The 57,671-nt window shown below is 63.1% G+C and carries 36 protein-coding genes (1 of these 36 cut by a window edge); 21 read left to right on the top strand and 15 right to left on the bottom strand.

All coding sequences use genetic code 11. The annotated features are described in order from the left end of the window. The 5 genes in view from AR540_RS08375 to AR540_RS08355 are tightly spaced (at most 60 nt apart) and all read left to right on the top strand, a layout consistent with a single transcriptional unit that may run on beyond the window. On the top strand, nucleotides 1-439 hold the 3' portion of the coding sequence (locus tag AR540_RS08375; protein WP_082706952.1) for a transporter substrate-binding domain-containing protein. The gene continues 401 nt to the left of window position 1, outside the view; the window shows 439 of its 840 coding nt (coding positions 402-840); the start codon falls outside the window, past its left edge; it ends in the stop codon at nucleotides 437-439. 60 nt (nucleotides 440-499) lie between these two features. Further along, nucleotides 500-1,222 carry an ABC transporter permease gene (locus tag AR540_RS08370; protein ID WP_059227781.1) on the top strand — a complete coding sequence of 241 codons (723 nt, stop codon included), beginning with the start codon at nucleotides 500-502 and terminating at the stop codon, nucleotides 1,220-1,222. Between the two features lie 3 nt (nucleotides 1,223-1,225). Then, entirely contained in the window at nucleotides 1,226-1,960 is a 735-nt protein-coding gene (locus tag AR540_RS08365; protein WP_059227779.1) for an ABC transporter permease, read from the top strand. A 19-nt stretch (nucleotides 1,961-1,979) separates the two neighbouring features. Then, nucleotides 1,980-2,771: an ABC transporter ATP-binding protein gene (locus AR540_RS08360; RefSeq protein WP_059227777.1), complete on the top strand. Its 792-nt coding sequence runs from the start codon at nucleotides 1,980-1,982 to the stop codon at nucleotides 2,769-2,771. Between the two features lie 5 nt (nucleotides 2,772-2,776). After that, nucleotides 2,777-4,291: an HAL/PAL/TAL family ammonia-lyase gene (locus AR540_RS08355; RefSeq protein WP_236712018.1), complete on the top strand. Its 1,515-nt coding sequence runs from the start codon at nucleotides 2,777-2,779 to the stop codon at nucleotides 4,289-4,291. 300 nt (nucleotides 4,292-4,591) lie between these two features. Here the strand turns inward: AR540_RS08355 and AR540_RS08350 are convergent, their stop codons facing one another. From AR540_RS08350 to AR540_RS08335, 4 genes are read right to left on the bottom strand one after another with little or no spacing between them, the layout of a single operon-like run. Next, the gene (locus AR540_RS08350) at nucleotides 4,592-5,338 is read right to left on the bottom strand and encodes a gamma-glutamyl-gamma-aminobutyrate hydrolase family protein (protein WP_059227773.1); all 747 of its coding nucleotides are present in this window, start codon (nucleotides 5,336-5,338) and stop codon (nucleotides 4,592-4,594) included. Between the two features lie 47 nt (nucleotides 5,339-5,385). Further along, nucleotides 5,386-6,663, bottom strand: a complete 1,278-nt coding sequence (locus AR540_RS08345; protein WP_059227772.1) for an NAD(P)/FAD-dependent oxidoreductase — start codon at nucleotides 6,661-6,663, stop codon at nucleotides 5,386-5,388. A gap of 55 nt (nucleotides 6,664-6,718) precedes the next feature. Beyond that, entirely contained in the window at nucleotides 6,719-8,212 is a 1,494-nt protein-coding gene (locus AR540_RS08340; RefSeq protein WP_059227770.1) for an aldehyde dehydrogenase, read from the bottom strand. Between the two features lie 11 nt (nucleotides 8,213-8,223). Then, the gene (locus AR540_RS08335; protein WP_059227768.1) at nucleotides 8,224-9,606 is read right to left on the bottom strand and encodes a glutamine synthetase family protein; all 1,383 of its coding nucleotides are present in this window, start codon (nucleotides 9,604-9,606) and stop codon (nucleotides 8,224-8,226) included. A gap of 203 nt (nucleotides 9,607-9,809) precedes the next feature. Between AR540_RS08335 and AR540_RS08330 the strand changes: the two genes are divergently transcribed. The 4 genes from AR540_RS08330 to AR540_RS08315 all read left to right on the top strand — a co-directional run bounded on the left by AR540_RS08330 (nucleotide 9,810) and on the right by AR540_RS08315 (nucleotide 15,678). Further along, nucleotides 9,810-10,697, top strand: coding sequence for a LysR family transcriptional regulator (locus AR540_RS08330; RefSeq protein ID WP_059227766.1), 888 nt, complete (start codon nucleotides 9,810-9,812; stop codon nucleotides 10,695-10,697). A gap of 140 nt (nucleotides 10,698-10,837) precedes the next feature. Then, on the top strand, nucleotides 10,838-12,100 hold the full coding sequence (locus AR540_RS08325) for a serine hydrolase domain-containing protein (protein ID WP_059227764.1): 1,263 nt from the start codon (nucleotides 10,838-10,840) through the stop codon (nucleotides 12,098-12,100). A gap of 563 nt (nucleotides 12,101-12,663) precedes the next feature. Beyond that, on the top strand, nucleotides 12,664-13,836 hold the full coding sequence (locus AR540_RS08320) for an MFS transporter (RefSeq protein ID WP_059227762.1): 1,173 nt from the start codon (nucleotides 12,664-12,666) through the stop codon (nucleotides 13,834-13,836). A 573-nt stretch (nucleotides 13,837-14,409) separates the two neighbouring features. Then, nucleotides 14,410-15,678 carry an efflux transporter outer membrane subunit gene (locus tag AR540_RS08315; RefSeq protein WP_236712017.1) on the top strand — a complete coding sequence of 423 codons (1,269 nt, stop codon included), beginning with the start codon at nucleotides 14,410-14,412 and terminating at the stop codon, nucleotides 15,676-15,678. 989 nt (nucleotides 15,679-16,667) lie between these two features. Here the strand turns inward: AR540_RS08315 and AR540_RS08300 are convergent. Both AR540_RS08300 and AR540_RS08295 read right to left on the bottom strand, forming a co-directional pair. Next, on the bottom strand, nucleotides 16,668-19,115 hold the full coding sequence (locus AR540_RS08300; RefSeq protein WP_059227758.1) for a YbcC family protein: 2,448 nt from the start codon (nucleotides 19,113-19,115) through the stop codon (nucleotides 16,668-16,670). Nucleotides 19,116-19,162: 47 nt separating this feature from the next. Continuing rightward, nucleotides 19,163-20,638 carry an NADH-quinone oxidoreductase subunit L gene (locus AR540_RS08295; RefSeq protein ID WP_059227756.1) on the bottom strand — a complete coding sequence of 492 codons (1,476 nt, stop codon included), beginning with the start codon at nucleotides 20,636-20,638 and terminating at the stop codon, nucleotides 19,163-19,165. Nucleotides 20,639-20,741: 103 nt separating this feature from the next. Here AR540_RS08295 and AR540_RS08290 point away from each other — a divergent pair, with 103 nt between their 5' ends. Beyond that, entirely contained in the window at nucleotides 20,742-21,674 is a 933-nt protein-coding gene (locus AR540_RS08290) for a LysR family transcriptional regulator (RefSeq protein ID WP_059227753.1), read from the top strand. Here the strand turns inward: AR540_RS08290 and AR540_RS08285 are convergent. Beyond that, entirely contained in the window at nucleotides 21,671-24,715 is a 3,045-nt protein-coding gene (locus tag AR540_RS08285; RefSeq protein ID WP_059228009.1) for an autotransporter domain-containing protein, read from the bottom strand. The genes AR540_RS08290 and AR540_RS08285 overlap by 4 nt on opposite strands. Nucleotides 24,716-25,040: 325 nt before the next feature. On the opposite strand from AR540_RS08285, the gene AR540_RS08280 reads away from it, so the two are divergent. The 4 genes from AR540_RS08280 (at nucleotide 25,041) to AR540_RS08275 (ending at nucleotide 31,426) form a co-directional block, all read left to right on the top strand. After that, entirely contained in the window at nucleotides 25,041-25,454 is a 414-nt protein-coding gene (locus tag AR540_RS08280; RefSeq protein ID WP_059227751.1) for an NUDIX hydrolase, read from the top strand. Nucleotides 25,455-25,564: 110 nt separating this feature from the next. Then, the gene (locus AR540_RS24690) at nucleotides 25,565-26,896 is read left to right on the top strand and encodes a DNA methyltransferase (RefSeq protein WP_160328333.1); all 1,332 of its coding nucleotides are present in this window, start codon (nucleotides 25,565-25,567) and stop codon (nucleotides 26,894-26,896) included. Nucleotides 26,897-26,948: 52 nt separating this feature from the next. After that, nucleotides 26,949-29,033: an ATP-binding protein gene (locus AR540_RS24685; protein ID WP_082706937.1), complete on the top strand. Its 2,085-nt coding sequence runs from the start codon at nucleotides 26,949-26,951 to the stop codon at nucleotides 29,031-29,033. A gap of 377 nt (nucleotides 29,034-29,410) precedes the next feature. After that, on the top strand, nucleotides 29,411-31,426 hold the full coding sequence (locus AR540_RS08275) for a peptidase U32 family protein (RefSeq protein ID WP_059227748.1): 2,016 nt from the start codon (nucleotides 29,411-29,413) through the stop codon (nucleotides 31,424-31,426). A gap of 9 nt (nucleotides 31,427-31,435) precedes the next feature. Here AR540_RS08275 and AR540_RS08270 read toward each other — a convergent pair whose 3' ends face one another. The 3 genes from AR540_RS08270 to AR540_RS08260 form a co-directional block, all read right to left on the bottom strand. Further along, nucleotides 31,436-32,233, bottom strand: a complete 798-nt coding sequence (locus AR540_RS08270) for a helix-turn-helix transcriptional regulator (protein WP_059227746.1) — start codon at nucleotides 32,231-32,233, stop codon at nucleotides 31,436-31,438. Nucleotides 32,234-32,616: 383 nt separating this feature from the next. Further along, a complete protein-coding gene (locus tag AR540_RS08265) occupies nucleotides 32,617-34,023 on the bottom strand; it encodes a purine-cytosine permease family protein (protein ID WP_059227744.1) in 1,407 nt (468 codons plus the stop codon). Nucleotides 34,024-34,145: 122 nt separating this feature from the next. Continuing rightward, a complete protein-coding gene (locus AR540_RS08260; protein ID WP_059227743.1) occupies nucleotides 34,146-34,910 on the bottom strand; it encodes an SDR family NAD(P)-dependent oxidoreductase in 765 nt (254 codons plus the stop codon). A gap of 1,265 nt (nucleotides 34,911-36,175) precedes the next feature. Here AR540_RS08260 and AR540_RS08250 point away from each other — a divergent pair. From AR540_RS08250 to AR540_RS08230, 5 genes are all read left to right on the top strand, one after another. Beyond that, the gene (locus AR540_RS08250; protein ID WP_059227739.1) at nucleotides 36,176-37,834 is read left to right on the top strand and encodes a methyl-accepting chemotaxis protein; all 1,659 of its coding nucleotides are present in this window, start codon (nucleotides 36,176-36,178) and stop codon (nucleotides 37,832-37,834) included. Then, complete coding sequence (locus AR540_RS24680) at nucleotides 37,831-38,121, top strand: chemotaxis protein CheW (RefSeq protein ID WP_330219586.1); 291 nt, start codon at nucleotides 37,831-37,833, stop codon at nucleotides 38,119-38,121. The genes AR540_RS08250 and AR540_RS24680 overlap by 4 nt, the downstream gene beginning before the upstream one ends. Nucleotides 38,122-38,493: 372 nt before the next feature. After that, entirely contained in the window at nucleotides 38,494-47,052 is an 8,559-nt protein-coding gene (locus AR540_RS08240) for a GH36-type glycosyl hydrolase domain-containing protein (RefSeq protein ID WP_059227737.1), read from the top strand. 244 nt (nucleotides 47,053-47,296) lie between these two features. Beyond that, a complete protein-coding gene (locus tag AR540_RS08235; RefSeq protein ID WP_059227734.1) occupies nucleotides 47,297-47,497 on the top strand; it encodes a hypothetical protein in 201 nt (66 codons plus the stop codon). 75 nt (nucleotides 47,498-47,572) lie between these two features. Beyond that, entirely contained in the window at nucleotides 47,573-48,295 is a 723-nt protein-coding gene (locus AR540_RS08230; protein ID WP_059227732.1) for a Crp/Fnr family transcriptional regulator, read from the top strand. 133 nt (nucleotides 48,296-48,428) lie between these two features. Here the strand turns inward: AR540_RS08230 and AR540_RS08225 are convergent, their stop codons facing one another. The 4 genes from AR540_RS08225 to rlmE all read right to left on the bottom strand — a co-directional run bounded on the left by AR540_RS08225 (nucleotide 48,429) and on the right by rlmE (nucleotide 54,252). Further along, nucleotides 48,429-50,525 (bottom strand): putative bifunctional diguanylate cyclase/phosphodiesterase, encoded by a 2,097-nt coding sequence (locus tag AR540_RS08225; protein ID WP_160328332.1) that lies wholly within the window; start codon nucleotides 50,523-50,525, stop codon nucleotides 48,429-48,431. A 1,452-nt stretch (nucleotides 50,526-51,977) separates the two neighbouring features. Then, a complete protein-coding gene (locus AR540_RS25270) occupies nucleotides 51,978-52,160 on the bottom strand; it encodes a hypothetical protein (RefSeq protein WP_153014185.1) in 183 nt (60 codons plus the stop codon). Between the two features lie 712 nt (nucleotides 52,161-52,872). Then, nucleotides 52,873-53,331 carry a hypothetical protein gene (locus AR540_RS08220; protein WP_059227728.1) on the bottom strand — a complete coding sequence of 153 codons (459 nt, stop codon included), beginning with the start codon at nucleotides 53,329-53,331 and terminating at the stop codon, nucleotides 52,873-52,875. Nucleotides 53,332-53,631: 300 nt separating this feature from the next. Continuing rightward, a complete protein-coding gene (gene rlmE, locus AR540_RS08215) occupies nucleotides 53,632-54,252 on the bottom strand; it encodes a 23S rRNA (uridine(2552)-2'-O)-methyltransferase RlmE (protein WP_059227726.1) in 621 nt (206 codons plus the stop codon). Nucleotides 54,253-54,497: 245 nt separating this feature from the next. Here rlmE and AR540_RS08210 point away from each other — a divergent pair, with 245 nt between their 5' ends. Together AR540_RS08210 and AR540_RS08205 are read left to right on the top strand one after the other, a co-directional pair. Beyond that, on the top strand, nucleotides 54,498-56,147 hold the full coding sequence (locus AR540_RS08210) for an NAD(P)/FAD-dependent oxidoreductase (protein ID WP_059227724.1): 1,650 nt from the start codon (nucleotides 54,498-54,500) through the stop codon (nucleotides 56,145-56,147). Then, nucleotides 56,147-56,878 (top strand): TrmH family RNA methyltransferase, encoded by a 732-nt coding sequence (locus tag AR540_RS08205; RefSeq protein WP_059227722.1) that lies wholly within the window; start codon nucleotides 56,147-56,149, stop codon nucleotides 56,876-56,878. Before AR540_RS08210 ends, AR540_RS08205 begins: the two co-directional genes overlap by 1 nt. 339 nt (nucleotides 56,879-57,217) lie before the next feature. On the opposite strand, the gene AR540_RS08200 is transcribed toward AR540_RS08205, so the two are convergent. Continuing rightward, the coding region (locus AR540_RS08200) for a LysR substrate-binding domain-containing protein (RefSeq protein ID WP_236712014.1) at nucleotides 57,218-57,671 on the bottom strand (454 nt) is incomplete at its 5' end.

Raw genomic sequence — 57,671 nt, 5'->3', positions numbered from 1 at the left:
GACCCTGAGCACCGCGCCGGCAGACATCGCGGCCGGGGTCGCCGACCTGCAGAAGGCCCTGGCCGGCAAGACCATCGGCATCGCCTCGGGCACCGTCTACACCGATTTCATCGACACCTATTTCGGCAAGATCGCCACGATCCGCGAATACACCACCTCCGCAGACGCGATACTGGACTTGACGGCCGGACGCATCGATGCGGTTTTCGATGACGTGACCTTCCTCAATTCCATCATGGCGCAGCCGGGCAACCAGCAGGTGGTGTTCACCGGGCCTGAGCTGGCCGGCCCCATCTGGGGCGAGGGTGAGGCCCTGGCGTTCCGTCACGGCGATCCCGAGCTCAAGGCCAAATTCGACGCCGCGCTCAAGGCGGCGATCGCCGATGGCACCGTCAAGCAGCTCAGCGAGAAATGGTTCAAGGTCGACCTGACGCCTTGATTTCGAGGCGAGGCGGCCCGTGCCGCCTCGCCATCCGTCACGTCACTGCAGGATTCCCGGATGAATGTCCTAGTACTTCTAGGGTTCGGTGAGCGGGGCTGGGGCGCCTCCCTGCTCGCAGCCATGGGCACCACGCTGCTGGTCACCCTCACTGCCTTGTTGATCGGCGCCCTGTTCGGGGCGCTGGTCGCCAGCGCCAAACTCTCCCGGCATCGCTCATTGCGGCTGCTGGGCGAGGCCTATTCGCTGCTGTTCCGGGGCGTACCCGAGCTGTTGATCATCTACCTGTTCTTCTTCGGCGGCGCGACCCTGGTGACCGCCATTGGCTACTGGTTCGGTGGCGAGGGCTATATAGACCTGCCGCCCTTCTGGGTCGGCGCCCTCACCGTGGGCCTGATCTCCGGCTCCTACCAGGCCGAGGTCTATCGTGGCGCCTACCTGGCCATCGCGCCCGGTGAGATCGAGGCGGGGCAGGCGATCGGCATGTCGCGATCGCTGCTGCTACGCCGCATCGTCATTCCCCTGGTGTGGCGCTTCGCCCTGCCCGGACTGGGCAACGTCTGGCAGATGAGCCTCAAGGATTCCGCCCTGGTGTCGGTCATCGGGCTGGTAGAGCTGATGCGTGCCAGCCAGGTAGCCGCTGGCTCGACCCGCCAGTACTTCACCTTCTACATCATTGCCGGGATCGGCTACCTCCTGCTGACCGGCCTGTCGAGCCGCCTGTTTCATATCGCCGAAGCCCGGGTACGTCGTACCCAGCGCCCCCTGCATAGCGGAGCCTAGCGCATGCCTGATTTCGCCTTTCTCGCCTATGTCATGGGCCGACTGCTGACCGCGCTGCCCACCACCCTGGCGCTGTTCAGCCTCTCGCTCATCTGCGGCGTCATCCTGGCGGTGTTGGTCGTGGCGCTCAGGGTCAATCGCCGCCCCTGGGTGAGCCTGCCCGCGCGCGCCTACATAGCGCTGTTCCGGGGCACGCCGCTCCTGGTGCAGATGTTCCTCATCTACTACGGCCTGGGCCAACTGAGCGTGATCCGGGACAGTTTCGCCTGGCCGCTGCTGCGCTCCCCCTTCGGCTGCGCGGTGCTGTCGCTGGCGCTGTGCACCGCGGCCTACACCGCCGAGATCATCCGTGGCGGCCTGCTGGCGGTCCCGCGCGGCCAGATCGAAGCCGCAATGGCGGTGGGCATGACCCGCTGGCAGGTGCTGCGCACGGTCATAGCGCCCATCACCCTGCGCCAGGCACTGCCCGCCTACTCCACCGAAGCCATCCTGCTGGTCAAGTCCACGGCGCTGGCCAGCCTGGTGACGGTCTGGGACGTGACCGGCGTGGCCCAGCAGATCATCCAGCGGACCTATCGCACCATGGAAGTCTTCGTTTGCGCCGCGGCCATCTACCTCGTGCTCAACTTCCTGCTGGTACGCATCCTGGCCTGGCTGGAGCGATTGCTGACGCCGCCCCGCCGGGCACCGTCCGCCCAGGCCGCCACCCCCCTTGCCCAACCTTCCGCCGACCTATGATTCGCCCCTGGAGCCCGCTATGAGTCAACAAGCCGCGGCGACGCTCGTCGTCCAAGACATCCGCAAGGCCTTCGGCAGTCTGGAGGTACTCAAGGGCATCTCGCTGGAGGCGCACCCGGGTGACGTGATCTCCATCCTGGGTGCCAGTGGATCGGGCAAGAGTACCTTCCTGCGCTGCATCAACCTGCTGGAAACGCCGGACCAGGGCAGCATCAGCCTGGAAGGCCAGACCATCGCCCTGCAGCGCGGCCGCGACGGCACGCTCAAGGCGACCAACCAGCGCCAGGTCGAGTGGTTGCGTACCCGTCTGGGCATGGTGTTCCAGAGCTTCAACCTTTGGTCGCACCGCAGCGTGCTGCAAAACGTCATGGAAGGGCCGCTGCGGGTGCTCAAGCGCTCGCCAGCCGAATGCCGCGAGCAGGCCGAACGCCTCTTGCAGCGCGTCGGCCTCTACGAACGCAAGGACTACTACCCGGCCCATCTCTCCGGCGGTCAGCAACAGCGGGTCGCCATCGCCCGGGCCCTGGCCATGGAGCCCGGCGCGCTGCTGTTCGACGAGCCGACGTCGGCGCTGGACCCGGAGCTGGTGGGCGAAGTGCTCAAGGTAATGCGTTCGCTCGCCGACGAGGGCATGACGATGCTGGTGGTCACCCACGAGATGGGCTTTGCCCGCCACGTATCCAATCGGGTGGTGTTCATGCACCAGGGGCAGATCGATGCCCAGGGCACCCCGGAAGAGCTGTTCGAGCATTTGCCGAGCGAACGTTTCCGGCAGTTCGTGTCCAGCCATCAACTGCGGAGCGGTGAGTGATGCCCATGACCCAAGCCTCACCCCCCACCCTGGCGGCCGCTACCGTCATTCGCGGCAGCACCTCGCTGAGCTGGCAGGAAATCGTCGCGGTGGCGCGGGATGGCGCCCTGCTGGAGTTGACCGCAGACACCTGGCATCGCATCGATGAAGCGCGCGCTATCGTCCTGGGGATCGTGGCCCGAGGCGAACGCGCCTATGGCATCAGCACCGGCCTCGGCGCCCTGTGCAATGTGTTGCTCGAAGGACCGCAACTGGCCGAGTTGTCCCGCAATACGCTGCTCAGCCACGCCTGCGGGATCGGCGAGCCGCTCAGCGACGAGCAGACCCGCGCCATCATCTGCGTGGCCATCAACAACTACGCCCATGGCTATTCGGGCATCAGCCGCGAGGTCGTCGAGGCTCTCCTGGCGCTGCTCAACCTAGGTATCACGCCCCTGGTCCCTCGCGATGGTTCGGTGGGCTATCTCACGCATATGGCCCATGTGGGCGTGGCCTTGCTGGGTTACGGCGAAGTCCGCTGGGGCGGACGCATCCTCAGCGCCAGCGACGCCCTGCAGACGGCCCAGCTGCCGCCGCTGGCGCTGGGCGCCAAGGATGGCCTGAGCCTGGTCAATGGCACCCCCTGCATGACCGGCCTGAGCTGCCTGGCGTTGGCCGACGCCCACAACCTGGTGGAATGGGCCGACTGCATCGCGGCCATGAGCTTCGAGGCCCTCGGCGGCCAACTCGATGCCTTCGACGAACAGGTACTGGCGCTCAAACCTCATCCGGGCATGCAGCAGGTCGGTGCCAACCTGCGCGCCCAGCTGGCGAACAGCGAGGTGCTGGCCAGCTTCCAAGGCGTGCGCACCCAGGATGCCTTGAGTATCCGCTCGATTCCCCAGGTGCATGGTGCCTGTCGCGATCAACTCCGGCATGTCGCGCAGCAGATCGATCTCGAATTGGCCGGTGCCACCGACAATCCGCTGGTGCTGGGCACGCCGGAGGACTACCGGGTGGTCTCCCAGGCCAATCCGCATGGCGAGTCCGTGGCCATGGCGGCCGACCTGCTGGCCATCGCCCTGGTCGAGCTGGGCGGTATCGCCGAACGGCGCCTCGATCGCCTGGTCAACCCCTTGGTGAGCGGTCTGCCGCCGTTCCTGGTCGCTCATCCCGGGGTCAATTCGGGGATGATGATCGCCCAGTACGTGGCAGCCTCCCACGCCGGGGAAAATCGCCAGTTGGCGCAGCCCGCCGTCGTGGACAACTTCGTCACCTCGGCGCTACAGGAAGACCACCTGAGCATGGGCACTGGCGCCGCGCTCAAACTTCTACGGGTGATCGAGAACAGCACGCGCATCCTGGCCATCGAGTATCTGCTGGCCGCGCAAGCATTCGAATTTCTCAAGGCACGGCGCTTCGGAGAAGGCACCGCGGTCACCTGGCAGCGGCTACGCGCCGTGGTACCGCCCTACGAACAGGATCGTTGGTTGGCTCCCGATATCGCCAAGGCGGTCGAGATCCTGCGTGGAGGAGCCTGATCGCAGCGATCAAGCCGCCTTCCCCGGTCAGCACCCGCCCGGTCACGCGTCAGAGCCCTGCTGCTGGCGTGCAGCTACGCCCTTGAGCGTAAGCCGCCTGGGCGCCACGCCAGCCGGGGCTGCGCTCGCGGCGTAACGGACCTAGGCTCTGTACGAAAAATGCCTGCGCTCGGTGATGCTTCGTTGAAAAAGGCTTCGGAATGATCATTTACCACTCGTAAACCCGAGCGCGGGTCCGATCCGCTTCCTCAGCCTTTTTCGCCTCGCCTAACCTTCGCTCGGCGACTTTTCGTACAAAACCTAACGCGACGCGGCGTAACGCTGGCAGGCATCCCGGAACGCGTTCAACAGCGTCAGGGATTCGGGCGTGTCGCGGAAATTCCATTCGGGATGCCACTGCACGCCGACGACGAAACCGGGCGCGTCGGCCAGCGAGACGCCCTCCACTAGGCCATCCGGCGCCACGGCCTCGATGCGCAACCCGCTGGCCAGGCGATCGATGCCCTGGCTGTGCAGGGAATTCACCTGGAAGCTCGCCGGCAAGCCGAGGCGCTCGAATACCCCGCCCGGAGGCACCGCGACCGGATGCCTGGGCGCGTACTGCTCGGCCAGCACTTCGCTCTGGGGCTCGCGATGATCGTCATGACCGGGCAGCTCCTGCACGCGCTGGTGCAGGCTGCCGCCCAGGGCCACGTTGAGTTCCTGGAAGCCACGGCAGATGCAGAACAGTGGGATGCCGCGGTCGATGGCCAGGCGCAGCAGCGGCAGGGTGTTGGCGTCGCGCTGGGCATCGTGATGGGTGCCGGCGAGACTTTCCGGCCCCTGGTAGCGCCAGGGCTCGATGTTGGACGGCGAGCCGGTGAACAACAGCCCATCCAGGTGCTCCAGCAGCGCCAGCGGATCGCTCGGCACGCTGCGCGCCGGCAACACCACCGGCAAGCCGGCATGGGCGGCGGCCTCGACGTACTTGTCACCGACGGTATGGGAATCGTATTTGCCGAGCGTCTGCCGGCAAGCGGTCACGCCGATCAGGGGCATGCGAGACATGGTCTTCCTCCAGAGGGTCCGCCCGCGCGCTGCGCGAGCGGACACGGTCAAATACCCAGGCGATCGCGCAACTGGTAGTAGGTCGCGCCGAGGGCGGTGAGAGGGACGCGCAGCAGCCGCCCGCCCGGGAAGGGATAGTGCGGCAGGCTGGCGAAGGCATCGAAGCGCTCGGCCTGGCCACGCAGGGCCTCGGCCAGCACCTTGCCCGCCAGGTGGGTGTAGGTGATGCCATGGCCGCTGCAGCCCTGGGAGTAGTAGATGTTGTCCCCCAGGCGGCCGACCTGCGGCAGGCGCGACAGGGTCAGCAGGAAGTTGCCGGTCCAGGAGAAGTCGATCTTCACGTCCCGGAGCTGCGGGAAGGTCTGCAGCATCTTCGGCCGGATGATGGCCTCGATATCCGCCGGGTCCCGCGCCCCGTAGACCACGCCACCGCCGTAGATCAGCCGGCGATCGGCGCTGAGGCGGAAGTAGTCGAGCAGGTAGTTGCAGTCCTCCACGCAGTAGTCCTGGGGCAACAGGCTGCGCGCCAGCTCTTCCGACAGTGGCTCGGTGGTGAGCACCTGGCTGCCGCAGGGCATGGACTTGGCCGCCAGTTCCGGCACCAGGCCTCCCAGATAGGCATTGCCGGCGACCACGACGAAGCGCGCCTTCACCTGGCCATTGGCCGTGTGCACCACGGGATGCGCCCCGCGCTCGATGCGGATCGCCGCACTCTGCTCGTGGATCTTGCCGCCAAGGGCGGCGACCGCCGCCGCTTCGCCCAGGGCCAGGTTGAGGGAATGGAAGTGACCACCGCTCAGGTCCAGCAGGCCGCCGACGTAACGCTCGGTGCCCACCACACCACGGATGCCATGCTCGTCGAGCAATTGCAGCTGGGTGTGGCCGTAGCGCTCCCAGAGCCGCTGCTGGGCTTCCAGATGGCCCATCTGCTTGCTGGTGAGGGCCGCGAAGACGCCGCCATCCTTGAGGTCGCACTGGATGTTGTAGCGGGCGATGCGGTCACGGATGATGCGGCCGCCCTCGAAGGCCATCTGGCCCAGCAGCTGCGCCTGCCTGGCCGGCACTTGCCGCTCGATGACGTCGATGTCGCGACTATAGCTGTTGACGATCTGGCCACCGTTGCGCCCCGAGGCGCCGAAGCCGACCCGCGCCGCTTCCAGCACCGTCACGCTGAAGCCGTGCTCCAGCAGGAACAGCGCGGTGGAAAGGCCGGTGTAGCCGGCACCGATGACGCAGACGTCGCTCTCGACGCCGCCTTGCAGCGCCGGGTATTCAACGTGGAGATTGCGTGAGGCCGCGTAATAGCTGCCGACATGTTGCTGCATGGTGTGATTCCTCTACCTGCGAACCCCGCGCGGGCGCCGGATCCGCCGTGGTGGCTCAGAGCTTGATCCAGGTCGCCTTGAGTTCGGTGTATTTGTCGAAGGCATGGAGCGACTTGTCGCGCCCATTGCCGGACTGCTTGAAGCCGCCGAAGGGCGCCGTCATGTCGCCGCCGTCGTACTGGTTGACCCAGACGCTGCCGGCGCGCAAGGCCCGGGCCACGCGGTGGACACGGGACAGATCGCGGGTCCAGACCGCCGCCGCCAGGCCATAGGGGGTATCGTTGGCGATACGTACGGCCTCCTCCTCGCTGTCGAATTCGATCACCGCGAGCACCGGCCCGAAGATCTCCTCCCGGGCGATGCGCATGGCGTTGTCCACGCCGGCGAAGATCGTCGGGGTGACGTAGCTGCCACCGGTCTCGGCCAGGGCCCGCTCGCCGCCGCTCACCAGGCGCGCCCCTTCGGCACGGCCGGCCTCGATATAGCCGAGCACGGTACGCAGATGGCCGTCGTCCACCAGGGCGCCGACCCGGGTGGCGGGGTCCAGCGCATGGCCGGGCGTCCAGCCGCGCAGGGCCTCTACCACCAGTTCGAGGAAGCGCTCCTTGATCGAGCGCTCGACCAGCAGCCGCGAGCCGGCGACGCAGACTTCGCCCTGGTTGAAGGCGATGGCCGCCGCGGCCGCTTCGGCAGCGGCAGTGAGATCCGGGGCATCGGCGAAGACGATGTTGGGGCTCTTGCCGCCCGCCTCCAGCCAGACCCGCTTCATGTTGGACTCGCCGGCATGGATCAGCAACTGCTTGGCGATGCGGGTGGAGCCGGTGAACACCAGGGTATCGACGTCCGGGTGCAGCGCCAGCGCCTGGCCGACGGTATGGCCGTAACCAGGCAGCACGTTGAACACCCCGGCGGGAATGCCGGCCTGCAGTGCCAGGCCGGCGATGCGGATGGCGGTCAGCGGCGACTTCTCGGAGGGCTTGAGGATCACCGAGTTACCGGTGGCCAGGGCCGGGCCGAGCTTCCAGCAGGCCATCATCAAGGGGAAATTCCAGGGCACGATGGCCGCGACCACGCCGACGGGTTCGCGCGTCACCAGGCCGAGCTGATCGCGCGGCGTGGGGGCCACCTCGTCGTAGACCTTGTCGATGGCCTCGGCGCTCCAGCGGATGGCATTGGCCGCCCCGGGGACATCGATGCTCAGCGAGTCGCTGATCGGCTTGCCCATGTCCAGGGTTTCCAGCAGGGCCAGTTCTTCGGCATTGGCCAACAGCAAGTCGGCGAAGGCGATGAGCCCCCGCTTGCGCTGCGCCGGCGCCAACTGCGCCCAGTCACCCCGCGCGAAGCTGGCACGCGCGGCGCGCACGGCAGCATCGGCATCCGCGGCCATGCAGCTGGCGACCTTGGCGAGATGCCGGCCATCCACCGGGCTCAGGTCGTCGAAGGTCTCGCCGCACAGGGCGTCACGGTAGCTGCCGTCGATGAAGGCGCGGGCCTCCAGGGTCAAGCTCTGGTAGCGCTGCTCCCACTCCTGTTGCGTCAACTTCTTCATGAACAGACTCCTTAGACGGTATGCAGGTACCAGTTGTATTCGAGATCGGAGATGGTGGTTTCGAATTCCTCCAGCTCGGCTTCCTTGCAGGCGACGAAGATGTCGATGTATTCCGGGCTGATGTACTGGTTCATCACCGGGCTATCGTCCAGCTCGCGCAGGGCATCGCGCAGGTTGTTCGGCAGGCTCTGTTCGAGTTGTTCGTAGGAGTTGCCGCTGACCGGCGCACCGGGGTCCAGTTGCTGGGTCAGGCCGTGGTGGATGCCCGCCAGGATCGAGGCCAGCATCAGATAGGGATTGGCGTCGGCGCCGGCCACCCGGTGCTCGATGCGAATGGCCTCGCTATTGCCGGTCGGCACGCGCACCGCCACCGTGCGGTTGTCCAGGCCCCAGCTCGGCGCGTTCGGCACATAGAACTGGGCACCGAAGCGCCGGTAGGAGTTCACGTTCGGGCAGAGGAAGGCCATCGACGCCGGCAGGGTGTCGAGGATGCCGGCGATGGCATGTCGCAGCGGCCCGTGGTGCTCAGGATCGTCGCTGGCGAAGATGTTCTGCCCGGTCGCCTTGTCCAGCAGCGAGATGTGCACGTGCAGGCCATTGCCGGCCTGACCGGGATAGGGCTTGGCCATGAAGGTGGAGTCCATCTCATGGTCGTAGGCGATGTTCTTGATCAGCCGCTTGAGCAGCACCGCATGGTCGCAGGCCTTGATGGCGTCCTCGACGTGGTGCAGGTTGACCTCGAACTGCGCCGGTGCGGACTCCTTGACGATGGCGTCGGCCGGCAGGCCCTGCTCCTTGGCGGCTTCGAGCATGTCCTGCAGGCAGTCCACGTATTCGTCGAGGTCGTCGATCAGATAGACCTGGGTGGACACCGGCCGCTTGCCGGAGATCGGCGAACGCGGCGGCTGCGGACGGCCATTCACGTTCTCCTGGTCGATCAGATAGAACTCCAGCTCGAAGGCGGCGCAGAGGGTCAGGCCCAGGTCGTCGAATTTCTGCACCACCCGGCGCAGTACCTCGCGCGGATCGGCGAAGAACGGCGAGCCATCCAGCTCGTGCATGGTCATCAGCAGCTGCGCGGTCGGGCGCTTCTGCCAGGGCTCGGGGCTCAGGGTACCGGGAATGGGAAAGCAGGTGCGGTCGGCGTCGCCGATGTGCAGCCCCAGTCCGGTGCTTTCCACCGTGGAGCCGTTGATATCCAGGGCGAACAGCGAGGCCGGCAGGTTGATACCGCGCTCATAGACCTTGGACAGGCTGGCCCGCTCGACGCGCTTGCCCCGCACCACGCCATTCATGTCGGTGATCAACAGATCGACGTACTGGATCTCGGGGTGCTCCTTGAGAAAGCTGTTGGCTTCGGTGAGCTGAACGACGCGGGGAGATAGCGAATTCATGGAGAGGCATCCTTGACGCTGCTCCGCTGGATCGGCGGGGCCGGGGCGGGTCGGCAGCGTTGCTGTGAGTGGTGGTTCCTGTGGGCGCCGACCTCGCCTGGCGAAGCCCGCCCTTCCACCTGATTGCCCTGGATAGGCAGGCCCAGTATAAGTTGGCGCGAGCGCAACCAATATCGGCAATATGGCAAAGGAAGAATGCACGAATGCAATATCAGATCAGCCACGCCGACCTCAAGCTGGTCCTGGCCCTGGTTCGGGGCAGGACGCTGGCCAGGGCCGCCGAGCAGTTGCAGGTAGACGTTTCCACCGTCTTTCGCGCCATTCGCAAGCTCGAAGCCAGCCTGCAGCTCGCCCTTTTCGACAAGAATCGCCGCGGCTACACCCCGACCCAGAGCGCCAAGGCCCTGGCCGAACAGGCCGAGCGCGCAGAACAGGCGCTGGAGGCGGCTCGGATCGCGCTCATCCAGGGCGAGAACGTCATCAGCGGTACCGTCCGCCTGACCTGTACCGATGCGGTGCTGCGCAGCCTGCTGCTGCCCGGTCTCGCCGAACTCATGTCGCGTTATCCCGCGGTGGCCCTGGAAGTCGCCACCTCCAACACCTTCGCCAGCCTGAGCCGACGGGATGCGGACATCGCCATACGGCTGTCGAACTCTCCGCCCGAGCATCTGGTCGGCCGCCGGCTCGGCCGCAGTGCCTATTTCGTCTGCGGCCAGGAGCGCTATCGCCCTGGCTATGCGCAAGCGCCCACCGAGCTACCCTGGATCGCCCCCGATGACTCCCTGGCGGATCACGTCTCCGTCACCTGGCTCAGGCAGGCCTACCCCAGTCTCACCCCACGCTACCGCTGCAGCAGCATGTCCGCGGTGGGCGGACTGGTAGGCGCCGGTCTCGGCGTGGCGGCCCTGCCCGACTTCATGATCAGCAGCCTGGAGGGCGTCGAGCGCCTGAGCGCGGCCCTGGATGGTTGCGAAACCGACATCTGGCTGCTGACCCGCCCGGACAATCTGTCGCTGCGCTCCGTGCAGATCCTCTTCGAGCAGTTGGCGGACCTGCTCAGGGCGCGCATAGCCACTGCCTGCCAGGCTTGAGCCATCCGTCCCGGGTCGTTGGACAAGCACCGTACTGGCGGCTGGACTTTCCATCGGAAAATATTTTATTGACTAAAATATTTTACAGAGCTAATCATTTTATAGCTGTTCGATGCAGGTCCATTTTCAGGAAAAGTCAGATGACCCAGATCCTCGACCGCTCCCTGGTTTCCCAAATCCTGGAAGTCAGCGAGATGTACGACCAACAAGAACGGGAGCCCTCGCTGATGCAGGGTTTCCCTGCAGAGCCGGAACGGCGCGTGACCTGGGCCAACTGGATGTCGCCGCCCTTCAACCGCTGGGGCTTCCGCAATCTGGCGCGCCTGCGCCCCACCATCGAGGTCGCCGCCGGGTCGCGTACCGGCGCGGTGCTGGAACAGGCGCCGCTAGCCTTGGAAGAACTGAGGTTCGAGAGCACCTGTGGCCGTACCGTCAGCACCCTTGACCACCTGCGAGCCAGCAAGACCGACGGCTTCCTGGTGTTGCACAGGGGGCGCGTGGTGTACGAGCGCTACTTCAACGGCCAGGCCGCCGGTGACCGCCACATCATGTTCTCGGTCACCAAGTCCTTGATCGGAGTACTGGGCGAGCAGCTGGTCCAGCAGGGCATGCTCGATCCCCAGGCGCCGACGCGGCACTACGTGCCGGAACTGGCCGGCAGCGCCTTTGGCGACGCCACCGTGCGCCAGCTCTTCGACATGGCGGTCGGCGTGCACTACAGCGAGGTCTACGACGACCCCACCTCGGAAAGCTCCCAGTACGGCTATGCCTGCGGCTTCAAGCCGGCACCGCCCGACTACGCGCGCTATGAATCGCTGTACCAGTACCTGCCGTCGCTGCGCAAACGCTGCGAGCACGGCGGCCTCTTTCACTACGTGACGGCTACCACCGAGGTACTGGCCTGGGTGATGGAACGCGCCAGCGGCGTAGCCTGCGCCGAGCAGTTACAGGCGGTGTGGCAGCAACTGGGCTGCGAACGCGATGGCTACTTCCTGGCCGATCCCTGGGGCCGCAGTGTCGCCGGAGCCGGCTTCAGCGCCACGCTGCGCGACCTGGGCCGCTTCGGCCTGATGCTGGCCCACGGCGGTCAGGTCGAGGGTCGCCAGGTCATCGATCGGGCAGCGATCGAGGCCATCGCGGCCGGCGCGGACCCGGCCCTCTACGCTGCCTGCAAGGACTTCTCCGAGTGGACGCCGGGCGCCTCCTACCGCAGCCAGTGGTACGTCTTCAACGATCACAGCCCGGCCATCATGGCCAGTGGCATTCATGGCCAGTACCTGTTCGTCGACGCCAAGGCCGACGTGGTGATCGTCAAGCAGTCCTCGCTGCCCGCTGCGGTCACCGCGCTGGACGCCGACACCGTGCGGCTGTTGCGGGCCATCACCGCCCATCTGCACGACTGATCCGATAACGACAAGATCCGAGAGCACCGCTGCGCCGGTGCTCCTGCCGGCGAAGGAAGGCTGACAAAACCTAGCGCGCGCCCGCCTGGCGGACGTGCAGCAGGCTCGTTAGTCGCTCCAGCCAGGTATTCGGTAGGCACCTTGGCCACCGCTCACTGCCCTGTAACAAAAAGATCAAACACAGGAGCTGCATATGCACATGTCCACGCGCGTTCTCGACGCGCTGCCCGCACCCGGGTGCCCGCTGACGGACCATCGGTTCGAACACGCCCATCTCGCGGGTACGCCTTCCGGCGCCACGCGCCACATCGCGAGCGACGGCATCCGACTTCGCCAGCAGGCACTGCCTCCCCCGCCCGGATTCCGCCTCCAATCCTCACACCGCCCGACTACCGCTCCGCTCGCCAGCGGTCCATCGCGGGACCATCGCGCGAGCGGCTGACCCATGCCGTCGACCAGGCCATCCCTCCTGGCCAGACATTCGCTTGATGGGCAGCCCCTGCCCTAGTCCTGAACTTCACTGAAGCGGTAGGCCCCCGTGGCCGAGCCGGCGGGTAACGACTATGAACATCGCCAATCAAAATCTGGTACGGGCCGCGTGCATCCTCATCGCTGCGGCCTCGATCCTCGTCATCGGCGTGCAACCGATCTTCATCGGACTGCTAACCGATCGCCTGGGCCTGACCCTGGCCCAGCAAAGCTGGGCCATGTCCGCCGAAATGTGCGGCTCCATCATCGGCACCCTGTTGTACCTACCGATGATCCGCTATCTCGGTCCACGCGCCATTACCCTGAGCAGCGCCCTGTTGCTGCTAGTCGCCAATGCCGCGACCGCCAGCGTCACCCAGCTCGACCCGTTGCTGGTGCTGCGCGGCCTCTCGGGCCTCAGCTCGGGCATCCTGTATTCCTACGCCGTCTATTGGCTGGGCAGCATGAGCGGGCAGGATCGCTCCTTCGGCATCCTGTTGCTCGTGCAGAATGCGCTGTTCTCCAGTAACGCGGTGATTCTGCCGATGATGGCCGAGTGGCAGGGCTTCTCAGGGGCGATCTACTACCTGACGGCCTGGTTCGTGCTGGTTTGCTGCCTGTGCTTCTGCCTGCCGGCCAAGCACCGCGAGGAACGCCAGCCCCTCACCAACGAGCCGTGGCTGTCCGGGCTCTCGCTGGTCGGCGTCGGCTCGCTGCTCGGCATGCTGTTCATGCAACTGTCGATCTATTCGCTGTGGGGCTTCGTCGAAGGCATCGGCAGCGACGCGGGCGTGACGCCGGTGAACATCGGCTGGGCGATCAGCATCGGCCTGCTCGGCGGTCTGCCCGGTGCCGCCCTGCCCAGCGTGGCGGGTCGCCATCTGGGCCGCGTGCCGATGATCCTCACCGGTTCGCTGGCGGTGCTCGGGGCCATCTATATGCTGGCTATGCGCATCCACTCGGCCGCGGACCTGATGATCGCGGTATTCCTGATGAATTTCGGTTGGAACCTGGCCCTGTCCTACTACATGTCCTCGGTGGTGGCGAACGACCCAAGCGGCCGCTTGACCAAGCTGGTCGGCGTGGTGCAGGTCGCCTCAGCGGCCGCCGCCCCGACCTTGCTGAGCCTGCTCATCCAAGGCAACGACCGCCACAGCCTCTTCGTCCTGTCCTCGGGCGCCATCCTGCTGGGCTGCGGACTGGTGCTGAGCATGCTGGCCTGCGAGCGGCGTAAGGTGCATGGCAAGCCGTTGGACTATACGGTCTGAGAACGTAGGTCGCGCCTGGGCGTCCGTGCGCCAGGACGGCATACCGGCCGTGTTGCCTCGGCAGGTCCTGGTCGGTGCGCTGCCCGGCCGCGCGGCCAGTGGGCGTCGCGCCGGAACGAGCAGCGGCGATGGCGAGTCCAGTGTTTTCCATGGCCGCAGAAGGGTTTCGCGCTGGCTCGCTCGCCAACGAAGCATGGGGCACAACGGCGCGTCCGCCTCGGGGCCGGGCGCCTTAACAGTCTTTCACAAGAGACCTACAGTCCTTTACAGGCGGGAGCGCGCAGGGCGTCTACCATGGCGTTCTCCAGGAGGACAGCCGATGCATCGCTCGCCACCCGCCCCCTACCGCCCCTCGGGAAAACGCCCGGCCGCCCTCCTCGCGGCCGCAGCCACCAGACCCGTTCCGCGCGCATCCACACCGCTCGCCACACAGCGATTCGTCATGGTCGCGGGCACCCTCTTGGTTATCGGCAGCCTGCTCGCAGGCTGCTCCCTGGCCCCGCAACATCAACGCCCCTCCGCCCCCGTGCCGGAGCGCTACCCCGTCGTCAGCAGCTCCTGGAATGCCAGGCGTTGTTCGCCGACCCCCGCCTGCGCGCTCTGGTAGATCAGGCCCTGGGCGGCAACCGCGACCTGCGGCTGGCGGCCCTGGACATCCAGCAAGCGCGGACGCGCTATCGCATCAGCCGCGCTGATCTCGGCGTCGAGTTGAACGCCACGGCCAGCCGCACCCGCGAGCGAAGCCAGGCTGGCGCCGGCGCCTCGCCAGCCGGCGAGGCGCCGGCCGACGTGCGGATCACCGACCGCTACAGCGTCGGGCTCGGTACCAGCGCCTATGAGCTGGATCTGTTCGGCCGCCTGCGTGACCTTCGGCATGCCGCCCTCGACGACTATCTGGCACAACGGGAGACCCGCCTCGGCGTGGAACTGTCGCTGATAGCGGAAGTAGCCACCGCCTACCTGAATCAGCTCGCGCTGGACGAACGCCTGGCCTTGAGCCGCAGCGTCCTGGCGAGTCGCCAGCGGGCGCTCGCTCTCATCGCCCAACGACGGGAGGCCGGGGTGAGTTCTGCGCTGGATCTGGCCCAGGCCCACACCAGCGTGGAAATCGCCGCCGCCGACGTGGCCATCCTCGAACGGACCCGTGCCCAGGCGGATAACGGCCTACGCTTGCTGCTCGGTGGCGATCCGGCAAGGGAATTACCGCCACCCCTACCCCTCGCCCGCCAGGGTCTCGACCACGCGCTACCCGCGGGTCTGCCAGCCGAGTTGGTGGCTCGACGGCCCGACATTCGCGCCGCTGAATATCGCCTGCGCGCTGCCAACGCCAACATAGGGGCCGCGCGCGCCGCCTTCTTTCCGCGCATCACCCTGACCGCCACTGCCGGTTACGTCAGTTCCGACCTGACCGGCCTGTTCGAGGCAGGCAATCGGTCCTGGAGTTTCGTGCCTCAGTTGCAGGTGCCCCTCTTCGACGGCGGGCGCACCCGCGCCAACCTGGAGCTGGCGGAGGTACGCCGGGACCAGGACGTCGTGCGCTATGAAAGGAGCATCCAGCTCGCCTTCCGCGAGGTGGCCGATCAGCTGGTAGCCGAGGGCCCCCTGACTCGACAGCTCGCCGCCCAACAGCGTCTGCATGACGCCACCGCCCGCAGCCTGGAACTGGCGACGGATCTCTACGTGCGGGGGCTGGACAACTACCTGACGGTACTAGACAGCCAGCGCAGCCTCCATGCGGCGGACAACGCTCTGATCGAAACCCGTCTGCAGCTGATGATCTCCCGCGTGGAGCTGTTCCGCGCACTCGGCGGCGAGTGGCGACCGAGCGACGCGCGGACATGAAGGGAGCAACGCAGACCCTCGTGCAGAGGAAGGCGCCGCAGCGCACTCAGCTCGAGCCGAGCGCGGCCTGCCTCCCAAAGACCAGTGTCTCTGCTTCGACAAGGCGCTACCAACCTTCAAGGAGTTCGATATGGGCGACCTGACGGCTCGATATTATAAAACCAATACCATTGCCGCCCCGCATTGCTCGCGCCTGGGAAGTTCGTCGTGAAACACGCCATAAAGCACCTAGGCTTGGCGGCCATGGCAATGGGCCTGGCAGCCATATTCATCGGCTGGCTTATAGACCCCTCCCTCTCTCTCGGGAATGGAGTCAGACTAATTCTACTCAAGCATGACTTGCTGCAAACCGACTTCTTTCTTTGGGGCGCGATATTGTTCGCTGCCGGATTCAATGGCTATTCGCTCCACACCGATCCTTGATATGGATTTCAACCCCGTTGAAATTGGCTACCCCGCTAACTACCCCATGCGCCTGTTCGGCGCGTCCTGGTGTTGATCCTGACGTCCTCGTCGCCCCTGATAGCCCTGACCGACGTCGACGAGCCCGATGTAATCCGCATTGTCGTCTATCGCGGACCTGCCGCCTGCGATGGCTGCGCCGAAACGGTGAAAGACGCGACAGAGCGCCTCGGCAGGCATTAACACGTCGACCTCCTGGGCCCCAACGAATCGCTCGATGTCTCCACCCCGACGTTGGCGCGCTACTCCGCCCAGGTCCGACCCGGCGGCGGCCAATACCTCGGCCCTTGTAAGGGGGCCTGTCTCGCGGGATGTCGACAGCATCGGCCTGATCGATACCGCGCTGGATTCGAAGCGGGCGCATCCTGGCTCCAGGAGCAGGACATCCCGCCACAGCTGCGCCCCCGAGGCGATCCTTTCCGGGTCCTGTTCGACGTTCTGGACTCCTGAGCGTTCTGCAGCGCCCTTCGGGGCCGGAGCGGCGAAGGCCACCTGAAGAAATCAGGCGGACGCTCCCACCGTGGGCCTCAGCCCTGGGGCAAGGGCTGCCACCCGGCGCCGGTGCGGCATTCGAGACGCGCCGGCTTCCCATCCAGGCGCAGCAGTTGCAGCCAGCCGTTGCGCACCAGGTCGCGCACCACGGCGTGGTTCGCCAGCACCTGGTCGATCATGGCCCGCGGCGCCTCGATCACCACGTGCAGGCGCAGCGGGCGATGCAGCCACCGCTCGCCGTCGTGCACCGACTGGCGCGCCAGGCCGATGCGCAGGTCGCCACCGTTGCCCTCGAACACCCCGATATGGCCGCCCACCACGTTGTGCAGCAGTTTGTTGCCGCTGCCGAAGCGCAGGTTGTCGGTGGTCGAGGTGAAGTACTGCAGGTTGATCCAGTGCGCCACCACCATGGGGGCGGTCATGATGGCTTCCAGGACCTGGCCGTCCTCGTCCTGCGGCCAGTCGTAGTCGTGCAGGAAGGCGCGGCCCTGCAGGTCCACCCCGCGAGTGCGGGCACGAGGCGCGGCGATGAAGGCGGCATTGCCGGCCAGGCCCCACTCCGGCCGGGTCTGCGCCCAGTCGCGGGCACGCCGCCGCAGCCGACCGAGCAGTCTGGCCGGCTGCTCCTGGAGCGGCGCCAGGCCCAGCTTCGCGGCGCGCTCGCGGCGCACCGCGGCGCCGGCGCTGTCCAGCGCTGCGCGCAGGCGTTGCCAGATCGGCTGGAGCGTGGCGGGGAGCGCCTCATGATCGAAGACCTGCACCTCGTCGGTGGTGGTGTTGTGCAGCCCGGCGAGGACCTGGCAGTGCGGCGGCAGTTCGAGGCCGCGCGCGCGCAGGCCGGTGCGGACCTCGGCGTCATTGAGCAGGCCGGCCAGCAGCCGCGCATTGATCTCGCCACTCTGGCCGCAGCAGGCACCGCAGTCGAGCCCCGCCGCCTGCGGGTTGTTGGCGCTCTGGCTGCCATGGCCGAGTAGCACCAGCAGCGCCGGCACCGGCCCGCCGAGCCCCATGGCCTTGAGGATGCGCGCGGCCAGGTCGATCTTGCGTTCCAGCGCCATGGCCGGCAGCCGCGGGTGCAGTCGTTGCCATTCGTTGCGGCGCCAGGCGCTCTGGTCTGGCAGGCCCACGCCGCCGCTCAGCCCGTAGGTACGCCCCAGCAGCGCCCCGGCGTAGCCCAGACCGATACTCTCGACCAGGGTGAAGGTCGAGGCCGGCAGCCGCTCGAACAGGCGCCACCGGCCCTGACGCGCGAGGCGCTGCTGGCGCCGCTCGGCCAATTGCCGATCCTGATCGGCATCGCCACAGCTCTCGCTGACCTGCAATTGCGGCGCCAGCAGGCCGGGCAACTGCGGGCGCGTGGCGTTCGTACCCAGCGGGGTGTAGGCGATGGGCAGGCCGAAGAAGCCGGCGAAACCTCCGGTTTCCAGCTCGGGACAGGCCAGCTCCAGGGTGCGTCGCAGCGGTTCGGAGCGCACGTCGATGCAGAAGAACAGCTTGGCCAGCGGCGCCGCGGGCAAGGCGGCGGGGGTGCTCTGGCACAGGCTCCCTTGCAACTGCTCCTGCCAGGCCAGTTCCTCGGCACGCTGCCACAGCTGCAGCGCTTGCCAGCTGGCTGACGGGGGTTGCCGCCGCCGCGCCTGCCAGGCCGTACGCCAGCATTGCCAGCGGCTGTCGGCATCGCGCCGGCGATCGTCCACCAACCATTCCCAGGCCGCGCGTATGGCCAGCAGCTCCAGCAGCGTCTGGTCGTCCTCGCCCTGCAACCTGGCCTGCCAGCGCCGGTAGGCGCACCAGGACGCCCAGCCCAGGTTGCGCAGCAGCAGGCAGTCGAACCAGGGCGCCCAGTCCGCTTCCGGCAGGCCGAGATGCCGCACCGCGGCTTCCAGGGCCGCCTCGGGTTCCAGGGGCAGCGCGGCGATCCGCTGGTGCAGGTCGCGGCAGGCACTGAGGACGCTAATCCCCCGGTCCGCCAGCAGGCTCTCACGCCAGGCCCGGTACAGCCCGACGCTAGCGTCCGGCCGCCAGTCCGCCTGTTCGCGATCGAACCAGGCGGCGCAGCTCTGGCCGATCTGCTGGGTGATCAGCGCCGGCCAGCCCGGCAGCGGCAGGCCCGGCTCGGCCAGGTCTTCCAGCAGCGGCAGGACCAAAGCGGCTTCTTCTTGCGCATCCAGGGCCTGCAGGAGTTGCTCCGGCGTCCAGGCCCCGCCCTGCTCGGCCAGTGCTTGGCGCAGGTGGCGCCTGGCGATGGTGCCGTCCTGCCAGGCCTGGCGATAGTCGGCGGCGCCCAGGGTCAGGCGGCTGCCCGCCCGTTGCCAGAGCTGCGTGGCGACGTCTCGCCAGGGTTGCTCGCGTCTTTCCCACAGCGGGTTGACCGCGATCATGCTCTCCAGCGGCCAGGTCGGCGCGATGCGGGCACAGGCCTGGCGCGCGACGTCGTGCAGGGCCCGTTGTTCCAGGCTGGAAAGGGGTTCGAAGGCGGTCATGAGCGGTCTCCGAGGGATGCGATGAAGGGCTGCGGCGCACGCGCCGGTCACAGGCGGAAGGTCAGCCGGGTGAAGTGCTCGTCCAGGTGGAAGCCGGCGAAGGCCAGGGGATACAGGCGTCGCGCCAGGGCACCGCGAGGGCGGGCCAGGAGCACGGCCTGCAGCAGGTAGAGGCCGAGCAGCAGCGCGATGGCCAGGGCGGTCAGCGGTAGCGGTGCCTCCGCGAGGCTCTGGTCGAGCAGCCAGCCGGCCGCCTGGTGCCACAGCAGGTAGGCGCCCAGCAGCAGGCCGAACGTGAGCGGACCGGTGGCCCGCTGCCCGCCACCCAGGCACCAGGGCGCCAGGCCGATGGCGAGGATCGTCAGGGCGACCCAGGGCAGCCCCTGCCCCGGCAGCGCCCAGGTCCAGAGGCCCTCGAGCAGGAGCAGTGCCACGGCCGCCAGCAACAGCGCCCGCAGCAGCCCGCCCAACTCGGGCGCGGGCATTCGCGGCAGCAGTGCCTGCTGGCGGGCGTGGGCCACCGTCTCGCCCGCCGCCAGGAAGGCATGGGCCTTGTACAGCGAGTGGGCCAGCAGATGCGCCAGAGCCAGCTCGTACAGCCCCAGGCCACACTCCAGCAGCATCAGGCCCATCTGCGCGCAGGTCGACCAGGCCAGGCGCACCTTGATGCTGATGCGGGTCATCATTACCAGGGCCGCGAGCACCGCCGTCACCCCACCCACCAGCACCAGCAGACTCTGCGCCGGGACGCCGGCGGACAACAGCGGGGCGAAGCGCAGCAGCAGGAAGCCGCCCAGGTTGACCACCCCGGCATGCAGCAGCGCCGAGACCGGCGTCGGGGCTTCCATCACCTGGATCAGCCAGCCATGCACCGGCAACTGTGCCGACTTGAGGATCACCGCCAGGGCCAGCAGCAGTGCCGCCCCCTGCAGCTCCCAGCCGAGTCCAGCGCTGGCCTGCAGGCGGCCGTTCACGGCGTCGAGCATGGCGGCGAGCTGGCTGTCGCCGGTGGCCCGCACCAGCAGCAGGGTGGCCAGCAACAGGCTGGCATCGGCGAGGCGACTGGCAAGAAACTTCTTGTGGGCGGCCACCACCGCCTGGGGACGGTCACGGTAGAAGGTGAGCAACTGGTGCAGGGACAGGCTGGACAGGATCCAGGCTCCCACCAGCAGGAAGAGATCACCCGTGGTGACCACCGTGGCTACGGCGGCCAGGGTGGCGAGCAGCGCGAGTACATAGCGCCGCTGCCCCGGCTCGCCCTCCAGGTAGCGCTGGGAGTACTCGATGATCACCAGGGCCAGCAGGCTGATCAGCCCGGCCATGGCCAGGCCGAGGCGGTCGTGCGGCTGGTCGACGAAGACGGCCTGCAGCCAGGCGGCCAGGACCAGCACGACGCCGAGGTAACCGGCGACCCGGGCTGGCCACCAGAAGCGACGCGGTGAGGCGAGCAAGGCGACCGGCACCAGGGCCATGGCATAGGCCCAGGGCAACAGGGGGGCCAGGGGAAACAGCAGGCTGGACATCGTGCACGCTCCTTGAACACCAGATGACGCCAGTGTCGAAGAGCGCTTGAACTATGTGAAATAGATAGATATGAATCTAACGTTCACTTTAAAAGAACGAATCATGCGCCGACTGAATTTCCATCATCTGCATTACTTCTGGGCCGTGGCCAAGGAAGGCAACCTCACCCGCGCCGCCGAGGCGCTGCACGTCTCCCAGTCCGCCCTCTCCACCCAGATCCGCGTGCTGGAGGATCAGCTCGGCCATTCCCTGTTCATCCGCTCTGGGCGTAGCCTGCGGCTGACGGAGGCCGGACAGCTGGTGCTGGACTACGCCGAGACCATCTTCGCCCTCGGCAGCGAGCTGCAGAACACCCTGCACAACGCGCGCGAAGCGAATCAGACGCTACGCATCGGCGCCGTCGCCACCCTCTCGCGCAACTTCCAGGAAAACCTGCTGCGGCCGTTGCTCGGGCGTGACGACCTGGTGCTCGTGCTGGAATCCGGCAGCGTGGACGAACTGCTGGAACGCCTGGCGCTGCACAAGCTGGACGTGGTGCTGACCAACCAGGCGGTGAGCGCCGACAGCCAGCGCACCTGGCAATGTCGCCTGCTCCATCGCCAGCCGGTGTGCCTGATCGGCCCACCGCGCCAGGACAGCCGCCCCTTCGACCTGCACCGCGACCTGCAGCAGGCGCGGCTGATCGTGCCCGGGCGCAGCAGCGACGTGCGCAGTCAGTTCGAGGTCTATTGCACCGGCCACGGGCTGAGCCCACGGATCTGCGCCGAGGTCGACGACATGGCCATGCTGCGCCTGCTCGCCCGCGACTCCGGCGACCTGGCGCTGCTGCCGGCGGTGGTGGTGCAGGACGAGTTGCGCAGCGGCACCCTGCAACTCTATGCCGAGGTACCGGAGATCGCCGAGCGCTTCTATGCGGTCACCCTGCAGCGCCAGTTCCGGCTGGGCATCCTGGATGAATTGCTCGGCCAGCCAACGGCTCTGGCTGAATCCCCCGACCCCGCCGTTGCAGCGGGGTCGGGGGATTCAGTGCTCTAGAAGCGCCAGCTGAGGCGAGCGTTGAGATCCTGATCCTTGCTGCGACCGCTCAGTTGGCCATCGTAGCCCAGTCCCAGCGACACCCTCTCGGTCAACTGCATGTCCAGCGCGCCCTGTACCACCGCTGCTTCCCGCGCGATGGGCGCGCCCACCAGCTTGAAGTCCGGTCCGCCGGCGAAGGCCGCCTCGTGCTCGGGGGTGGTGTCGCCGAAGGCATGCCGCCAGCCGAGGGTGGCACTGGGGACCACCTTCCAGTCACCCAGCGGCTTGCTCGCCAGGCGCAGGCCGAGGGTGCTGAAGGTCACGTCGGTGTTCTGCCGGGGATTGTCCAGCTCCAGCGCCCCGCTGCGCTCGTGGAAGCCGTCAGTCTGCAGATGCACATGGGCCAGGTTGGCGAAGGGCGAAAGGCTCAGGCTGCCCGCGTCGATCCGGTAGGCCAGCTCGCCGAAGGCCTGGGTGGTACCGGCATCGTAGTCGGGCGCCAGGTGCTGGTTGGCACCCAGGATCGCCAGATCACGGCGTGCTTCCACCGAATGCCAGGTATGGGCCAGGCCAAGCTCGAGGCTCAGCGCATCCCACTGGTTACCGGCGTAGAGACCCAGGTGGTAGTCGGTGCTGGTGGCCGAGCCCGACTCGTCACGCAGGTCGAGATCGCTGTGGCCGAAGCCCACCAGGCCACCGGCACGCCAGCCGCTGTCCAGCGGGAGGTCGGCGCCGATCAGCAGGCCATGGCTATGGCTGTCCAGGCTGCTGGCGTCATGGCTGCCATCGTTGCGGCCCCAGGCGCCGAGGGCCTGGGTCCAGACCAGGCCGCGTTCGGGAGTACCGGCCAGGCCCTGGATACCGGAGCCGGACGGCGCTTCGTCCTGGGCGTCGTGCAGGCGCTCGGTCATGGCGTTGCGGACCAGGCGGCTGTCTTCCACCAGCGCGGTCTTGGTCGAGGCATGCAGTTCGTTGCCCAGGCTCTGGAAGGTGCCGCGGGCACCGGCAGCGTTGGTTGCGGCCACCTGGTTCCACAGCGCATTGCCGGCACCGGCGCTATCCAGCCCTGCCGCGGCGGCACGAGCGTTGCGGCCGCCGGCCAGGTCGGCGAAGGCCACGCCATTGCGCGGCAGGCTCAGGGTCGCCTGGTTGGCGCCGTAGCTCAGGGTCGGCGTGAGGAAGGCGAAGTCGGACTGGACCTGCCCGAAGCTGCCGCTCAGGCCGTTGCCCGCGCTCAGCAGTTGATAGCTGCCCAGCGGCTGCCAGTAGGAGCTGGAGACCAGCACCAGGGTAGCGCCGTTGACCGCGATGTTGCCGGAGGCGACCAGGCGGTCGGCGCGGCCGGTGGCATCGGTCTCGACCTGATAGATCGAGCCCTGGTCGAGAGTCACGTTGCCGTTGACGTTGAGCTGGCCCACCGAATTGCCGGGCGCGAGGATACCGCCCTGGGCCACACGCAGGCTGCCGAGGCTGCCGTTGCCGCCGAGGGTGGCACCCGAGTTGACGGTGACCGCCGAACTGCCGAGGTTGCCGTTGATGGCCAGGCGGCCCTGGTCGACGCTGGTGGTACCGGAGAAATCGCTGTTGCCGGTCAGGCTCAGGGAGCCGACCCCGGTCTTCACCAGACTGCCGTTGCCGTGCAGGTTGTTGGTCAGGCTGTCGTTGACCGACTGGTCCAGCACCAGGGTGGCGTTGTCGGTGATGTCGCCGCTACCGAAGGCCTGGGCATAACCGCGCAGGGTGCCGCCGTTGATGATCGTCCCGCCACTGTAGGTGTTGAAGCCACTGAGGATGAGTTCGCCACTGCCGTTCTTGGTCAGGCTGCCGCTGCCGCCGATGTCGTTGCGCCAGGCGTCGCGCGCGTTGAAGCCACCTTGGCTGGCATCCATGGTGACGCTGACGTTGCCGTTGAAGGCCGCGTAGCCATCGGCCGCGGCCATCAGGTTGAGGCGACCATAGCCGTTGGATTCGTCGATCACCACGTAGCCGGAGGACAGCTCGGTACTGGCCAGCACATCGCGACGCTGGCTGGCGCTCAGGTAGGGGAAGCGCGTCTCCAGCAACACCTCGGCATTGACCGGCACCACCGGCGCCAGGTTGGTCGGACCGACGGGGGCGAAGCCGTAGGTCATGCGGGCGGTATACAGCGCCTTGTCCTGGGCGTGCTGGGACTGCCGGTCGGTGGCCGGATCGATCTTGTCCATGCAGTTGTTGATGTCGCCGCCGCACTGCTGGGCGAAATAGGCCTGGGCCTGGGCGAAGGCATCGCTGCGTAGCTGGGCGTTGTTGACCAGGTTGTCGATGGCGAAATAGGTGGCGGTGATGCGCCCACCGATCACATCCAGCGGCGAATGCATGCCGGCGAGGATGCGGTTGTTGCCCAGGTCCGAAGCGCGGAAGAGTTCTTCGCTCAAGCGCTGGGGCACGGCGTAGCCGTAGCCGATGGCAGACAGGTAGGCGGCGTTGGTATGGCCACTGGGAAAGCCACCGTCGCTCTGCGGCGTGGTGCTGAGCGCTGGACGCAACGACAGCGGCACGATGTCCACGCTGGCCTGCCGCCAGGGGCGCGGGTACTGGTAGGCGTTCTTGGCCGGGGTGGTGGAGGCGTCGTTGCGGATCGCCTGGACCAGTTGCACCACCTTGCCCAGCTGCGAGTTGGCGTCGCCGGCGCCATTGCCGTTGTCGTTGTACTTGGTGGTCTGGGTGGAGGCATCGAACACCGGGATGGTGGTGAAGGCACCCGAGCCGGCCAGGTAGGCATTGGCCAGGGAGCCCAGGCCGCTGATCAGGCTGTAGCTCTGGTCGCGGCGATCGTCGTAATAGGCCGCTATTTCCTGGGCCTGGGTGCGGGTCTTCGACAGGTCGACCACGTACTGGATATTGCGCTGCAGGATGGGCGCCCCCAGCGCGGTAGGCGTGCCGGTGTTCCAGGTCGCGCCTGGCGTCCAGAGCTTGTTGTAGCCGGACAGCAGATCGACGCCATTGATGGCGTTGTTGCCCGAGCGACTGGCGGCCTGTACCGACACCGCCAACAGCGATGCCGTGAACACGGCCGTGATTACCGCGGGTTTATTGCCTGAACGTTTCACCGACGCTTCCCCTTAGCTAGGTAGATACAACTTGTTACACGTTGCTACAGGGCGGCGAAGCTAGAGCGGTTGTGTGACGTTATGAGGTCGGTTGGATTGCACTTTCCGTAGCGCGAGGACTGGCTGTGGATGCGGGCACTGCTGGCGGCCCTACGGCGACCAAATTCGCGGCACCGGAAACGCCCCCGCAGCAACCTTGCACCGGAAGGGAAGGTACACTGGCAATCCGCGTTGCCGGTCCCTCGCCCCCGTGACGCTGCGCCCCAAGCCCGCTATCCGACCCAAGAGTGCCAAAGTGACGACCGTCATCCACATCGCCGCCGCCCTCCTCCTGAACGAGCACCGGCAATTGCTGCTGGTCCGCAAGCGCGGCACCACCGCCTTCATGCAGCCCGGCGGCAAGGTGGATCATGGCGAGCAGCCGCTCGAGGCACTGGTACGGGAACTGAATGAAGAACTGGGCCTGATCGTGGCGCCAGAGGACGCGACCTTCGTCGGGCACTACCAGGCACCGGCAGCCAACGAGCCGGGCTGCACCGTCGATTGCGCGCTCTATCGGGTCGAGATGCAGCCAGGAGATCGGGCAATTGCGGCGGCTGAGATCGAAGAGGCGGTGTGGGTGTCGGTCGCTGAGGCGGACGCGCTGGAGTTGGCGCCGCTGACGCGGGAGGTGGTGTTGCCGCTGGTGAAGTGTTTACTTTCTAACTAGACTTGCTATTTTCCAAGCTTTCTGCAAGGAAAGATCACATGACCGCAGAAAAGGTTTGACATAGCATTGAAAGAGACCTATCACTCTGCGAACGACAAAAGGAGCTTGACGTGTCGCTTTCTGTAGACAGCAAAATAATTAAGCAAATAAATTCGCTACATAATACAGACAAAGAATATTGGTCATTTTCTCGCAGATCGAAGCGAACCCATTGCCATGGATTCATTAAATACCCCGCAATGATGGTTCCTGAAATGCAAGGCGAGCTGATAGATATCTTTCTAAATCATCAATCTAAAATAAAGTCCATCTTCGACCCGTTTGTTGGATCAGGAACAACAATGGGCGAAGCAATGATGAGAGGGCTAAACTTTCAAGGGGTAGACATTAATCCGCTAGCTATTCTCGCCTGCGAAACGAAGTCAGACGCATTTTATATTCCCTCGCTCAAGCATAAAATCCTAGAGCTCAACAACCGCTTACACAGGGACACTCTAGACTCTATAGAGGTTAACTTTCCAAAGATAGAAAAGTGGTTTATACCTCGAGTTCAGATTGAGCTGAGCAAAATCAGACGTGCCATAGTGGCTGAGCCTAGCAAATGGGCCAGAAGATTTTTCTGGGTTGCATTCAGTGACACAGTGAGAGGGTGCTGCAACTCTCGCAGCTCCACCTACAAACTTCATATGAAACCTCAAGATGAGATAGACAAAATAGGGTCTTGCCTTGAGATTTTTAAAAATAAAATTCAATTCAACTTTGAGCTCAAGAAAGAACAAATGGATCTCTTGGCAGGACAAGGGCTACTATCGGGCTCCACCCTTCTGAGCGACATCAATCTTTCCATATCAGATATCCAGACTCAACCCAAGAAAAGCGAGCACAATCTGCATGACATGCTGATTACCTCCCCACCATATGGTGACAATTCTACTACTGTACCTTATGGGCAATTTTCTTATCTTCCTCTGATGTGGATCGACACGGCCGATTTGCGAAACAAAGTGCCAAGCAAATTGTTATCGAACGCCTCTGCGATTGACAGAGCCAGTCTTGGCGGATCACATACTAAGGAAGTTAAAGGCATAGACCAACTAAGAGGCATGTCAAAAAGCTTTTCAACAAGCCTAGATCACTTACTTAGGTACGAAAACAGTGGGCCAGTGCGTTTATATTCCTTTATCAGGGACTTGAATAACTCACTAGACAATATGCTTTTTAGAATAAAACCAAAAGGCTATCTCATTTGGACACTAGGAAACAGGCACATTTCTGGACAAAAAATTCCATTAAACAATATCTTAAGGGAATTATTAGAGGCTCGTGGCTGTAAATTTTTAATAGAAATAGATCGCAATATACCCCATAAAAGAATGGCCAACAGAAACAGCCGCTCCCAAACCATGACCGAAGAACAAGTCCTGATAATGAAAAAGGGCTGAGCCCAAAATTAAACACCCAAATCTTTAAGTTACTCACGGAAGGGAATCTTACATGCCACAAGCATCCTTGAAATTTGGCGGAAAAATAATAGAAGAGCTATCGCAAAAAATCCCATCATCTTTATTTGCTTTAAATGAATTAATAAAAAACGCCTATGATGCTTTTTCGCCAAATATAAAAATAAAAATCTCTAGCTCCCAAGAGACAATAACCATTTCAGACACTGGAAATGGAATGAGCATAGCAGAAATAGAAAATCTATTTCACATATCATATAGTTCCAAAAAATATGGCCAAATCATTGAGCAAGACGGGATCCAGAGAATAACTCAAGGTTCCAAAGGGCTGGGTTTTCTAGCTGCATTCAAATTTGGCCATAGAGTAGAATGGACAACTACAAAAAATGGTGTTGAAAGTAAGTTTTCTCTTGAAAAATCTGCCCTAGTATCTAAAACAGATCTCACAGGGACAGCCATACCCATAACGACAAATCCAAGCGAAAAAAAGGGGACCACAATTGTTATCTATTCAAACCAGAGGGATCTTGAGGAGCTACAAGCCGACCTAGAGGACGAGAGAGTTTCGGAGAAACTCGCTGCTGCAATCGAAGACGAAACATTCAATATAGAAGTGGATATCGAAAATAATTCATCCTACTCAACTCAGAAAATAAAGGACTTTCGCCAGGAGAGCGAAAGCAATCAACTCTTTTACGTGACGTACAACTCAGAGCAAAATATTTTAAACTTCTATCATCGTGGCGAGCCAGTACGCTCCATTCCTGGCTTAGACACTCCCATAAACTTAAAAGACTACCACATAGACTTAAAGCTAGTAATATTTAGCTTAAAGCAAGGCAAAAAATACGGATCCATATCTAAACTTAACAGAAGAACACATGACAATGCCTTATACCCTTTAGTCTACTTTAATCGCAACCTTTTCAACAATACGACCATATTTGATCCAGATATCCTTAGAAAATCTAAATCCAGCAACTCACTCCCCCAAATGATTGGGCGAGTAAACCTAACAAGCCAAAGCGAGGAACTAGAATTCAATTCGGACAGAACAAATTTTGTAGAAAACTCCCTAACAAAAGGGCTAATGAAAAACCTAAGGAAACTTAATGAGCGCATTCAGAGCATTGGCTCTGAGTTAAAAAGAGAACTGCAGTCACAGACATCAGAAAACAAGATCCCTACCGGAAAAGCTGCTCCAACAGAAAATTCTGACACTGCCAAGAAAAAGGTAGCGCAGGTGCTAATTGATAGAGGCCTGCCTGTTGAACTGAATGTACCATCAAGCCAAATTTACTTGGCTGATTATATTTTTTCAGTAAAAAATAGTCTTGGTGAAGACGTCTCCAAAAATGAGGTACAAGTCACAATTGATGGCGACGTTTCTGATAGCGGGATTTTACAGTCGGTAGAAACCCCATGCGAAAAAGCAATTGGCTTTCGATATCATGACCCTCATACGAGCCTAGCCCTTAACGAGATAATTTTAAAATTCGTCAAGAAGACATCCAGCATTACTGGGGTACCTCAGAAGAAATCCCTCTTTACAATTGAGTCAGAGACAGGATACCGCATTAGCCACAATACAATTTCGAGCCTAATAAACGGCATAGATATTGCCTATCAGTCGCGCGACAGAGAAAGTTACCTTCCGCTCATAGCTTGCTCAATGAGATGCATACTCGAAATCTCTTCGAAAAAGATACTCCAAAAGAAGAATCGATTCTTCGCAAAGATAAATACAAAGACATTGAACCAAAGGCTGCAAAACGAGCTAAAATCCGACTTGATGTTCGAAGTCATGTACATATTAATTTTATTAAAGAAAAATCAAAACCTCTTAAGAGTAGTATCCGAAGCCAGCGGAATCAGCTTTAAAATATTTAATAGTCTTCTGGATTTAGAGGCATTTGGAAGTGCAGTTAAGCTATCCAACGTAGGAGCTCACTCATCATCTGGCTACCTATCTAAACCCAAAATCGAAGAGTGCGCAAACAAATGCGGACTGTTTGCGGTCATATGCGACATCTTGATAAACCTAGATAGCAATACCGAAAGTTCTCTAGCGATAATAAAATTAGACGAGACTGATTTTTCGTCTTACATTGGACCATAACTCTACGTATGGGCTATAGAATTTTAGCCTATACCGATTATGCCGCACTCCTACTCTTTATTGCAGTGGAAAAATTTGTGCACAACAAAATAGTTACACTCTGATCACATTGGAAATCCCATCCCACTTTAACAGACCCCTGTTTTATTAAATTCGGAAATATATTATATTCGGAATGAGCGGAGCTTTCTTATAGCTTTTCAAATCCTCAATCAACATAACGCCTTTACTACCACAATCAATTCAACTTAAACGATGGAAGAAACCTTTTTTTGCAAAGCTAATAAACACCCAGTACCTCAGGCGTACCCTACCTCTCTTCCCCCCCCGCTACAATACCCACCCTGCCGTGCCCCACCTGATCGAGAAGAACCGCCATGTCCCTGCCCAAGCACCATCTGGAATTGCTCAGCCCTGCCCGCGATGTCGGTATCGCGCGGGAGGCCATCCTGCATGGGGCGGATGCCGTCTACATCGGCGGGCCGAGCTTTGGGGCGCGGCACAATGCCTGCAACGAGGTCAGCGAGATCGCTGAGTTGGTGACCTTCGCCCGGCGCTACCACGCGCGGGTGTTCACCACCCTCAACACCATCCTGCATGACGATGAGCTGGAGCCGGCGCGCAGGCTGATCCATCAGCTGTACGACGCCGGCGTGGATGCGCTGATCGTGCAGGACATGGGCGTGCTGGAGCTGGATATCCCGCCGATCGAGCTGCACGCCAGTACCCAGACCGACATCCGCACCCTGGGCCGGGCCAGGTTTCTCGACCAGGCCGGCTTTTCCCAGTTGGTGCTGGCCCGCGAGCTGAACCTCAAGGAAATCGCGGCTATCGCCGCCGAGACCGAGGCGGCCATCGAATTCTTCATCCATGGCGCCCTGTGCGTGGCCTTCTCCGGCCAGTGCAACATCTCCCATGCCCAGACCGGGCGCAGCGCCAACCGCGGCGACTGCTCCCAGGCCTGTCGCCTGCCCTACACCCTCAAGGACGAAAAAGGCGGGGTCATCGCCTACGAGAAACACCTGCTGTCGATGAAGGACAACAACCAGAGCGCCAACCTGCGCGCCCTGGTCGAGGCAGGGGTCCGCTCCTTCAAGATCGAGGGGCGCTACAAGGACGTGGGCTACGTGAAGAACATCACCGCCTACTACCGCCAGTTGCTCGACGAGATTCTCGAAGACCGCAGCGACCTGGCCCGCGCCTCCAGCGGTCGTACGGCGCACTTCTTCGTGCCTGATCCGGACAAGACCTTTCACCGCGGCAGCACCGACTACTTCGTCACCGAGCGCAAGGTGGACATCGGCGCCTTCGACTCGCCGACCTTCACCGGGCTGCCGGTGGGTCAGGTGGAGAAGGTCAACAAGCGCGACTTCATCGCCGTCACCCAGGAGCCGCTGTCCAACGGCGACGGCCTCAATGTGCTGGTCAAGCGCGAGGTGGTGGGCTTCCGCGCCAACGTCGCCGAGCTGAAGAGCGAATTCGAGGAAGACGGCGCGAAGCGCTACCGCTATCGCGTCGAGCCCAACGAGATGCCCGAGGGGCTGTTCCGCCTGCGGCCGAACCATCCGCTATCACGCAACCTGGACCACAACTGGCAGCAGGCGCTGCTCAAGACCAGCGCCGAGCGGCGTATCGGGGTGCGCTGGCAGGCCGAGCTGCGCGAAGAGCGCCTGCGACTGACCGCCACCAGCGAGGAAGGCGTGAGCGTCCAGGTCGCCCTGGACGGTCCCTTCGGTGCGGCCAACAAGCCGGAACAGGCGCTGGACGGTCTGCGCGATCTACTGACCCAGCTGGGCACCACCGAGTATCACGCCCTGGACGTGGCCCTGGACGCATCCCAGGCCTTCTTCGTGCCCAACTCGCAACTCAAGGCGCTGCGCCGCGAGGCCATCGAACAGCTGACCGCGGCCCGCGTCGCCGCCCATCCGCGTGGCCGTCGCAAGGCCGAGACCACTCCGCCGCCGGTCTACCCCGAGGCGCACCTGTCGTTCCTCTACAACGTCTACAACCAGAAGGCGCGCGACTTCTATCACCGCCATGGCGTACAACTGATCGACGCCGCCTACGAGGCCCACGAAGAGCTGGGCGAGGTGCCGGTGATGATCACCAAGCACTGCCTGCGCTTCTCCTTCAACCTCTGCCCCAAGCAGGCCAAGGGCGTCACCGGCGTGCGCACCAAGGTCGCACCCATGCAGCTGGTGCATGGCGACGAGGTGCTGACCCTGAAGTTCGACTGCAAACCCTGCGAGATGCACGTGGTGGGCAAGATGAAGGGCCACATCCTCGACCTGCCGCTACCGGGCAGCCAGGCCGCCGCCAAGGCACTCGCCAGCATCAGCCCGGAAGACCTGCTCAAGACCATCCGCAACAAGCCGACCGGCTATAGCCACTGACAGGCGGGCCTAGCGCCCGGCCTGGGCGATGTAGCCAATGAACAGCCGGAACAGCTCGGCATGGCTGGAAATCTCCAGCCGCTGGTAGAGGTTGTGCTTGTGCACCTTCACCGTGCCTTCGGAGATACCGAGCTGGCACGCGATGGAAGCGTTGCTGTGGCCTTGCAGCAGCAACTTGGCGATATGGCGCTGGGCCTCGGTCAGTTGCCCCAGGGCGCCGACGAAGGCGCTTTCCAGCTGGCTGTCCGCGCCCGCGGTCTCCAGGTGGCGCGGCAAGTGGCGACCGTGCTGTTCCAGGGTGGCGCTGACCAGGGGCGTCAGCCGCTGCAGATAGGCGACCTCCGCTTCGTCGAAGGCCCCGTGCTCCTGCGCTTTCATCAGGCTGAACACCAGGGCGGTGCGCGTCTGTAGATGGACGATGTAGCCGATCTCGTCGATCTGGGTGCCATGGGTGGACGACACGCAGGGGTGCAGGTCGGGCGAGATGGCGAAGCCGGACGAGAAGAAACTGTCCGGGGCCAGTTCGCTCATGTGCCACAGGCCGCCGGGATGGCGGTTCATGCTGGCGACGTAGAAGGGATCGAGCAGGTAGCCACCGCGGCTGTAGGCGTCCAGGGTACGGACGGCGACCTGCCCCCGATAGCCATCGTGCAGCAGCTCGGCCGGCTGGTCGAAGCGGAACAGGTAGAGGCAACTCATATCGTAGCCGACCACGCCATCCAGCAGTCCACAGAGGTACGGCCCCAGGGTGGCACTGCCGATGGCGGCGATCAACCGGGCCACGGCATCGACGTCTTGTGTATTCATCACGGCACTCCGGTGCGAGATCGCCAGGTGGAGGGGCGCGCTCGGGCCGCTCACCGGGGATTCGCCTTAGAACCTGTTCACGATCTCGCGAGCTGGAGCCAAACAAGACGAAAATGGCTGAGGAAGCGGAGTTTACAAGTGGTAAATGAGCATTGCGACGGGGCCGCCCAGGCCGGGCTGGCGACCCAGGCCATTTTCAACGCGGTTGGCCGACGCCCAGCAGATCGTGAACAGGTTCTTGGCGTCGAATCCCGCGAGCAGGCTTGGCTAACCCTGCAACATACCAAAACCGTGCCAGCCTGGTCCTTCGTGAGGGTGCTGGTCGGTCATCCTTCCCCTGCCGCCGGCAGCGGCAAGTCCCCTCCCCGTCGGCCCGGATGCTGTTAGGCGCGCTCCAGGGAAGCTACCGGGGCCGCAGCGGGCCGGACGCTTTCGAAGGGTGTCAGGTGCAGTTGCTTGTGACGATTGGCGAGGTAGTACAGCACCCCGGGCACGACCAGGGCGGGTAGCCAGGAGATGTCCGTGCCGACCAGGGCGGCGATCGGCCCCTTGTAGAACGACAGCTCCATGAAGGGGATCTGCACCACTACCGCGAAGGCGTAGATCGACAGGGTGTTCCAGTTCACCTTGCCGTAGATGCCATTGACGTCGTACATGGCCGCCACGCTGTAGCGTCCCTTGCGAATCCAGTAGTAGTCGGCGAGGTTGATGGCGCTCCAGGGCACCAGCACATAGACCTGGCCGATCAGGATGTCGCTGAAGTAGGCGCTGAAGTTGTATTGGGCGGCGATGGCGATCCAGGTCACGATGACGGCGACGATGGCCATGATGACGAACTTGGTCAGCAGGCCGATCCGGACCTTACCGTTGAAGCCGGTGAAGATGGTGGTGGTGGACATGTAGGAGCTGTACAGATTCATCACGTTCCATTCCAGCACCCCGACGATGATCACGCCGTACACCAGCGTCTCGTAACCCGGGAAGAGCCTGGCGATGGCACTGCCGGGATCGGTGGTGACGTCCATGGCGGAAGCGGCCATGAGGGCGCCGAGCAGCATCAGCAGCGTCGAGCCGACCATGATGCCCAGGTAGCTGTACCAGAAGGTCGAGCGCGTGGAGATGCTGCTGGGCAGATAGCGTGAGTAGTCGGCGACGTAGGGGCCGAAGCCCAGCGTCCAGGAGGCGGCCTGGGTCACCACCAGGCAGAAGACGGCGAACTTGAAGGTGCTCGCCGAGACGTCCCAGGCTCCGGCCGGCAAGCCGTGCTGCAGTACGGCATAGGCCGCCAGGGCGAAGACGAGGCTGGAAAGCGCACTCATCCAGGCGCCGATGCGATGGATCAGCTCGTAGCCCACGAAGCCGACGACCAGGGTGAGCACGCCGAACAGGATGATGGCGTCGTTATCCGAGACCGGCGCCACCGCCTTGATCGAATCGCGCATCACCACGCCATTGGCCGCGGTGAAGAGGATGTAGGCCAGCACCACGATGGCCAGCGGCACGCCGGCGCCGATCACCCCGAACTGCGCCCGGCTCTGGATCATCTGTGGAATGCCCAGGTGTGGCCCCTGGGCGGAATGCGCCGCCATGAACACGGAGCCGATCAGATTGCCCAGGATCAGCCCGATGAAGGTCCAGCCCAGGTTCAGCCCGGCCACCACGCCCAGGGCCCCGATGACCAGGGTGGTGACCTGCATGTTGGCGCTGCACCAGAGGGTGAACAGCCGTTTGGGCGAGCCATAACGTTCGTGCTCGGGAATGAATTCGACGCTGCGATTCTCGATTTCCATGTATGGCTCCCTCTCGCCAAGAGTGTTCTAGGTTTTTGGTTTGGCAGTGTCAGGTGCTGGGGAGCCGTGCCTTGTTATAAGCGGGGGCGCGGGCTCGCTGCGGTCGGCGTCCGAACGGATGCTCAGGCCGCGGTGTAGGCGTTATCGACGAACAAATGGGTGCCGTTGACGAAGCTGGAATCATCGCTGGCCAGGAACAGCGCGGCCGACGCCACTTCCGCCGGATCGCACAGGCGACCTTGCATCCCCGCCAGGGTCGCGTCGGACACCTCAGTGCCATGCTCGCGCAACAGGTCGAGTTCACGGCGACCATGGGCGGTACCGATGAAGCCGGGACAGATGGCGTTGCTGCGGATGTTGCGGTCGCGAAACTCCACCGCCAGGGCCCGGGCGAACATGTGGCAGGCCCCCTTGGTGGTGCAATAGAGCACCTCCATCGGCGTGCCGACCACCCCGGAGATCGAAGACGTGCAGATCACGCTGCCACCGCCGGCGGCGATCATGCCTGGCAACACCGCGCGCGACACCAGGAACATGCTCTTGACGTTGATCGCCATCAGTCGGTCCCAGTCGTCCTCCGTGGTGTCCAGGAAGGGGCCCACCTGGATGGTGCCGGCGTGGTTCATCAGCACGGTGATCGGACCGAAGCGCTGCTCCACCTGGATGACGGCGGCCTGGACCTGGTCGGCCTTGGAAACGTCGGCGGCGATGAAGCAGGCGCTACCGCCCGCGGCACGGATACCTTCGGCCACGGCGGCGCCGTCGCTGCTGGAAAGGTCAAGGATGGCGACCTTGGCCCCCTCGCGGGCGAACAGCTCGGACGCGGAGAGGCCACAGCCCCCAGCGCCCCCGGTGATCAAAGCGACTTTCCCTGCAAGGCGTCCCATGAGTGCGCTCCCGATAGTCCAAGGCTGAGCCGTTGGAGCAAAAGCTAGGGACGGCGAGCGGGAGCGTCCATATGCCGAGGGATATAGGGCCGACCAACCTGCTGATCCAAAAGGAAATATTTATTCAATCGGCGTTGCGCGAGGGGACTGGCGAGAGCTTCGGGTGCCGGGAAGGATGGCGACGGGCAGTGACCTATCCAGCCGGTACGGCAAGGGGCAACGATAATGTCTTCTGCCAGGACGGCCCCCTAGTGAGAAGGCAATTGCTCCTACAGGGCATGAGCTTTTTGTAGGAGCGGCCGCATCGGCGGACCGCCATGGCCGCGATAAGACAGTTACAGACCGTAGTGTGGAAAACGGCGCAGCCTTTTCCACGGGGAGTTCGCCACGAGGGGTCCCCTCACCCCAGCCCTCTCCCAAAGGGAGAGGGGGCGCTTCGAGCGGATGTTCGTCTTCGGTGGCTCAGGCGATAAGACAGTTGCTCCTACAGGGAGTGATGCTTTTGTAGGAGCGGTCGCATCAGCGGACCGCCATGGCCGCGAATAAGAAGCTGTTCATGATCTGCTGCGCGTCGACCAAAATGGCCTGGGTCGCCGGCGGCCCCATTGCAACGCTCATTTACCACTCGCGAATTCGCGCACGAGCCCGGTCCGCTTCCTCGGGTGTTTTCGTGAGACCTGTCTCTAGCTCGCGAGACTTTGCACAGTTTCTTGGGCAGATGGAAACGAATTCACATCCAGGCATATCAGTCGACCCGATGTTCTTCGTACCGAACGACTCTGCAATGGACCGCTCTAGCACAGCAACTCCCAATCTTATTCGTCACACCAACCACAGAATAAGCGCCTCCGCGATTTATCGCTTCAAATCCTTTACAACATCGACATGACGATACTTTCCGCCAAACTCACGCTCAACTAATCATGCTGTAAAAGCGCTGACCTAAAGTCTTTGCTCTACGATTAAACGGGCAAACAACCTTGCCCTATCCGCCACGGCGATCAGCACAGAAGCCACACCCACCGGGCCTTTCAGGGATCATTCCAACGCCAGTCCGCTGAAGCCTCGAGCGTTTCGTTGAACCTTGATCGCTATCGCGACAATCTTTGTTGGAGCAATTCAGGACAACTTCGATAAGCGTTTGCCATTCATCCCCATGGCCCGTGGCCACTATAAATTTAAAACCTCTCAATCCGAAAGACTGGCTATTGATGCCATTACCTCGGCTGGTCCTGAACACTAGCCTTTCTCAATAGGAGCACCCAATGTTCAAGAATTTCCGGATTGGCACTCGCCTTATCGTGTCCTTTATCGCCGTCGCCGCCATCAGCTTGGTGGTTGGTGTCGTCGGACTCAATAACAGCGGCCAGATCAACGACCTGGCGACCCAGCTCTATGAGCGCGAGTTGCTCGGGCTGTCCTACATCAAGGAAGCCAACCTCAACCTCGTCTTCATCGGCCGCGCCCGCAGCAACTACCTGCTGGCGACCTCCGAGGAAGATCGCAGCCACGCCCAGGCGGAAGTCAAGCTGGGCCTCGCCAACGTCCGGGAAAACCTGGCCAAGGCCCGCCCGCTGTTCACCAGCGAAGCCTCGGCGACCAGTTTCCGCCAGATCGACGAGCTGCTCACCGGCTATACCTCGCAACTGGACAAGGCCATGGCGATCGCCCATGACAGAGCCGTGCGCGAGGCCGATCCCGAGCTGGACAGCCAGCTGGTCAGCGTTCGCCGTTATGGTGACCAGGTGGGTACGCTGATGACCGAGCTGTCCAAGCGCAAGGAACAGAACGCCAGCGACGCCAACGATCTCACCGACCAGCTCTATGCGCGCAGCCGGGTGATGCTGATGGGGATCATCGCCATCGGCGTGGCGTTCGGCGTATTGCTGGGCTTCCTGATGAGTCGCAGCATCACCCGGCCGCTGCGCGCTGCCGTCGCTGTCGCCGATCGTCTCGCCGCCGGTGACCTGACCCAGCGTATCCAGGCCGAAGGCCGCGACGAGACCGCCGCGCTGCTGCGCGCCATGGATGGCATGAGCCAGCGTCTGGCGCAGATCATCAGTGATGTGCGCAGCGCCTCCGATGGCCTGGCCAGCGCTTCCGAAGAGATCTCCGCCACAGCCCAGAGCATCAGCCAGGCGAGTACCGAGCAGGCGGCTTCCGTGGAGGAAACCAGCGCCAGCGTCGAGCAGATGTCGGCCTCCATCGCCCAGAACACCGAGAACGCCAAGGTCACCGACGGCATGGCCGGCAAGGCCAACCGCGAGGCGAACGAGGGTGGCCAGGCGGTACGCGACACCCTGGTCGCCATGAAGACCATCGCCGCCAAGATCGGCATCATCGACGACATCGCCTACCAGACCAACCTGCTGGCCCTCAATGCCGCCATCGAGGCCGCCCGCGCGGGCGAACACGGCAAGGGCTTCGCCGTGGTGGCTTCCGAGGTCCGCAAGCTGGCCGAGCGCAGCCAGGTCGCCGCCCAGGAAATCAGCAATGTGGCCCAGGGCAGTGTGGCCCTAGCCGAGCGGGCCGGCTCGCTGCTGGATGCGATGGTGCCCTCCATCAGCAAGACGTCCGATCTGGTGCAGGAAATCACCTCCGCGTCGGAAGAGCAGAGCTCCGGCGTGGAGCAGATCAATAGCGCCATGCTGCAGCTCAGCCAGGTGACCCAGCAGAACGCCTCGGCCTCCGAGGAGCTGGCCGGTACCGCCGAAGAGATGAGCAGCCAGGCCGAGCAGCTCCAGCAACTGATGGAGTTCTTCACACTCAGCAGCGCCTCGGCAGCACCGCGGACGGCAACGCCCGCGGCCGGTCGGTCGGGCTCCGGGCTGGCCGAGCGCGCCTCGGCGCTGATCGACGGCACCCGCCGCGCGTCCCTGGGTGGCGTACCCGCCGGCTTCGCTCGCTTCGAGGAGCACGCCTGATACTGGCCCGCCAGTTCCTCATCGTTCAGCTCGCCGGCGAACGCTACGGCATGCCGACCTGCGGCGTGCGCGAAGTCATCGAGTACGCCGCGGTGACCAGCGTGCCCCTGCTGCCACCGGCGTTGCGTGGCGTCATCAATCTGCGTGGCGCCGCCGTGCCGGTGCTGGACCTGGGCATGCGGCTGCCGGCCAATCCCATACGTGGAACGAAAGCGTCCGAGGAGAGGCCCGCCGCCAACGGCGGCCCTTCTTCGGGTGCAGGCCGACTCATCCATCCCCTCGGATAGGGTAAGCCAATCCAGGAAGGTCCATTGCTCAGCGTCAGCGACCGCAGCGCGTGCCGGATAACGTCGCCGTCGTGAGGCAGCCCCCGCGCGCCCGAGGCGCTGCTCCTCGACGCGCGGCGTGAAGCGGCTTTACCTGGCCGCGGGCAACGGTGACGAGCATGACGCCTGCAACTGACGGGATTGGTGGTAGCTCCCAAACCGGCAGCGACTTCCGTCATCGTGGCCCGACGCTATGTGTGCCAGCAGACAGACGCCGCCCATCCAGACTTCCACACTGAATGGGCTCCCCCTCAAGGTGTCGTGCCCGCGGCAATAGCGTGAAAGGCATCTCCGCGTCGTTGTCTACGTTTCGCGTTGAATGCTAAGGAAAACATGGATAGGCAATGGCTTCGAGCAATCCGCCGGTTGTGGCATCCCGCGCCGCGCACCTTCCAGTACGAGCCGGCCTTGCGCGCGGAACTGTTCAGTCTGGAGCAGATGGCCGCCCACGGCGCTCATCTCGCCCGACAACATCAACTGAGTTCCCATACCACCTCGGACGCTCTGCTTCACCGCCTTGCCGAGAATGCCGCGGTACTGGCCAGCAGTGGCCAGGCGATGGCCGTGGCCGCGCTGTCCAAGCAACGCGCCACGCCCGCGGCCGCCTGGCTACTCGACAATTTCTATCTGGTCGAAGAGCAGATACGCACCGCCCAGAAACACCTGCCCAAAGGCTACTGCCGTGAGCTGCCCGGCCTGGAAGACGGGCCCTCGCGCACCTTTCCACGGGTGTATGACATCGCGCTGGAAACCATCGCTCACGGCGACGGCCGCGTCGATAGCGATAATCTGAGCCGTTTCGTCACCGCTTATCAGGCGGTGACGCCCCTGACCCTGGGCGAGCTGTGGGCCATTCCCATCATGTTGCGCCTGGCGTTGATCGAAAATCTTCGGCGTGTCGCGTCACAGGTGATGGCTAGCTGGACCGATCGTAATCTCGCCAACGACTGGGCCGACCGTTTCATTTCCACCGCCGAGCACGACGCCAAGAGCGTAGTGCTGCTGGTGGCCGACCTCGCACGCTCTGCGCCGCCGATGACCAGCGCCTTCGTTGCGGAGCTCTCGCGACGTTTGCAGGGCCAGAGTACGTCACTGGTTCTGCCGATGACCTGGGTCGAACAGGTCCTGGCGGAGTCCGGCCAAAGTGTCGAACGCCTTATTCATCTCGATGGCCAACTGCAGGCCACGGAGCAGGTGTCGATCAGTAACAGCATCAACAGCTTGCGGCTGCTATCGGCGGCGGACTGGCGCGAGTTCGTCGAGCGCCTGAGCGGCGTCGAACAGGCGCTGGCCAAGGACCCGGCTGACATCTACCGCCGCATGGATTTCGCCACTCGCGATCACTACCGCCACGCCATCGAGCGCCTGGCGCGCAGCTGCTCGCATTCCGAGATCGACATCGCCCAGGCGGCCATCGGTCTCTGCGACGCCGCGGCCGAACAGGACCCGCTGAAGAGGCACGTCGGTTTCTACCTGGTGGGAGCGGGACTGGCCACCCTGGAAATACAGCTGGGCGCCCGGCGCTCCCTGGTGGAGCGCTGCCGGCGGATACTGCGCGGCGCGCCCCTGGCGTTCTTCATCGTGCCCGTCGTGGCGCTCAGCCTGCTGTTGGCCTGGCCCTTCTTCACCTGGTCGAGAGCGGACGGCTGGGGACTCTGGACGATGGTGCTGCTTGGCGGGCCGATAATGGTAATGACCAGCCAGCTGGCCATCGCGCTGGTCAACCGCCTGGTGACCCTGACGCTGCGGCCGGACATTCTGCCTCGCCTGGATTTCAGCGCCGGTATTCCCTCCGATGCACGCACACTGGTCGTGGTGCCAACGCTGATCGGTAGCGTTCAGGATGTGGAAGAACTGATCGATGGCATGGAGGTACGCTTTCTCGCCAACCGTGACGCCAACCTGCATTTCGCCCTGCTCACCGATTTCATGGATGCCCAGAGCGAAGTCATCGAGAGTGACGCGGCGGTGCTGCACTACGCGAGCCAGGCTATCGAAGCCCTGAACCTGAAGTACCCGGAAACCGGCGCGGCGCGGTTCTTCCTGCTGCATCGCCCGCGACGCTGGAATCCTACCGAACAGCGCTGGATAGGCCACGAGCGCAAGCGCGGCAAGCTAGCGGACCTCAATGCGCTGCTACGAGGGCATGGCGCTGGACGTTTCTCCCTGGTGGTCGGCAATATCTCGGCGCTGCCCAGGATCAGCTACGTCATCACGCTGGATACCGACACCCAATTGCCGCGCGACGTGGCGCGTCAGCTCTTGGGTGCGATCTGCCACCCGCTCAACCAACCGCGCTTCGATGGGCGCCAGAAACGCATCACCAGCGGCTACGCGATCCTGCAACCTCGTGTCGGCATCAGCCTGCCGAGCATCACCCGTTCCACGTACGCTCAGCTGTTCGGCAGCGACGCTGGCGTGGACCCCTATACGCGTTCCGTCTCCGACGTCTACCAGGACTTGTTCGGCAACGGCTCATTCATCGGCAAAGGGATCTATGCCGTGGATGCCTTCGAGCATGCCCTAAAGGACCGCTTTCCCGAGAACCGTATTCTCAGCCACGACTTGATCGAAGGCTGTTACGCCCACTCCGGCCTGATCAGTGACGTACAGCTCTATGAAGAGCATCCGGCGCGCTACAGCGCCGACGCCAAGCGCCGTCATCGCTGGATCCGCGGCGACTGGCAGTTGCTGCCGTGGCTGATGCCCTGGACACCGAAATCCGATGGCGGTCTGGAGCCGAATCGGCTGACGCACCTGGCCTATTGGAAGATCATCGACAACCTGCGTCGTAGCCTGGAGCCGGCCGCCTTTCTCGGGGTACTGCTATGGGGGTGGTTGGCCAGCGCTCACCCACTGGCGTGGAGCCTGGGCGTATTGCTGCTAGTGATCACCCACCCCCTGATCAGCGCCTCGCTGGAGCTGCTGCACAAGGCCCCGGACATCCAGCTCGGTCAGCACCTGAAGGTGGTCCTTCGCAGTGCGACCCAGCAGTTCACGCGGGCGCTGCTGAGCCTGGTGTGGCTACCCTTCGAAGCCTTCAGCAGCCTGGACGCCATCGGTCGCACACTGTGGCGCCTGGCCATCAGCCACCGCCATCTGCTGCAATGGAATTCGTCCCGCGAAGTGGAGCGCAGCAGCCACAACGACCTGTCCGGTCTGTATCGGTTGATGTGGGTGGCGCCACTGCTGGCCAGCGGCGTGGCCGTCCTGCTGCTGGGTGACCTCTGGGCCTTGGCAAGCGCCGCGCCCTTCCTGCTGGCCTGGCTGCTGGCACCCGCCGTCGCCTATCGGTTGAGCCAGCCAAGCGGCCAATCGGTATTCACACCTTCACCCGTGGAGCAGCAATTTCTGCGCTGCCTGACGCGCAAGACCTGGGCCTTCTTCGATGACCAGGTGGGCCCCGGCGATAACTGGCTGCCACCGGACAACATTCAGGAGCAGCCAACGGCGGTGACCGCGCACCGAACCTCGCCGACCAACATGGGCATGGCACTGCTGTCCCACCTGGCGGCCCATGACTTCGCCTACCTGAGCGGGGGCCGCCTGCTCACACGACTGGACAAGACCCTGGCCAGCATGTCGCGGCTGGAGCGTCATCGCCGCCACTTCTACAACTGGTACGACACCCAGACCCTGCAACCGCTGCCACCGCGCTACGTGTCGACAGTGGACAGCGGCAATCTGGCGGGCCTGTTACTGACCCTGAGATCCGGGCTTTATGAATTGCCGCACGCGCCAGTGCTCAACGCTCACTGGTGCGGCGGCCTGGTGGACTGCCTTGCCGTGCTGCAGGAAGCAATAGTGGCGAGTGGACTGGATGAGCACCTGCTCGACGGTGCACACAGCGAATTGGCGTCAGCCCATACGCTTGAAGGTCTGCACGAGATCAGTACCGTCCTGCAGCGCCTGATCGTTCGGGCCCAGGCTCTGGCGCCCATCCTGAGGATGGCCCCCGAAGCCGACCACTGGCGCCAGGCGTTGCTCACTCAATGCCAGGATCTCCACGGCGAGTTGGCCAGCCTGACCCTGCCCGGCTCCCCCCTGGCGTCGGCCAGCTGGCATGAGCTGGCGCAGCTGGAGGTCACCCAGTGGCCCCTTGCCGAACAGCCTCAGGTACGAGCGGTGATCGCCCAGGCCAGCGAGCGCATCGCCACCGCGCTGCGTCTGGCGGATATCACGGCCGACCTGGCCGACATGGACTTCACCTTTCTCTACAACCCGCAACGCGAGCTGCTGACCATTGGCTACAACGTCGAGGAACAACGCCTGGATGGCGGCTACTATGATCTCCTGGCATCGGAAGTGCGCCTGACCGTTTTCCTGGCCATCGCGCAGGGACAACTGCCGCAGGAAAGCTGGTTCACCCTCGGCCGGCTGTTGACGAGCAACGGCGGGAATCCCGTGTTGCTGTCCTGGACCGGTTCGATGTTCGAATATCTGATGCCGATGCTGGTCATGCCCACCTATGCCGGCACCCTGCTCGACCAGACCTGCCGCGCGGCCGTGGCGAGGCAGATCGAATACGGCCAGCAGCTGGACCTGCCGTGGGGCGTATCCGAGTCCGGCTACTGCACCCTGGACGCACAACTGAACTATCAGTACCGGGCCTTCGGCGTGCCCGGCCTGGGTCTCAAGCGCGGGCTTGGCGAAGACCTGGTGATGGCACCCTATGCGTCGGTACTGGCGCTGATGGTAGCGCCAGAAGCCGCCTGCAAGAATCTCCAACGCCTGGCCGGCATGGGCATGACTGGCCGCTATGGCCTGTATGAAGCCATCGACTTCACCAGCGCCCGCCTCCCGCCAGGGCAGCACGCCGGACTCATCCAGTCGTTCATGGCGCACCACCAGGGCATGAGCCTGCTGTCGCTGACCCAGGTGTTGCTCGAACGGCCCATGCAGCGCCGCTTCGAAGCCAATCCGCAGTTCCAGGCCACGTCCCTGCTGCTGCAGGAACGGGCGCCGAAAAGTGCCACGCAGTACCTGCACACCGCCAATGCCTCGCTGGAGGACCAGGTCTCACGTGCCAGTGAGAACAAGCTGCGGGTCTACACCGACCCTTGCCGTCGGCACCCGGCGGTGCAGTTACTTTCCAACGGCCGCTACCATGTAATGATCAGCAATGCCGGCGGCGGTTACAGCCGCCGCGATAACCTTGCCGTCACTCGCTGGCAGGAAGACATCACCTGCGATAACACCGGCACCTTCTGTTACCTCCGCGAGGTGGACAGCGGCTATTTCTGGTCCTCGGCGCACCAGCCCACCTTACGCAAGACGGAGGGCTTCGAGGCGATCTTCACCGATGCCAGGGCCGAGTTTCGGGTCCGCGAACGTGATTTCGACGTCCATACCGAAATCGTCGTCTCGCCGGAGGACGACATCGAATTGCGGCGCCTGCACATCAGCAACCGCAGTGGGCGGCGCCGAACCCTGGAGCTCACCAGTTATGCGGAAGTGGTCCTGGCCCCTGCCTTGAGCGACGCCTTGCACCCGGCATTCAGCAAACTGTTCGTGCAAAGCGAGCTGCTCCTCCCTCTGCAGGCCATTCTGTGCAGCCGGCGGCCGCGCTCCAGTGACGAAAAGGTGCCGTGGTTGTGTCACCTCCTGGCCGTCCACGATGCGGACATCGTGGCGATCTCCTACGAGACCGACCGAGCCCGCTTCATCGGTCGCGGGCGCAACCTGACGCACCCCGCCGCCATGGATGCCGAGGCACTTTCCGGTACCGCCGGCGCAGTGCTCGATCCCATCGTGGCCATCCGCTGCCGGATCACCTTCGACCCAGGCCAGATCGCCACCATCGACCTGGTGACCGGCGTGAGCGACAACCGTGAGGGTTGCCTCCAGCTGATCAACAAGTACCGCGACCGCCGCCTCGCTGATCGCGTCTTCGACCTGAGCTGGACCCACAGCCAGGTGCTGCTGCGCCAGCTCAACACCTCCCACGCCGAGGCGCGGCTGTTCGAGCAGATGGCTGCGTCCATCATCTACACCAATCCCTCACTGCGGGCCGCACCGAATATCCTCGCGGCCAATCAGCGCAATCAAAGCGGCCTCTGGGGCCAGGCGATCTCGGGCGACCGACCCATAGTGCTGCTGCAGATTTCCACGGCTATCCATATCGATCTGGTGCGCAAGCTGGTGCAGGCTCACGCCTACTGGCGACACAAAGGGCTCAGTGTCGACCTGGTGATCTGGAACGAAGACCAAGCGGGCTATCGGCAGGATCTGCAGGACTCGATCATGGAGCTGGTCACCTCGGGTAGCGAGGCGCACTTGATCGATCGGCCAGGTGGCATCTTCGTGCGTCCGGCGCAACAGCTCTCCCATGAGGATCGCGTGCTGATGCTGGCGGTCGCTCACCTGGTGCTCAGCGATGAGCGCGGCAGTCTCGCCGAACAGGTCCACCGGCGCCGCGCGGAACCGAGGCTACCGGCTTTCGATGCCAAGCTATTGCCCAGCGTCGTTCCGACCGCTGCGACTCCGCTAGCCGATGCCTCCCTGATCCTCGGCAACCCCCATGGCGGCTTCAGCGCCGATGGCAAGGAATACGTCATTCACTCGCATGCCGGACAGCGCACACCAGCGCCCTGGGTGAACGTGCTGGCAAACCCCAGCTTCGGCAGCGTGATTTCGGAAAGCGGCAACGCCTACACCTGGTACGAAAATGCCCACGAGTTCCGCCTGACCCCGTGGCGCAACGATCCGGTCAGCGATCCAGGCGACGAGACCCTCTACCTCCGTGACGAGGACAGCGGCCACTACTGGTCGCCCACGCCCTTGCCCCGCCCTGGCAAGGGTACCTACGTGACCCGGCACGGCTTTGGCTATAGCGTGTTCGAACACGAAGAAGACGGTATCCGCAGCGAACTGTGGGTCTACGTATCGCTGCAGGATCCGGTCAAGTTCTCACACCTGAAAATCCATAACACTTCAGATCGACCCCGGCGACTGTCGATCACCGGCTACGTGGCCTGGGTCCTCGGGGATCTTCGCGAGAAATCCTGCATGCACGTGGTCAGCGAGGCCGACCCGAACAGCGGCGCGCTCCTGGCACGCAACAGCTACTCCATCGAGTTCCCAGGCCGCGTGGCCTTCTTCGATGTCGATATGCCGATCGCCAGCAGTACCGCCGGCCGCTGTGACTTCATCGGCCGCAACGGACATCTCGCGGCGCCGGCAGCGATGGCACAGCCCCACCTGTCCGGGCGCAGCGGCCCAGGGCTCGATCCTTGCGCTGCCCTGCGGGTGGATATGCAACTGGCGCCTGACGAGAAGCGTAGCGTCACCTTCCGGCTCGGCGCCGCGCAGGATGCCACCTCCGCGTCGCGTCTGGTGCTGCGCATGCGGGGTAACGTCACCGCAGAAGCGGAATTGCAAGGCGTACGCACGCACTGGCACGACACGCTGGGCAAGCTGCAGATCACTACGCCGGAGCCGGCCGTGGACGTATTGGTCAACGGCTGGCTGATGTATCAGGTGATCGCCTGTCGCTTCTGGGCCCGCAGTGGCTATTACCAATCCGGCGGGGCGTTCGGTTTCCGCGATCAGTTGCAGGACAGCATGGCCATGCTGCATGCCGACCCGGCCGCGGTTCGCCAGCACCTGCTGCTGTGCGCTGCCCATCAATTCATCGAAGGCGACGTGCAGCATTGGTGGCACCCGCCCCTGGATCGGGGTGTGCGTACCCGCTGCTCCGACGACTATCTCTGGCTGGCATGGGCGACCAGCCGCTACGTCAAGGTCACCGGTGATGCCAGTGTCCTCTCGGAAAGCGTGGGTTACCTGGAAGGACGCGCGCTCAACAGTGGTGAACAGTCCTATTACGACCTGCCGACCCACTCCTCCTTACGAGAGACGCTGTACCAGCATTGCGTGAGGGCCATCGAGCACAGCCTGGCGCGTGGCGCTCACGGCTTGCCGCTGATGGGTGACGGCGACTGGAACGATGGCATGAATCGCGTCGGCGAAGGGGGCAAGGGTGAAAGCGTCTGGCTCGGTTTCTTTGGCTACGACGTGCTCCGCCGCTTCGCCACCACCGCCCTGCTCCATGACGATGCCGCCTTTGCCAAGCGCTGCGAGGAAGAGGCCGAGACCTTGCGCCTCAGCCTCGATGCGCACGCGTGGGACGGAGACTGGTATCGCCGCGCCTACTTCGACGATGGTACGCCCCTGGGCTCTACCAGCAATGATGAATGCCGCATCGACTCCATCGCCCAGAGCTGGTCGGTGCTGTCGGGCGCGGCGCCGGAGCCACGCCAACGTGTGGCCATGGCGTCTCTGGAGCAGCACCTCATGCGTCGTGATATCGGCCTGGTGCAGTTGCTTGATCCGCCCTTCGACCAGGGTGTACTCGATCCTGGCTACATCAAGGGCTATGTACCCGGTGTTCGCGAGAACGGTGGGCAGTACACCCATGCGGCGGTGTGGGCGGGCATGGCGTTTGCCGAGTTGGGAGACAGTGCCCGGGCATGGGAGCTACTGCGGATGATCAATCCAGTCGGCCACGGGAACGATGCCACCGCCACCTACAAGGTCGAGCCCTATGTCGTGGCTGCCGATGTCTATGGCATGCCGCCCCACGAAGGACGGGGCGGTTGGAGCTGGTACACCGGCTCGGCCGGCTGGATGTATCAGCTGATCGTCGAGTCGCTGCTCGGCGTGCAACGCAGCGGCACCCAGTTGCGCATCCGCCCGGTACTGCCGGCGGAGTGGACGACCTTCAGCCTGGACTACCGGTTCGGCACCACCCTCTACCGCATCGCGCTCTCCCGCGGCGACCTGCCCCAGCCGACCATCCAACTGGACGGCACGATGGTGCAAGGTGACAGCTTCGGTTTGATCGACGATGGCCTGGAGCATCAGGTCGAGGTGCGCTGGCCGGACAACTAGAGCTGCGCAATGACAGCGCGCTCCGAGCACTTCGCAGGGGCGCGCGAGGCGGAGGGACAGGACTTGACGACGAAGGGCCGGTGAACAGCCGCATCGTGCAAAGGTATCAACGATATTCACGACTGAGGTGGGGGCCATCCGAACGAACGGCTGGTCTTCGGACACAAGCACGGCGACCAGCTTCGCGAACTCCCCGGAGCGCGCCACACCGCAAGATCGCTCAGACAGCCAAGAGGAAGTCGTCATGCTCGCCTATTTCGTCGTTTCACAGGGTTCGGGCAACATCATCCGGGTCACCAGGCGCGACGTCCGCCCGCCGGATTCCGCAACCGTCACCTTCGTCGAGGCTTCGCCCAACGAGCTGGCCCGCTACGAGTCTGCGCGCGCCCGCGGTCAGGACCTGATCAACATCGTCGATACGGCGAGCCAATCCAGCAGCACCTGACGCCAAGGGAGCATGCGCGGGTGACGCCAGGCGTATAGTGACGGGTCGATCCGACCGCACCGCCGAAGAGAAGCCATGCCCGAAGACTCCAAGCTGCAGCGCAATAGCCTGTTGGCTGCGCTACCTGGCGACGTCCAACAACGGCTCTCTTCGCATCTGGAGCTCGTCCAGCTGTCGCTGGGCCAGGTGCTCTATGAATCTGGCGAGCCCGTACGCCACGTGTACTTCCCCACCGACGCGATCGTTTCGCTGCTCAATGTGATGGAAAACGGCGCCTCTGCGGAAATCGCCGTGGTGGGTAACGAAGGGCTGGTAGGTATCTCGCTGTTCATGGGCGGCGAGAGCACACCTAGCCGTGCCGTAGTGCAAAGCGGTGGCTATGCGTATCGGCTGCAAGGTCAGCGCCTGACGGAAGAATTCGATCGACATGGCGACATGCTGGTGCTGATGCTGCGATATACCCAGGCACTGATCACCCAGATGTCGCAGACCGCCGTTTGCAACCGCCACCATTCGATCGACCAGCAGCTGTGTCGTTGGCTGTTGTTGTCGCTGGATCGTCTGCCTGGGAATCAGCTGAACATGACCCAGGAATTGATCGCCAACATGCTCGGCGTGCGTCGCGAAGGGGTTACCGAGGCGGCGGGCAAACTGCAGCGCAAGGGCGCGATCGAATACAGCCGCGGCCACATCACGGTGCTCAACCGTAAGCACCTCGAACAGCTGAGTTGTGAATGCTATGCCGTGGTGAAAAAGGAAACCGATCGTTTGCTGTCGTATCTGCCGATACGCCGCTAAGACGCGTGCGGCCCTTGAAGCGTGGAGGGATCGTCAACCTATCCGTAGGCCAAAGGCGCACCGAACATCCAGCTTACTTTTCCGAGCCAATGCCACGACCCTAGGCATCCTGCAAGGCGCCCTATCAGGGAAACTAGCCGGTAGTCAGGCGCTGCTGGCTAAGGAAACAGGGCATATCCATGGCTTCCAAGGGTTTACTAAAGAAAAAGCCTTGCGCCTGATCGCATCCGCCATTAATAAAAAACTCTGCCTCAGCCGAGGTCTCTATACCTTCAGCTATCACCGTGAGGCCGAGACTTTTTGCCATCGAGAGCATGGCACCCACCACCGCCACCTTCCCGCCATCCAATTCGATATCATGAACAAACGATCTGTCTATCTTTAAAAAATCAAAGGGCATACTGGTCAAGTATGAAAAGCTCGAATAACCGGTACCAAAGTCATCGAGCGCCAGTGAAACACCTGCTTTCTTCAGAACTTCCAACCTCATCAAGCACTTGCTGAAATCCTTTATGAACACCGTCTCAGTCACTTCCAATTGCAGGAGGCCCGGGTCCAGCTTACAGTCGCTCAACACCGTGAAGACATAGTCTGCATAGGCGTCGTCCTCCAACTCCAAGGCCGACACATTGACGGCGATTTTGATCTCCCCCAAACCAAGCGACCTCCACTGCCCTATTTGAGTACAGGCTTCCTTTATGGCCCATCGACCTAGCGCCACCACCAGTCTCGTCGCCTCAGCGACGGGAATGAAGCTATTCGGCGCCACCTCTCCCAGGACGTGGTTGGTCCATCGCATCAATGCCTCAACCCCCACTACCGCACCACTCGAAAGATCAATTTTAGGCTGATAAACGAGCCTGACCTCGTCAAGATCGATACATTGACGAAGGCCCTCCTCGATTCTCTGACGCTCCTGGGCTTGAGCACCTATCTCATTGCTAAAGAAGGTATAACCGTTTCGGCCATTCTGCTTCGTCCGGTACATGGCCGTGTCAGCCTGAGCAATAAGCGAATCTATATCGACATGCTCTTGCGGAGAAAACCCTACACCCATGCTGATCGTAATATGAATTTCTTGGTCATCTATGAAATGAGGCTCACTGCAACTGGATATAATTTTTTTCGCGACTTTTTCGGCAGCTTCGCGACTCTTGAGTCCTGCGAGCAACACTAAAAACTCATCGCCGCCCTGCCTGCTTACCGTATCCTCTTCCCGCACACACCCCGACAATCGAGCAGCAACCGAAACCAGAAGCTTATCGCCTAACGAGTGCCCAAAGGAATCGTTTATCCCCTTGAAGTTATCCAAGTCCAGAAAGATTATCGCGACGTTTGAATGGTTCCTAACGGCAGATCGCAATGATTGCGCTGCCCTGTCGCGGAACAACAGGCGATTGGGCAGATGGGTCAATTGATCATGCTCCGCCAGATAAGTCATCTTGGCTTTCATGGCGCGCTCCATCGAGACATCATGGAATACGATGACCGCCCCCGTTACCGCCCCTTTTTCATCGATCATCGGCGCGGTGGAGTCCTCGATGTCTATTGCTCCACCGTTACGCCTCAGGAGGACAGCGCCTGCACTCAATCCTGTAGGTGCACGCTTGCTCAGCGCCAGTTCTACCGGATGAGGTATATCGCCAAATGCCCCATCGAGCTTGACTTTCATGACATCGCTGACAGGTTTCCCTTGTGCCAGCTCTTTCGGCCATCCCGTCAGCTTCTCGGCGGCGGGATTGATATATTCAACCTTTCCTGCACCGTCAGTACCTATGACTCCGTCACTGATGGAATCCAGGGTGATCCTTGCTCTCGACAGAGCGCTATCGCGTACGCGGTATCCTTCAGAACCTGTCCAGACGTCCTGTAGGGCTTGTACCAAGACGTGGGGATCGGAATCCTCGTCGCTTAGGTAGATGTGCGCGCCTTGTTGAATGGCGACCTTTGCTTTCGCTCGAAGTGACTCCGCCCCTACCAGCACAACAGGGATGGGAGGAATGTTTGCAGCGGCAACACTCAAGAGGTCCGGGATCTCGGCAGTCTTCAGAACGCCCCTTGTCAACACCAGAACGATGACATCGGGTGCCCCTTGCCCCTTGAGCGCCGCTAATGCGGAGCTCACGCCAGTAAAATGAGAAACGGCAAATACCTTGGACGTCGAACCAATATGTTTTATGAATCCAAAGGCTCGCGCCTTCGTAGCAACCACCATCAGATTAACGTCCATCACCACCTCTGCCCAGCCCATGTCAACTGTGGCTATCACGAAATGGCATCATGGACCCGTAGCGCTTTCGCCTAGCATCCACGTATCAAATAATAGCCATCAGATTATGGCAACAACCAAACCAGGCCTTCGCGACCTGCAATATATTCCAGGCCCTATCAACACCCCGCTGTTGCGCCAAGAGCACCGTCGGGTCGAATACCTCTTCAAACCAAGCATCCCGCTTATTTCAAAATCGAGTGACCCGTAAGATCAAAGGCACCACTACCAGACGACCAACCCATGCCCTCGCGTGCGCGACTCACCGTCTTCAAGGCACCGGCCCCCTAGACAGCGGGGCAGTCAAAACGGGATATGACCTGAGCGCTTTCCAAACACGGCATTCACTCACAAATTCAAGAGCCTTCAATCACCACCAACGGTGGAAAATCCATTCTCTTCCTGGGAGGCATATAAGCAGGCCACCCAAGATGATCGCTTACCAAGAATCGAAAACCAGACTGGACAGCAACACCAACAAGACCACGCCGATCAGCAAGAAATACAACAGACCTTTTATAAACGCTGAATCTTTTAGCATGGCACCTCCAAACACCTATGCGTGTGCCACCAGCACAGCAGGTAGGCACAAAACCACGAAATTCGAAAAGGTCGCACTACGACATGGCCTCCACAATCCACTCAGGACCGCGTAACCCTCAGGCAACCACGACGACTAAACCATGGCATCCAAAGCGACGCCATTGACACCGGCCATTTGCGAGCAAAAGCACACTCTTGCGGGTAAGCCCCCACGAACCCAATCATGCTCAGGTAAAAAGCATCAAGGGCTCCAGGCGAACGATATGTCGATATCCACATCCCTACCAACCAACCTGGCTATTGATCCCCTCTCTTCTTGAGCAAATAAGCTTTTCCAAACTTCGCATTCGACCTATGGATATACACTCGCGGTATTTTTGAGCTGCTTTATAAACGCAGAAAAGGAGAGGTTGCGCTATGCGTATTTCCCTGCGCTCAGTGACGTAAGCGGCAATTCTGGATGCAGCGTCCAGCGCCCGGATCGTTGGCATTGGTAGTCGGTTCGCCCGGCGCAGGTCATTACGACAAGCGGCGGAATACCGCGCCTTCACAACGAAGCGCCTCGGCAAGTGGTCAAGCGCCAGACGGAGCTGGATTGCCGACCTGCTCCATCCTCGGTGATCGCCGTCTCGACCAGACTCAAGGGGACCGAAGCGGTCGGAAAGCGCCAGGCGCCGGTGCTGAGCGGATCAGTTACCTTCGCCTATAGGGCGCGCCGGGTAAAAGAGCGAGCCCACTGGAAAATCGAAGCCATCTGCGCAGTGAAAAAGATGAACAGCAAAGCAGAGCAACTCCTCAGTACCCATATAAGCCCTACGTGAAGGGGCACACCACCGGTAAAGAAGCGGCTGATCCAGGGCAATCGTAAGATCAGGGAACCAACTTGTCGTTCCTGTCCGCTGTTATCGAAAGATCCGAACGTTCCCGCTGGCGCTGTTTTGCCATTTTTTCCAAACGTAGCGCTGCATTCCTGGCCTGCGTTTCTTCCAGTGTAGGCGGTAGATCTTCCCGCCGCGCTCCTGCATCTATCCGGGTTTTAGCTTCGTCAGACATCTGTGCTCTCCTGTAAATGACATTCGCCTAATGTCAGAAGCACTACGACGGCCTCCGTTCAATGGCCACTATTACCAGCGATCTAAAACACGGCGGGACGGGCGACCGGATATCTTCCCGGGACACCCTCCCGGGTCCGGGACCTGCACATGAGCAAGCCCTGGCAAGCGCCACGCGCTATCTGGGCGGCCAACGGGGATTCACGGGATGCGATACTGCCGTAGCGCGTTCGCCCACGAACGTCCCCTCGCGAGGGCGCTGCAGGGGTCTCGGTCCAAGATCCGTTGGCAGGCCAGGACAGCCGGGAAGGCCGCCGATCAAGGGTAAAACGGATCCGGAACGTGTCGCTCCGTCGCTTATTAAAGCGCATCGACTCTCGGTAGCCCGTTCACCCCGCCCCTGGCGACAGCGGCTTCCGTAATCTTTCTGAAGAACGGGAACGAGATGATGGCAACGCCCTCAGGATGGCCTATCGGTCAGGAGCCTCGATGCCCGTGTTGGCGTCGGACCTGACGCTTTCCAGGTAAGAACTTCGGGCGTCGCAGCCTTGTCATCCCCACGACTTGCCAGGCCCTGGCTTGTCCGCGTCGGTCGACGATGCGGGGACGGATAGCCTGCTCGGCGTCTATCTGCTCGCGACTGGGCGCCTGAGCCCAACCTGTTCCCGCTACAGGCGACAGGTCATCCAACCGCTTGGAATGGCAGGCGCCGGCTAAACCGCGTGCAAACTCGCCAATCTTACGGTTTCGGCACTGAACGCTGTCGGATGGCGATTCACGATAGCTTCGAAGATACCCCGCAGCACCGCATCGGACTCAAAATCGGTGCGGCACCGTAGCAGACCGCAATGGGAGACGCTGCGCTGCACCGCGGCGATGAGCCCGCCAGCGCCTAGGCTCTTGATGATGTCGTGTGGTAAGCGACCCGAGCGCCGCAACGTCGTTACGGCTTCGGCGAGGGCATCGAGAATCTCTTCCTCCGCGGCCGAGAAGGGCCCCGCACCCAGCCGGCCCTTTTTCATCAGGTAGCGACGTGCCAGGTTGAGCGCATGGTGATCCAACTCAGCCTGGATCTTTGTGTTCATGACACCACGCGCGTTGAGGCTGCTTTCCAGTGCGATGAGATAATCCCAGCTCAGAGACTGGGAGATCTGGGCGACGACACGATCCATAGTGGCTATCCCTGCAAGAGCTACCCTCGATGGCAGTCTGATAGCACCTGGTAGGCATCGTTCCCCACCGTCCGTCTCAATGCACGGTAGCCGTCATAACCGGCGCGCACCGAGGTTTGACTTCGCCTCCGGGCAGAATCCCTTAGGCTTCTCTGCCTCCCCAACACGGGTCAGCTCAGCGGAGCAGCGGGACCGAAGCGGACGAACCTGGGGCTTTTTCTGAAAAGCCGCCGGGCGAAGGCACGGTGACAGCGCTGTCGATCGGATCGATGCGCGCCCGAACGCCTGGGCCTGGGCTGCTCAGCCCTTGAAACCCTTGCCCACCAGATAGACCTCGCGCGAACGCGGGCGCGAGGCTTCGGGCTTGCGGATCGAGACCTTCTCGAAGGAGGTACGCACGTCTTTCAGGAAGACGTCGGAGCCTTCGCCCTGGAAGACCTTGACCACGTAGTTGCCGCCGGGCTTGAGCACCTGGCGCACCATGTCGAGGGTCAGTTCCACCAGGTACATGGCGGCGGCCTGGTCGGCGGCCGCGACGCCACTGATGTTGGGGGCGATGTCGGAGACGATCAGATCGGGCTTGCGGCCATCGAGCACGCCGAGGATCTTCTGGAAGACGGCATCGTCGGTGAAGTCGCCTTGGACGAAGTCGACGTTGTCCAGGGCGCCCATGGGCAGGATGTCGGTCGCCACCACCCGCCCCTGCTCGCCGACGATGCCACCGGCCACCTGCGACCAGCCGCCGGGAGCCGAGCCCAGGTCCATGACCAGCATGCCGGGGCGGATCAGCTTGTCCTTCTCGTTGAGCTCGATCAGCTTGTAGCTGGAGCGCGAGCGCAGGCCGTCTTTCTGAGCGCGTTTGACGAAGGGATCGTTGACGTGTTCATCCAGCCAGCGCCGGCTGCTTTTGGATCTTTTCATGTTGGAGCTACCACGGGAAAGCGGGTGAGGAGCGGACGCACGCCAAGCCTGGCCGGCCGCGAAGTGGCGGCGATTATAAGCCGATAACGTCGCGGGACGAATCAGCGATCGCCAGGACGACCGCTGGCCGGCCCGCCCGAGCGCCCATCGCCTCGGCCTGACAGCGCCGGGGCCGGCGGGTACAATCGCCGCCCTACCCCTCCTCGTCCCTTCCTTTGCCGGAGTCACCGGCCAGGATCCTTGTCATGATTCGCATCAACGAACTGTCCCTGCCGCTCGACCACACCCCCGCCGAGCTGCGCCAGGCCATCCTGGATCGCCTGAAGCTGCGCGACGCCGATCTGCTCGACTTCACCGTGTTCAAGCGCAGCTACGATGCGCGCAAGAAGAACAGCGTCATCCTGTTCATCTACATCATCGATCTGGAAGTACGCGACGAGGCGGCGGTGCTGGCGCGCTTCGCCAACGACCTGCAGGTGCGCCCGGCGCCGGATACCGGCTACTACCCGGTCGGCCAGGCGCCGGCGACGCTGACCGAGCGCCCGCTGGTGGTGGGTTTCGGTCCCTGCGGCCTGTTCGCCGCCCTGCTGCTGGCCCAGATGGGCTTCAAGCCCATCGTGCTGGAGCGCGGCAAGGATGTGCGCAGCCGCACCAAGGACACCTGGGCCCTCTGGCGCAAGAAGGTGCTGACGCCCGAGTCCAACGTGCAATTCGGGGAAGGCGGTGCCGGGCTGTTTTCCGACGGCAAGCTCTACAGCCAAATCAAGGACCCGAAGTTCTACGCCCGCAAGGTGATGCATGAATTCGTCCGCGCCGGTGCGCCGGAGGAGATCCTCTACGTCAGCAAGCCGCACATCGGCACCTTCCGTCTCACCGGCGTGGTGGCGGCCATGCGCGAGGAAATCATCGTGCTGGGTGGCGAGGTCCGCTTCGAGAGCAAGGTGACCGATCTGCTGATCGATGGCGACCAGCTCGAAGGCGTGGTGCTCGCCAGCGGCGAGACCCTGCGCAGCCGCCATGTGGTGCTCGCGCTGGGCCACAGTTCCCGTGACACCTTCCGCATGCTGCAGCGCCAGGGCGTGTTCATCGAGGCCAAGCCCTTCGCCATCGGTTTCCGCATCGAACACCCCCAGGGCATGATCGACGAGGCCCGCCTGGGCAAATACGCGGGCCACCCGGAGCTCGGCGCCGCCGACTACAAGGTGGTCCATCACGCCAAGAATGGCCGCGCCGTGTACAGCTTCTGCATGTGCCCGGGCGGTACCGTGGTGGCCGCCACCTCCGAGCCGGGCCGGGTCGTCACCAACGGCATGAGCCAGTACTCGCGCAACGAGCGCAACGCCAACTCCGGCATCGTGGTGGGCATCAATCCCGAGCAGGACTTCCCCGGCGATCCGCTGGCCGGTGTCGAGTTGCAGGAACGCCTGGAATCGCGCGCCTTCGAACTGGGGGGTAGCGACTACTGCGCGCCCGGCCAGCTGGTCGGCGATTTCATTCGCGGCGTGCCCTCCACCGCCTTCGGTGACGTCGAGCCCTCCTACAAGCCCGGCGTGCGCCTGGGCGACCTGGCGCCATCGCTACCCGCCTACGCCATCGAGGCCATCCGCGAGGCGCTGCCCGCCTTCGGCAAGCAGATCCGCGGCTTCGATCGCCATGACGCCATCCTGACCGGCATCGAGACTCGCACCTCTTCGCCGGTGCGCATCACCCGTGACAACGCCAGCCTGCAGAGCCTGAACCTGCGCGGCCTCTATCCGGCCGGTGAAGGCGCCGGTTATGCCGGCGGCATCCTCTCCGCCGGCGTGGATGGCATCAAGGTGGCCGAGGCCCTGGCCAGGTCGATGCTCGCCGATGCCGACGCGCTGCACGCCCCGCTCGACCGGGCCGCTGGCTGATGAAGCTCGACGACATCAAGAAACTCCATCAGAAGAAGTACCGCGCCGAATTCGGACACTTCCTGGTGGAGGGCGAGCACCTGGCGCTGGAGCTGCAAAAGGCCGCGCTGGGTAATCCCCAGTTGCAGCGCGCCGAACTCTATGTCACGAGCGCCTACGAGCACTGGCAGAGTCCGTTCCGGACGCACCTGGTCAGCGACCGGCAGATGGCGCAAATCGCCGATACCAAGACGCCGCAGGGCATCATCGCCGTGGTGCCCATGCCTGCGCCCGAGCAGGCCCTAGCCGCCTCGGCCGACGGCGAGCGCGCCCTCTACCTGCACGAGATCCAGGACCCCGGCAACCTGGGCACCATCCTGCGCACCCTGGCCTGGTTCGGCCGCTTCCGCTGCCTGCTCAGTCCGGGCAGCGTCGACCCTTACAATCCCAAGGTCGTCCGCGCCAGCATGGGCGCCATCTTCCACACCCCGCTGGAGCTCGACGTCGAACTCGCCGGCCTGCCCGCGCGTTTCCCGCGCATCGCCTGCCTGGACATGCAGGGCGCGCCGATCCAGTCGGCCGGGTTCCAGACCTTCGACTGCTATCTGTTCGGCAACGAAGCCCGCGGCGTCCCCCGGGAGCAGCTCACGGCCCTGAACGCCCAGCCCTTCACCATCGCCGGCTCAGGCGCCATCGAATCCCTGAACCTGGCGGCCTCGGTGAACCTGTGCGTCTATGAGTTGAGTCGGTAGGCTCAAGACCTTCAGCCCAGGTCGGTCAGTCCGGATTGCCGGTCATGCCGTGTGGCCTTGAACCCAGGGTCATGGGGCGCGGCCGGACCTGAGCCCTTCCCAAAAGGTTGGCGCGGAGGCCACCACAGGCTCGGGCCGTTTCAGCGCCGGCGGCAGTATCGATGCCGCCGGCCAAGAGCCCCTCGGCGCGATCGAGTGGTATCGATCGCCGATCCGCCCCTCCCGGCGAGCGCCATCCAAGATGGCGTCGCGAGACTTTGCCCAGCCTCGGCGAGGTTGGCCAGCGAAAGCGTGCCCACTGCGGTAGCTGTTGCACGACCCGGGGATGCGCTAGCGACCCTAATGCATGATGAACTTGCCGAAGTCACAGGTTGCCAACGCGATCTCCATGATCCCGCCGAGGAAGGGGTCCGTCTCCGCTGGGCGGTAGATCACCTGGTATTGCAAGGGCGGCAAGGCCGGAGTCACGTCCAGGGCTACCAGTTGGCCGCCATCGATCATTCGTTGCAGTGAACGACGCGGCAGGTAGGAAGTGGCGAGACCGCTGACGGCCAAACCGATTTGCGCCAACAGGTTGTTGCAGAAGATCGCCCGGCTCACGTCCAGGCCTTGTTCGCGAAACCACTGCCCGTATGCCCGCCCCATGCCCGACTGTCCGCTTTGTAGTGTGGATTCAACCGGTGAACGCAACACACTAAATCCTGCGTAAGCAGGAGGGTGTTGCAGATGAAACAAAGACCTCGGATCTACTACACCGAAAGCCAGAAAGCGTTGATGTGGGATCGCTGGAAGG

The organism is Pseudomonas sp. EpS/L25, from assembly GCF_001512295.1.
Lineage (GTDB): Bacteria > Pseudomonadota > Gammaproteobacteria > Pseudomonadales > Pseudomonadaceae > Chryseomonas.
This window is presented reverse-complemented; position numbering and strand designations above follow the sequence as displayed.

What these genes read in the sequence shown, in the direction of transcription:
- AR540_RS08370 (WP_059227781.1), top strand. Translation starts at nt 500, where the DNA reads ATGAATGTCCTAGTACTTCTAGGGTTCGGTGAGCGGGGCTGGGGCGCC.
- AR540_RS08365 (WP_059227779.1), top strand. Translation starts at nt 1,226, where the DNA reads ATGCCTGATTTCGCCTTTCTCGCCTATGTCATGGGCCGACTGCTGACC.
- AR540_RS08360 (WP_059227777.1), top strand. Translation starts at nt 1,980, where the DNA reads ATGAGTCAACAAGCCGCGGCGACGCTCGTCGTCCAAGACATCCGCAAG.
- AR540_RS08355 (WP_236712018.1), top strand. Translation starts at nt 2,777, where the DNA reads ATGACCCAAGCCTCACCCCCCACCCTGGCGGCCGCTACCGTCATTCGC.
- AR540_RS08350 (WP_059227773.1), bottom strand. Translation starts at nt 5,338, where the DNA reads ATGTCTCGCATGCCCCTGATCGGCGTGACCGCTTGCCGGCAGACGCTC.
- AR540_RS08345 (WP_059227772.1), bottom strand. Translation starts at nt 6,663, where the DNA reads ATGCAGCAACATGTCGGCAGCTATTACGCGGCCTCACGCAATCTCCAC.
- AR540_RS08340 (WP_059227770.1), bottom strand. Translation starts at nt 8,212, where the DNA reads ATGAAGAAGTTGACGCAACAGGAGTGGGAGCAGCGCTACCAGAGCTTG.
- AR540_RS08335 (WP_059227768.1), bottom strand. Translation starts at nt 9,606, where the DNA reads ATGAATTCGCTATCTCCCCGCGTCGTTCAGCTCACCGAAGCCAACAGC.
- AR540_RS08330 (WP_059227766.1), top strand. Translation starts at nt 9,810, where the DNA reads ATGCAATATCAGATCAGCCACGCCGACCTCAAGCTGGTCCTGGCCCTG.
- AR540_RS08325 (WP_059227764.1), top strand. Translation starts at nt 10,838, where the DNA reads ATGACCCAGATCCTCGACCGCTCCCTGGTTTCCCAAATCCTGGAAGTC.
- AR540_RS08320 (WP_059227762.1), top strand. Translation starts at nt 12,664, where the DNA reads ATGAACATCGCCAATCAAAATCTGGTACGGGCCGCGTGCATCCTCATC.
- AR540_RS08300 (WP_059227758.1), bottom strand. Translation starts at nt 19,115, where the DNA reads ATGACCGCCTTCGAACCCCTTTCCAGCCTGGAACAACGGGCCCTGCAC.
- AR540_RS08295 (WP_059227756.1), bottom strand. Translation starts at nt 20,638, where the DNA reads ATGTCCAGCCTGCTGTTTCCCCTGGCCCCCCTGTTGCCCTGGGCCTAT.
- AR540_RS08290 (WP_059227753.1), top strand. Translation starts at nt 20,742, where the DNA reads ATGCGCCGACTGAATTTCCATCATCTGCATTACTTCTGGGCCGTGGCC.
- AR540_RS24685 (WP_082706937.1), top strand. Translation starts at nt 26,949, where the DNA reads ATGCCACAAGCATCCTTGAAATTTGGCGGAAAAATAATAGAAGAGCTA.
- AR540_RS08275 (WP_059227748.1), top strand. Translation starts at nt 29,411, where the DNA reads ATGTCCCTGCCCAAGCACCATCTGGAATTGCTCAGCCCTGCCCGCGAT.
- AR540_RS08270 (WP_059227746.1), bottom strand. Translation starts at nt 32,233, where the DNA reads ATGAATACACAAGACGTCGATGCCGTGGCCCGGTTGATCGCCGCCATC.
- AR540_RS08265 (WP_059227744.1), bottom strand. Translation starts at nt 34,023, where the DNA reads ATGGAAATCGAGAATCGCAGCGTCGAATTCATTCCCGAGCACGAACGT.
- AR540_RS08260 (WP_059227743.1), bottom strand. Translation starts at nt 34,910, where the DNA reads ATGGGACGCCTTGCAGGGAAAGTCGCTTTGATCACCGGGGGCGCTGGG.
- AR540_RS08250 (WP_059227739.1), top strand. Translation starts at nt 36,176, where the DNA reads ATGTTCAAGAATTTCCGGATTGGCACTCGCCTTATCGTGTCCTTTATC.
- AR540_RS08240 (WP_059227737.1), top strand. Translation starts at nt 38,494, where the DNA reads ATGGATAGGCAATGGCTTCGAGCAATCCGCCGGTTGTGGCATCCCGCG.
- AR540_RS08235 (WP_059227734.1), top strand. Translation starts at nt 47,297, where the DNA reads ATGCTCGCCTATTTCGTCGTTTCACAGGGTTCGGGCAACATCATCCGG.
- AR540_RS08230 (WP_059227732.1), top strand. Translation starts at nt 47,573, where the DNA reads ATGCCCGAAGACTCCAAGCTGCAGCGCAATAGCCTGTTGGCTGCGCTA.
- AR540_RS08225 (WP_160328332.1), bottom strand. Translation starts at nt 50,525, where the DNA reads ATGGACGTTAATCTGATGGTGGTTGCTACGAAGGCGCGAGCCTTTGGA.
- AR540_RS25270 (WP_153014185.1), bottom strand. Translation starts at nt 52,160, where the DNA reads ATGTCTGACGAAGCTAAAACCCGGATAGATGCAGGAGCGCGGCGGGAA.
- AR540_RS08220 (WP_059227728.1), bottom strand. Translation starts at nt 53,331, where the DNA reads ATGGATCGTGTCGTCGCCCAGATCTCCCAGTCTCTGAGCTGGGATTAT.
- rlmE (WP_059227726.1), bottom strand. Translation starts at nt 54,252, where the DNA reads ATGAAAAGATCCAAAAGCAGCCGGCGCTGGCTGGATGAACACGTCAAC.
- AR540_RS08210 (WP_059227724.1), top strand. Translation starts at nt 54,498, where the DNA reads ATGATTCGCATCAACGAACTGTCCCTGCCGCTCGACCACACCCCCGCC.
- AR540_RS08205 (WP_059227722.1), top strand. Translation starts at nt 56,147, where the DNA reads ATGAAGCTCGACGACATCAAGAAACTCCATCAGAAGAAGTACCGCGCC.